The organism is Streptomyces gelaticus (assembly GCF_014649535.1).
Classification (GTDB): domain Bacteria; phylum Actinomycetota; class Actinomycetes; order Streptomycetales; family Streptomycetaceae; genus Streptomyces; species Streptomyces gelaticus.
The window spans coordinates 234,571-290,280 of the sequence record NZ_BMTF01000004.1 but is presented as its reverse complement, the minus strand read 5'-3'; the positions used below and the strand labels follow the sequence as shown (position 1 = coordinate 290,280).

56 protein-coding genes and 1 pseudogene (2 of these 57 cut by a window edge) are annotated in these 55,710 nt (G+C 70.9%); 35 read left to right on the top strand and 22 right to left on the bottom strand.

From position 1 onward, the window contains the following. Together IE107_RS08185 and IE107_RS08180 are read right to left on the bottom strand one after the other, a co-directional pair. Window positions 1–54, bottom strand: the 5' portion of a protein-coding gene (locus tag IE107_RS08185; RefSeq protein ID WP_189542629.1) for an ABC transporter substrate-binding protein. 1,728 nt of this gene lie to the left of the window's left edge; 54 of the gene's 1,782 nt are visible here — the first part of the coding sequence; the start codon lies at window positions 52–54; its stop codon lies off the left edge, out of view. A gap of 75 nt (window positions 55–129) precedes the next feature. Further along, entirely contained in the window at window positions 130–1,158 is a 1,029-nt protein-coding gene (locus IE107_RS08180) for an ABC transporter permease (protein WP_189542627.1), read from the bottom strand. Window positions 1,159–1,628: 470 nt separating this feature from the next. Between IE107_RS08180 and IE107_RS08175 the strand changes: the two genes are divergently transcribed. The 6 genes from IE107_RS08175 (at window position 1,629) to IE107_RS08150 (ending at window position 8,700) form a co-directional block, all read left to right on the top strand. Next, window positions 1,629–3,266, top strand: coding sequence for a peptide ABC transporter substrate-binding protein (locus IE107_RS08175; protein ID WP_189542625.1), 1,638 nt, complete (start codon window positions 1,629–1,631; stop codon window positions 3,264–3,266). 119 nt (window positions 3,267–3,385) lie between these two features. Continuing rightward, window positions 3,386–4,309, top strand: coding sequence for an ABC transporter permease (locus IE107_RS08170; RefSeq protein ID WP_189542623.1), 924 nt, complete (start codon window positions 3,386–3,388; stop codon window positions 4,307–4,309). Further along, complete coding sequence (locus IE107_RS08165; protein ID WP_189542621.1) at window positions 4,302–5,276, top strand: ABC transporter permease; 975 nt, start codon at window positions 4,302–4,304, stop codon at window positions 5,274–5,276. The genes IE107_RS08170 and IE107_RS08165 overlap by 8 nt, the downstream gene beginning before the upstream one ends. Window positions 5,277–5,289: 13 nt before the next feature. Continuing rightward, complete coding sequence (locus tag IE107_RS08160) at window positions 5,290–6,267, top strand: ABC transporter ATP-binding protein (protein ID WP_189542619.1); 978 nt, start codon at window positions 5,290–5,292, stop codon at window positions 6,265–6,267. Continuing rightward, window positions 6,257–7,501 (top strand): ABC transporter ATP-binding protein, encoded by a 1,245-nt coding sequence (locus IE107_RS08155; RefSeq protein WP_189542617.1) that lies wholly within the window; start codon window positions 6,257–6,259, stop codon window positions 7,499–7,501. The genes IE107_RS08160 and IE107_RS08155 overlap by 11 nt, the downstream gene beginning before the upstream one ends. A 245-nt stretch (window positions 7,502–7,746) precedes the next feature. Beyond that, entirely contained in the window at window positions 7,747–8,700 is a 954-nt protein-coding gene (locus IE107_RS08150; RefSeq protein WP_229866760.1) for a hypothetical protein, read from the top strand. A gap of 17 nt (window positions 8,701–8,717) precedes the next feature. On the opposite strand, the gene IE107_RS08145 is transcribed toward IE107_RS08150, so the two are convergent. After that, window positions 8,718–10,850: a S9 family peptidase gene (locus IE107_RS08145; protein ID WP_189542613.1), complete on the bottom strand. Its 2,133-nt coding sequence runs from the start codon at window positions 10,848–10,850 to the stop codon at window positions 8,718–8,720. Between the two features lie 165 nt (window positions 10,851–11,015). On the opposite strand from IE107_RS08145, the gene IE107_RS08140 reads away from it, so the two are divergent. The 9 genes and pseudogenes from IE107_RS08140 to IE107_RS08100 form a co-directional block, all read left to right on the top strand. Then, complete coding sequence (locus IE107_RS08140) at window positions 11,016–11,210, top strand: hypothetical protein (RefSeq protein ID WP_093896879.1); 195 nt, start codon at window positions 11,016–11,018, stop codon at window positions 11,208–11,210. A gap of 66 nt (window positions 11,211–11,276) precedes the next feature. After that, a complete protein-coding gene (mshB, locus tag IE107_RS08135) occupies window positions 11,277–12,176 on the top strand; it encodes an N-acetyl-1-D-myo-inositol-2-amino-2-deoxy-alpha-D-glucopyranoside deacetylase (RefSeq protein ID WP_189542611.1) in 900 nt (299 codons plus the stop codon). Beyond that, a complete protein-coding gene (locus tag IE107_RS08130) occupies window positions 12,173–12,610 on the top strand; it encodes a DUF6113 family protein (protein ID WP_189542610.1) in 438 nt (145 codons plus the stop codon). The genes mshB and IE107_RS08130 overlap by 4 nt, the downstream gene beginning before the upstream one ends. Before the next feature lie 175 nt (window positions 12,611–12,785). Beyond that, window positions 12,786–14,825: a peptidoglycan binding domain-containing protein gene (locus IE107_RS08125; protein WP_189542608.1), complete on the top strand. Its 2,040-nt coding sequence runs from the start codon at window positions 12,786–12,788 to the stop codon at window positions 14,823–14,825. 174 nt (window positions 14,826–14,999) lie between these two features. Further along, window positions 15,000–15,938 carry an ABC transporter ATP-binding protein gene (locus IE107_RS08120; protein WP_189542606.1) on the top strand — a complete coding sequence of 313 codons (939 nt, stop codon included), beginning with the start codon at window positions 15,000–15,002 and terminating at the stop codon, window positions 15,936–15,938. After that, window positions 15,932–16,687, top strand: a complete 756-nt coding sequence (locus IE107_RS08115) for an ABC transporter permease (RefSeq protein ID WP_189542603.1) — start codon at window positions 15,932–15,934, stop codon at window positions 16,685–16,687. Before IE107_RS08120 ends, IE107_RS08115 begins: the two co-directional genes overlap by 7 nt. Then, a complete protein-coding gene (locus tag IE107_RS08110; protein WP_189542601.1) occupies window positions 16,684–17,868 on the top strand; it encodes a sensor histidine kinase in 1,185 nt (394 codons plus the stop codon). Before IE107_RS08115 ends, IE107_RS08110 begins: the two co-directional genes overlap by 4 nt. Beyond that, a complete protein-coding gene (locus IE107_RS08105; RefSeq protein ID WP_189542599.1) occupies window positions 17,865–18,476 on the top strand; it encodes a response regulator transcription factor in 612 nt (203 codons plus the stop codon). The genes IE107_RS08110 and IE107_RS08105 overlap by 4 nt, the downstream gene beginning before the upstream one ends. Window positions 18,477–18,700: 224 nt before the next feature. Further along, a pseudogene (locus tag IE107_RS08100) lies at window positions 18,701–18,982 on the top strand (SDR family oxidoreductase); the annotation flags it as partial. A 67-nt stretch (window positions 18,983–19,049) separates the two neighbouring features. On the opposite strand, the gene IE107_RS08095 reads toward IE107_RS08100, so the two are convergent. From IE107_RS08095 to IE107_RS08080, 4 genes are all read right to left on the bottom strand, one after another. Then, window positions 19,050–19,658 carry a TetR/AcrR family transcriptional regulator gene (locus IE107_RS08095; RefSeq protein WP_189542597.1) on the bottom strand — a complete coding sequence of 203 codons (609 nt, stop codon included), beginning with the start codon at window positions 19,656–19,658 and terminating at the stop codon, window positions 19,050–19,052. A gap of 326 nt (window positions 19,659–19,984) precedes the next feature. Further along, a complete protein-coding gene (locus IE107_RS08090; protein WP_189542595.1) occupies window positions 19,985–21,523 on the bottom strand; it encodes an FG-GAP-like repeat-containing protein in 1,539 nt (512 codons plus the stop codon). Between the two features lie 94 nt (window positions 21,524–21,617). Further along, window positions 21,618–22,337: a class F sortase gene (locus tag IE107_RS08085; protein WP_189542593.1), complete on the bottom strand. Its 720-nt coding sequence runs from the start codon at window positions 22,335–22,337 to the stop codon at window positions 21,618–21,620. A gap of 211 nt (window positions 22,338–22,548) precedes the next feature. Beyond that, window positions 22,549–23,082 (bottom strand): hypothetical protein, encoded by a 534-nt coding sequence (locus IE107_RS08080; protein WP_189542591.1) that lies wholly within the window; start codon window positions 23,080–23,082, stop codon window positions 22,549–22,551. 15 nt (window positions 23,083–23,097) lie between these two features. Between IE107_RS08080 and IE107_RS08075 the strand changes: the two genes are divergently transcribed. Both IE107_RS08075 and IE107_RS08070 read left to right on the top strand, forming a co-directional pair. Beyond that, window positions 23,098–23,802: a hypothetical protein gene (locus IE107_RS08075; RefSeq protein ID WP_189542589.1), complete on the top strand. Its 705-nt coding sequence runs from the start codon at window positions 23,098–23,100 to the stop codon at window positions 23,800–23,802. Window positions 23,803–24,399: 597 nt separating this feature from the next. Beyond that, complete coding sequence (locus IE107_RS08070; RefSeq protein WP_189542587.1) at window positions 24,400–26,415, top strand: elongation factor G; 2,016 nt, start codon at window positions 24,400–24,402, stop codon at window positions 26,413–26,415. 14 nt (window positions 26,416–26,429) lie between these two features. Here IE107_RS08070 and IE107_RS08065 read toward each other — a convergent pair whose 3' ends face one another. After that, window positions 26,430–27,278, bottom strand: coding sequence for a transglutaminase family protein (locus IE107_RS08065; protein WP_189542585.1), 849 nt, complete (start codon window positions 27,276–27,278; stop codon window positions 26,430–26,432). Window positions 27,279–27,296: 18 nt separating this feature from the next. Then, window positions 27,297–28,298 carry a GNAT family N-acetyltransferase gene (locus tag IE107_RS08060; protein ID WP_189542583.1) on the bottom strand — a complete coding sequence of 334 codons (1,002 nt, stop codon included), beginning with the start codon at window positions 28,296–28,298 and terminating at the stop codon, window positions 27,297–27,299. Window positions 28,299–28,415: 117 nt separating this feature from the next. Between IE107_RS08060 and fdxA the strand changes: the two genes are divergently transcribed. Then, on the top strand, window positions 28,416–28,736 hold the full coding sequence (gene fdxA / locus IE107_RS08055; protein ID WP_018956287.1) for a ferredoxin: 321 nt from the start codon (window positions 28,416–28,418) through the stop codon (window positions 28,734–28,736). Window positions 28,737–28,886: 150 nt separating this feature from the next. Beyond that, window positions 28,887–29,981 carry a succinyldiaminopimelate transaminase gene (dapC, locus tag IE107_RS08050; protein ID WP_189542581.1) on the top strand — a complete coding sequence of 365 codons (1,095 nt, stop codon included), beginning with the start codon at window positions 28,887–28,889 and terminating at the stop codon, window positions 29,979–29,981. An 88-nt stretch (window positions 29,982–30,069) separates the two neighbouring features. Here the strand turns inward: dapC and IE107_RS08045 are convergent, their stop codons facing one another. Together IE107_RS08045 and IE107_RS08040 are read right to left on the bottom strand one after the other, a co-directional pair. Beyond that, on the bottom strand, window positions 30,070–30,483 hold the full coding sequence (locus IE107_RS08045) for an ATP-binding protein (RefSeq protein ID WP_189542579.1): 414 nt from the start codon (window positions 30,481–30,483) through the stop codon (window positions 30,070–30,072). Window positions 30,484–30,772: 289 nt separating this feature from the next. Then, window positions 30,773–31,723, bottom strand: coding sequence for a VldE C-terminal domain-containing protein (locus IE107_RS08040; RefSeq protein WP_189542575.1), 951 nt, complete (start codon window positions 31,721–31,723; stop codon window positions 30,773–30,775). 61 nt (window positions 31,724–31,784) lie between these two features. Here IE107_RS08040 and dapE point away from each other — a divergent pair, with 61 nt between their 5' ends. Continuing rightward, window positions 31,785–32,864: a succinyl-diaminopimelate desuccinylase gene (dapE, locus tag IE107_RS08035; RefSeq protein WP_189542573.1), complete on the top strand. Its 1,080-nt coding sequence runs from the start codon at window positions 31,785–31,787 to the stop codon at window positions 32,862–32,864. 112 nt (window positions 32,865–32,976) lie between these two features. After that, window positions 32,977–33,726 carry an LOG family protein gene (locus tag IE107_RS08030; protein ID WP_189542572.1) on the top strand — a complete coding sequence of 250 codons (750 nt, stop codon included), beginning with the start codon at window positions 32,977–32,979 and terminating at the stop codon, window positions 33,724–33,726. A gap of 48 nt (window positions 33,727–33,774) precedes the next feature. On the opposite strand, the gene folP is transcribed toward IE107_RS08030, so the two are convergent. Beyond that, window positions 33,775–34,647, bottom strand: a complete 873-nt coding sequence (gene folP / locus IE107_RS08025) for a dihydropteroate synthase (RefSeq protein WP_189542570.1) — start codon at window positions 34,645–34,647, stop codon at window positions 33,775–33,777. A 188-nt stretch (window positions 34,648–34,835) separates the two neighbouring features. On the opposite strand from folP, the gene IE107_RS08020 reads away from it, so the two are divergent. Further along, window positions 34,836–35,285 (top strand): hypothetical protein, encoded by a 450-nt coding sequence (locus IE107_RS08020; protein WP_189542568.1) that lies wholly within the window; start codon window positions 34,836–34,838, stop codon window positions 35,283–35,285. Further along, window positions 35,282–35,869, top strand: a complete 588-nt coding sequence (locus tag IE107_RS08015; protein WP_229866759.1) for a DNA-3-methyladenine glycosylase I — start codon at window positions 35,282–35,284, stop codon at window positions 35,867–35,869. The genes IE107_RS08020 and IE107_RS08015 overlap by 4 nt, the downstream gene beginning before the upstream one ends. Window positions 35,870–35,907: 38 nt before the next feature. On the opposite strand, the gene chcB is transcribed toward IE107_RS08015, so the two are convergent. Then, on the bottom strand, window positions 35,908–36,720 hold the full coding sequence (gene chcB / locus IE107_RS08010; protein ID WP_189542566.1) for a 2-cyclohexenylcarbonyl CoA isomerase: 813 nt from the start codon (window positions 36,718–36,720) through the stop codon (window positions 35,908–35,910). 313 nt (window positions 36,721–37,033) lie between these two features. Here chcB and IE107_RS08005 point away from each other — a divergent pair, with 313 nt between their 5' ends. Then, the gene (locus IE107_RS08005; protein ID WP_003966491.1) at window positions 37,034–37,201 is read left to right on the top strand and encodes a DUF3117 domain-containing protein; all 168 of its coding nucleotides are present in this window, start codon (window positions 37,034–37,036) and stop codon (window positions 37,199–37,201) included. 126 nt (window positions 37,202–37,327) lie between these two features. On the opposite strand, the gene IE107_RS08000 is transcribed toward IE107_RS08005, so the two are convergent. Next, window positions 37,328–37,993, bottom strand: a complete 666-nt coding sequence (locus IE107_RS08000; protein ID WP_189542564.1) for an O-methyltransferase — start codon at window positions 37,991–37,993, stop codon at window positions 37,328–37,330. Between the two features lie 182 nt (window positions 37,994–38,175). Here IE107_RS08000 and sigE point away from each other — a divergent pair, with 182 nt between their 5' ends. The 5 genes from sigE (at window position 38,176) to IE107_RS07975 (ending at window position 43,093) form a co-directional block, all read left to right on the top strand. Continuing rightward, window positions 38,176–38,937, top strand: coding sequence for an RNA polymerase sigma factor SigE (gene sigE / locus IE107_RS07995; RefSeq protein ID WP_189542562.1), 762 nt, complete (start codon window positions 38,176–38,178; stop codon window positions 38,935–38,937). Next, window positions 38,934–39,965, top strand: coding sequence for a zf-HC2 domain-containing protein (locus tag IE107_RS07990; protein WP_189542560.1), 1,032 nt, complete (start codon window positions 38,934–38,936; stop codon window positions 39,963–39,965). Before sigE ends, IE107_RS07990 begins: the two co-directional genes overlap by 4 nt. Window positions 39,966–40,076: 111 nt before the next feature. Further along, entirely contained in the window at window positions 40,077–41,729 is a 1,653-nt protein-coding gene (locus tag IE107_RS07985; RefSeq protein WP_189542558.1) for a trypsin-like peptidase domain-containing protein, read from the top strand. A gap of 98 nt (window positions 41,730–41,827) precedes the next feature. Continuing rightward, on the top strand, window positions 41,828–42,313 hold the full coding sequence (locus IE107_RS07980) for a sec-independent translocase (protein WP_189542556.1): 486 nt from the start codon (window positions 41,828–41,830) through the stop codon (window positions 42,311–42,313). Between the two features lie 120 nt (window positions 42,314–42,433). Further along, window positions 42,434–43,093, top strand: a complete 660-nt coding sequence (locus IE107_RS07975; protein WP_189542554.1) for a hypothetical protein — start codon at window positions 42,434–42,436, stop codon at window positions 43,091–43,093. Between the two features lie 74 nt (window positions 43,094–43,167). Here the strand turns inward: IE107_RS07975 and IE107_RS07970 are convergent, their stop codons facing one another. The 3 genes from IE107_RS07970 to IE107_RS07960 form a co-directional block, all read right to left on the bottom strand. Then, window positions 43,168–44,301: an Mrp/NBP35 family ATP-binding protein gene (locus IE107_RS07970; RefSeq protein ID WP_189542552.1), complete on the bottom strand. Its 1,134-nt coding sequence runs from the start codon at window positions 44,299–44,301 to the stop codon at window positions 43,168–43,170. A gap of 73 nt (window positions 44,302–44,374) precedes the next feature. Next, on the bottom strand, window positions 44,375–44,932 hold the full coding sequence (locus IE107_RS07965) for a DUF1003 domain-containing protein (protein WP_189542550.1): 558 nt from the start codon (window positions 44,930–44,932) through the stop codon (window positions 44,375–44,377). Beyond that, a complete protein-coding gene (locus IE107_RS07960) occupies window positions 44,922–46,196 on the bottom strand; it encodes a magnesium transporter MgtE N-terminal domain-containing protein (protein WP_189542548.1) in 1,275 nt (424 codons plus the stop codon). Before IE107_RS07960 ends, IE107_RS07965 begins: the two co-directional genes overlap by 11 nt. A gap of 202 nt (window positions 46,197–46,398) precedes the next feature. Here IE107_RS07960 and IE107_RS07955 point away from each other — a divergent pair, with 202 nt between their 5' ends. Continuing rightward, entirely contained in the window at window positions 46,399–47,160 is a 762-nt protein-coding gene (locus IE107_RS07955) for a hypothetical protein (protein WP_189542546.1), read from the top strand. A 52-nt stretch (window positions 47,161–47,212) separates the two neighbouring features. Here IE107_RS07955 and IE107_RS07950 read toward each other — a convergent pair whose 3' ends face one another. Together IE107_RS07950 and IE107_RS07945 are read right to left on the bottom strand one after the other, a co-directional pair. Beyond that, window positions 47,213–47,734, bottom strand: coding sequence for a hypothetical protein (locus IE107_RS07950; protein WP_189542544.1), 522 nt, complete (start codon window positions 47,732–47,734; stop codon window positions 47,213–47,215). Between the two features lie 33 nt (window positions 47,735–47,767). Continuing rightward, a complete protein-coding gene (locus IE107_RS07945) occupies window positions 47,768–48,883 on the bottom strand; it encodes a magnesium and cobalt transport protein CorA (RefSeq protein WP_189542542.1) in 1,116 nt (371 codons plus the stop codon). A gap of 407 nt (window positions 48,884–49,290) precedes the next feature. On the opposite strand from IE107_RS07945, the gene IE107_RS07940 reads away from it, so the two are divergent. Further along, window positions 49,291–49,926 carry a suppressor of fused domain protein gene (locus IE107_RS07940; RefSeq protein ID WP_189542540.1) on the top strand — a complete coding sequence of 212 codons (636 nt, stop codon included), beginning with the start codon at window positions 49,291–49,293 and terminating at the stop codon, window positions 49,924–49,926. A 76-nt stretch (window positions 49,927–50,002) separates the two neighbouring features. On the opposite strand, the gene IE107_RS07935 is transcribed toward IE107_RS07940, so the two are convergent. After that, window positions 50,003–51,235 (bottom strand): MFS transporter, encoded by a 1,233-nt coding sequence (locus IE107_RS07935; RefSeq protein ID WP_189542538.1) that lies wholly within the window; start codon window positions 51,233–51,235, stop codon window positions 50,003–50,005. 158 nt (window positions 51,236–51,393) lie between these two features. Between IE107_RS07935 and IE107_RS07930 the strand changes: the two genes are divergently transcribed. From IE107_RS07930 to IE107_RS07920, 3 genes are all read left to right on the top strand, one after another. After that, window positions 51,394–52,032: a DUF6758 family protein gene (locus IE107_RS07930; protein ID WP_189542536.1), complete on the top strand. Its 639-nt coding sequence runs from the start codon at window positions 51,394–51,396 to the stop codon at window positions 52,030–52,032. Window positions 52,033–52,124: 92 nt separating this feature from the next. After that, on the top strand, window positions 52,125–52,991 hold the full coding sequence (locus tag IE107_RS07925; RefSeq protein WP_189542534.1) for a PHP domain-containing protein: 867 nt from the start codon (window positions 52,125–52,127) through the stop codon (window positions 52,989–52,991). A gap of 151 nt (window positions 52,992–53,142) precedes the next feature. After that, window positions 53,143–53,748, top strand: a complete 606-nt coding sequence (locus IE107_RS07920; RefSeq protein ID WP_189542532.1) for a MarC family protein — start codon at window positions 53,143–53,145, stop codon at window positions 53,746–53,748. 77 nt (window positions 53,749–53,825) lie between these two features. Here IE107_RS07920 and IE107_RS07915 read toward each other — a convergent pair whose 3' ends face one another. After that, entirely contained in the window at window positions 53,826–53,978 is a 153-nt protein-coding gene (locus IE107_RS07915; RefSeq protein WP_177328023.1) for a DUF8834 family protein, read from the bottom strand. Window positions 53,979–54,199: 221 nt separating this feature from the next. Between IE107_RS07915 and IE107_RS07910 the strand changes: the two genes are divergently transcribed. Then, window positions 54,200–55,087: an NYN domain-containing protein gene (locus IE107_RS07910; RefSeq protein WP_072483884.1), complete on the top strand. Its 888-nt coding sequence runs from the start codon at window positions 54,200–54,202 to the stop codon at window positions 55,085–55,087. A gap of 18 nt (window positions 55,088–55,105) precedes the next feature. On the opposite strand, the gene IE107_RS07905 is transcribed toward IE107_RS07910, so the two are convergent. Then, a protein-coding gene (locus IE107_RS07905) for an alpha/beta fold hydrolase (protein ID WP_189542530.1) crosses the window boundary here: on the bottom strand, window positions 55,106–55,710 show its 3' portion. It continues 244 nt past the right edge of the window; the window shows 605 of its 849 coding nt (coding positions 245–849); its start codon lies beyond the right edge, outside the window; its stop codon occupies window positions 55,106–55,108.

Genomic DNA, 55,710 nt, shown 5'->3' with positions numbered 1-55,710 from the left:
ACCGCCGGCCGCGACCGACGTGGCGATGACGAAGTTTCTGCGGGAAAGGGACATGGCTTCCTGCTCTGGTCGAGGGAGAGAAAACGATCGATCCGGTGGGCCCCGTCGCCCGGCCGGAGGAAGTGCGGTTCAGCGCTTGGTCTTCGGGTCCAGTGCGTCACGGACCGAGTCACCCAGCAGGTTGAAGGCGATGACGAAGACCACCATCGCGACGCCGGGGAAGAGCATGAACGTGATGTCGCTCTGGTAGACGTCCGATCCGCGCTGGATCATCACGCCCCAGTCGGGTGTCGGGTCGGTGAGTCCGACGCCGAGGAAGGCGAGACCTGCTTCCGCCGTGACGTAGGCGGGCAGCGCGAGCGTGGCCTGGATGAGGATCGGCGTCCAGAGGTTGGGCAGCAGCTCCTTGAAGATGATCCGTGCCGGGGAGGCACCGGTCACCTTCGCCGCCTCGACGAACTCGCGTTCGCGCAGGGCGAGTACCTCGCCGCGCAGCAGTCGTGCGATGGATGCCCAGCCGAAGGCCGTCATGACCGAGATGAGGCTGACGACGGTCAGCCAGACCGGGGTGTTCTCGTCCGGAGGGACCAGGATCGAGAGCATCACCGGCCAGAAGGCGATGAAGAAGAGCGTGGAGGGGAAGGCCAGCAGGATGTCGATGACCCGGCCCACGAGGTAGTCGGTCTTGCCGCCCAGATAGCCCGCGGTGATACCGACGGCGATGCCGATCACCGTCACCAGCAAGGTGGTTGCCGCGGCGATGAGCAGCGAGTTGCGGATGCCGTAGAGCAGGAAGGTGAAGACGTCCCGGCCGAGTCCGGGCTCGATGCCGAACCAGAAGTCGCCGCTGATACCGCCGTTGGGCAGCATCGGGGAACCGAAGTCGTCCAGCAGGCCGGGTTCGTTCTGTCCGTACGTGGTGTACGGGTCCTTGCCGTACAGCTTCGCGATCAGTGGCGCGCAGATGGCGATCACGAAGAAGAAAATGACCACATAGGCTGAAATCACGCCCGTACGGTCGCGCTTGAATCGCAGCCAGGCCATCTTGCCCGGCGAGCGGCCGTCGCCGCCCTTGACCGCGGACGGGCCGGCTATGGACTGCGGCTTGGCGTCCTCCACCTCAACAGGGGTGGCAGCTTGCGGCGTTGGAATCGTCATGGTGCTCCTGGCCCGGAGGGTGAAGGACTCCGCAGGGCAGCACCTACGGGCTACCCGGACTTTTTCAACGCAATTCATGCAGGGTCAATGAATGTCTGACGCCCTTGGTGTGCTCTTTGGAAATTTGACCAATCCATGACTCGATCACGGGCGTGGCTTTGCTTCCGTTTGGCTTTTTCGAAGGTGTGTTCGCGACTTAACGGGTGAAGTCCGGCAATGAGTCCGATATGCGGGCGTGGTTGTCTCGGAATTCGTACATCCGATCAGACCGGTTCGTGGTCGATATGCATTCGATGCGCGGCCGTTATCGCTCCGGTGTCTGTCAGGTCCGCGCCTGGATCCCCTTCGCGCGCGAAGTGCCACTCGAATCGGCCCCGACGCGCCCGAATGGGTGGAGTAAATGTGCGTGATGCCCCTTGTGCGGTGATATTTGACCGTAAGTGAGACGGAGCACTACGAGGAGGCACTCCATGCGCGGAGCCACACAGGCCAGGTGGGCCGCATGTGCGGTGGTCGTCGCCCTGGCGGCGACGGCATGCGGCGGAGGGGGCAGCAGCAGCGGCGGTGGTGGCGGTGGGGCGAACGGAATCGTGAGCTCTTCCTGGGGTGACCCGCAGAACCCGCTCGAACCCGCCAACACCAATGAGGTGCAGGGCGGCAAGGTCCTCGACATGATCTTCCGGGGGCTCAAGAGGTACGACCCGAAGACCGGCGCGGCCACCGACATGCTCGCCGAGAAGATCGAGACCAAGGACAACCAGAACTTCACGGTCACCGTGAAGGACGGCTGGACCTTCAGCAACGGCGAGAAGGTCACCGCCAAGTCGTTCGTGGACGCCTGGAACTACGGCGCCCTGCTGAAGAACAATCAGAAGAACGCCTACTTCTTCGGATACATCGAGGGTTACGACAAGGTCCACCCCGACACCGGCAGCGCCACGGCCGACAAGCTCTCCGGCCTCAAGGCCGTCGATGCCAGGACGTTCACGGTCAAGCTGTCGCAGAAGTTCTCGCTGTGGCCCGACACCCTCGGCTACCCGGCCTTCGCCCCGCTGCCGCAGGCCTTCTTCACCGACCACGCCGCCTGGGTGTCCAAGCCCATCGGCAACGGCCCGTACACCGTGGACAAGTACACCAAGGGCTCGTCGATGAGCCTGCGCAAGTGGGACAAGTACCCCGGGGACGACAAGGCGCAGAACGGCGGCATCGACCTCAAGGTCTACACCGACAACAACACCGCCTACACGGACCTGACGGCCGGCAACCTCGACCTCGTCGACGACGTGCCCGCCTCGCAGCTGAAGAACGTCAAGGCGGACCTCGGCGACCGGTACATCAACACCCCGGCCGGCATCATCCAGACCATCGCCTTCCCCTTCTACGAAAAGAAGTGGGACACCCCCGGCGGAGTCAAGGTCCGCCAGGGCCTGTCGATGGCGATCAACCGTCAGCAGATCACCGATCAGATCTTCCAGAAGACCCGCACCCCCGCCTCCGACTGGACCTCCCCGGTCCTCGGCGAGGAGGGCGGCTTCAAGAAGGGGCTGTGCGGGGCGCCCTGCGAGTACAACGCGGCGAACGCCAAGAAGCTGGTCCAGGAGGGCGGCGGCATCCCCGGCGGCCAGCTCAAGATCTCGTACAACGCCGACACCGGCTCCCACAAGGAGTGGGTCGACGCCGTCTGCAACAGCATCAACAAGGCGCTGGGCAACAACAAGGCGTGCGTCGGCGCCCCGGTCGGCACCTTCGCCGACTTCCGCAGCCAGGTCTCGCAGCAGAAGCTCACCGGTGCCTGGCGGGCCGGCTGGCAGATGGACTACCCGCTCATCCAGAACTTCCTGCAGCCGGTGTACTACACCGACGCCTCGTCCAACGACGGCAAGTGGAGCAACAAGCAGTTCGACGGGCTCGTCGACAAGGCCAACGCCGAGTCCGACAAGGCCAAGGCCGTGACGACCTTCCAGGACGCGGAGAAGGTCCTGGCCGCGCAGATGCCCGTGATCCCGCTCTGGTACCAGAACGGCAGCGCCGGCTACTCGGAACGGATCACCAATGTGTCGCTGAACCAGTTCAGCGTCCCGGTGTACGAGCAGATCAAGGTCAAGTGACCCGTTGAGGCCGGGTGGCCGGTGCGTTCCCGGCACCGGCCGTCCGGCTTCCGCATCCCCTCGACGCGTCACTCCCCAGCCCCCGCGCCTCTGACCATCGCGACCCCCGGAGCCCTTCAATGGGACGTTATGTGATCCGGCGGCTGCTGCAGATGATCCCGGTCTTCTTCGGCACCACGCTGTTGATCTTTCTCATGGTGAACGTGATGGGTGACCCCATCGCGGGCCTCTGCGGTGAACGCCAGTGCGATCCGGCGACCGCAGCCCAACTCCGCTCCGAATTCGGCCTCGACAAGCCCGTCTGGCAGCAATACCTCACCTACATGGGCAATGTCTTCACCGGCGACTTCGGCACCGCGTTCAACGGGCAGAAGGTCACCGAGCTGATGGCCACCGCCTTCCCCGTCACGATCCGGCTCACCGTCGTCGCCATCGTCTTCGAGATCGTCATCGGCATCAGCCTCGGGGTCGTCACCGGCCTGCGCCGCGGCCGCCCCGTCGACACCACCGTGCTCATCCTGACCCTGGTCGTCATCTCCATCCCGACCTTCGTCACCGGCCTGCTGCTCCAGCTCCTCCTCGGAGTCGAGTGGGGCGTCATCAAACCCTCCGTATCGCCGGAGGCCCCCTTCAACGAGCTGCTGGTACCCGGGCTCGTCCTCGCCTCGGTCTCCCTGGCGTACGTCACCCGGCTCACCCGGACCTCGATCGCCGAGAACGCCCGCGCCGACTACGTCCGCACCGCCGTCGCCAAGGGGCTGCCCAGGCGCCGCGTCGTCATCCGGCATCTGCTGCGCAACTCGCTGATCCCGGTCGTCACCTTCATCGGTACGGACGTGGGCGCCCTGATGGGCGGGGCGATCGTCACGGAGCGGATCTTCAACATCCACGGCGTCGGCTACCAGCTCTACCAGGGCATCCTGCGCCAGAACTCCCAGACCGTCGTCGGCTTCGTCACCATCCTCGTCCTCGTCTTCCTGGCGGCCAACCTGATCGTCGACCTGTTGTACGCCGTTCTCGACCCGAGGATCCGCTATGCCTGAGCAGACACCGGACGAGGCGATCTCGTCGGCCGGAGCAGGAGGTGTGATGGACCTCGCCCTGGAAGAGGGCACGACCCTCGAAAGGACACCGGGCGGCCCCGAGGGCACCGGCCCCGCCGAGAAGCCGCACAGCCTGTGGTCCGACGCCTGGCGGGACCTGCGCCGCAACCCGGTCTTCCTCATCTCCTCCCTCGTCATCCTCTTCCTGGTGATCATCTCGATCTGGCCGTCGCTGATCGCGGACCAGGACCCCCTCAACTGCAACCTGGGCAAGGCCCAGGAGGGCTCGCAGCCCGGTCACCCCTTCGGCTTCGACGGACAGGGCTGCGACGTCTACACCCGTACCGTCTACGGGGCCAGGAACTCGGTGACCGTCGGCGTCTGCGCCACCCTGGGCGTCACCCTGCTCGGCGGCGTCCTCGGCGGCCTGGCCGGATTCTTCGGCGGCTGGTGGGACTCGGTCCTCTCCCGCATCACCGATGTCTTCTTCGGCATCCCGGTGGTCCTCGGCGGCCTCGTCTTCCTCTCCGTGGTCGTCAGCTCCACCGTCTGGCCGGTGATCGGCTTCATCGTGCTCCTGGGCTGGCCGCAGGTCGCCCGGATCGCCCGGGGTTCCGTGATCACCGCCAAACAGAACGACTACGTCCAGGCGGCACGGGCGCTCGGCGCCTCCAACACACGGATGATGCTGCGCCACGTCGCCCCCAACGCCGTCGCGCCGGTGATCGTCGTCGCGACCATCGCGCTCGGTACGTACATCTCGCTGGAGGCGACGCTCTCGTTCCTCGGTGTCGGTCTGAAACCGCCGGCCGTCTCCTGGGGCATCGACATCTCCGCCGCGTCCCAGTACATCCGCAACGCCCCGCACATGCTGCTCTGGCCCGCCGGTGCCCTGGCGGTCACCGTGCTCGCCTTCATCATGCTCGGCGACGCGGTGCGCGACGCCCTCGACCCCAAGCTGCGCTGAGGAGCCCGCTGCCATGTTGCTCGAAGTGCGCGATCTGCACGTGGAGTTCCACACCCGCGAAGGCGTCGCCAAGGCCGTCAACGGGGTCAACTACTCGGTGGCCGAGGGCGAGACACTGGCCGTCCTCGGCGAGTCCGGCTCCGGCAAGTCCGTCACCGCCCAGGCCGTCATGGGCATCCTCGACATGCCCCCGGGGAAGATCGGCGGCGGCGAGATCCTCTTCAAGGGCCGCGACCTGCTGAAGATGAAGAAGGACGAGCGCCGGAAGATCCGCGGCCAGGAGATGGCCATGATCTTCCAGGACGCGCTCTCCTCGCTCAACCCCGTGCTCAGCGTGGGGGAGCAGCTCGGCGAGATGTTCGTCGTGCACCGGGGTATGTCCCACAAGGACGCCAAGCTGAAGGCCGTCGAGCTGATGGACCGGGTACGCATCCCGGCGGCGAAGGAACGCGTCGGCAACTACCCGCACCAGTTCTCCGGCGGCATGCGCCAGCGCATCATGATCGCCATGGCGATGGCGCTGGAGCCCTCGCTGATCATCGCGGACGAACCCACCACCGCCCTCGACGTGACCGTCCAGGCCCAGGTGATGGATCTGCTCGCCGAGCTCCAGCGCGAGCTGAACATGGGCCTGATCCTGATCACCCACGACCTGGGCGTGGTCGCGGACGTCGCCGACAAGATCGCCGTGATGTACGCGGGCCGGATCGTCGAATCCGCCCCGGTCCACGAGATCTACCGGGCACCCGCCCACCCGTACACCAAGGGCCTGCTCCGGTCGATCCCGCGCCTGGACCAGAAGGGCCGGGAGCTGTACGCGATCAAGGGCCTGCCGCCCAACCTGCTGCACATCCCGCCCGGCTGCGCCTTCAACCCGCGCTGCCCGATGGCCCAGGAGATCTGCCGGGGCGAGGTGCCGCCGCTGTTCGAGGTGGCCGAGCACCGCGAGAGCGCCTGCTACTTCTGGAAGGAGACGCTCGATGCACGCTGACCACTCGGGGCGCGAGGAAGCGCGCGAAGAGGGCGAGAAGGCCCGCGCGCCGCTCGCCACGTCACGGGCCGGGTCCGCCGCGGCGGGCGGCGAGCCGATCCTGGAGGTCCGCGACCTGGTCAAGCACTACCCGCTGACCCAGGGCATCGTGATCAAGAAGCAGATCGGCACGGTCAAGGCGGTCGACGGGGTCTCCTTCGACCTGGCGGCGGGCGAGACGCTCGGCATCGTGGGGGAGTCCGGCTGCGGCAAGTCGACCGTGGCGAAGATGCTGGTGCATCTGGAACAGCCCACGGCCGGCGCGATCAAGTACAAGGGCGAGGACATCACCAGGCTGTCGGGGCGCGCCCTGAAGGCCGTGCGCCGCAACATCCAGATGGTGTTCCAGGACCCGTACACCTCGCTCAACCCGCGCATGACCGTCGGCGACATCATCGGGGAGCCGTACGAGATCCACCCCGAGGTGGCCCCGAAGGGGGAGCGGCGCCGCAAGGTCCAGGACCTGCTGGACGTGGTCGGGCTCAACCCGGAGTACATCAACCGCTATCCGCACCAGTTCTCCGGCGGCCAGCGCCAGCGCATCGGCATCGCCCGCGGGCTGGCCCTGAACCCCGAGATCATCGTCGCCGACGAACCCGTCTCCGCCCTCGACGTCTCCGTACAGGCGCAGGTGGTCAACCTGCTGGACCGGCTCCAGGCGGAGTTCGGGCTCGCCTACGTCTTCATCGCGCACGACCTCTCGATCGTCCGGCACATCTCCGACCGGGTCGGGGTGATGTATCTGGGCCGGATCGTCGAGATCGGCTCCGACGAGCAGATCTACGAGCACCCCACCCATCCGTACACCCAGGCGCTGCTCTCCGCCGTCCCGGTGCCGGACCCGGCGGCCCGCGAGCACCGGGAGCGGATCATCCTGCACGGCGACGTCCCCTCGCCCGCCAACCCGCCCTCGGGCTGCCGCTTCCGCACCCGGTGCTGGAAGGCGCAGGAGCGGTGCGAACTGGAGGTGCCGCTGCTGGCGGTTCCGGCCGTCTTCCGGCTGACCGAATCACCGGCCGGGCACGACTCGGCCTGCCACTTCGCGGAGGAGAAGCAGGTGGTGCCGCCCGAGGGGCTGCTGGAGATGCCGGGGGAGACGGCGGGGGAGACGGAGACGGAGGCGGAGGGCGGCCCGTCGCAGGATGTGGACGGGGAGAACGGGCCGGCCCCGTCCGGGAGCACCCGGGCCGGCTGAGCCCGGACGCGTCAAGGCGCGGGCAACGGGGCCGCCCCACGTCCGGTACACGGACCGGACGGCATGTCCGGGTACGGCCCGCGCGGGTGTCGCGTACCGGCCGGGAGGCCGCCAAGTCCTCCCGGCCGGTTGCCCGTTCGCGCACCACGCCGGTGAACCCCTTGTCCGACGGACAGGCACGGTGGAGTATCGCTCGGGTGATACTCACTCGGGGGGCAAGGGTCACCGGTGCCGTTCTCTGCGCCGTGCTCGCGTTGATCGTCGCGGGCTGGCTCGTACGGGACATCAGGGCGGCCGACGACTTCGGACCGCTGTGGCGCTACTGGGCCGGCTACTACGACGCACGGCTCCCCGTGCTGCCCACCACCTCGGCGTACGACGTGGTGCTGTTCGTGGTGTACCTCTGCGCCGCCGTCGCGGCCCTGCGCTCCTCGGCGGCCGCCGCGGTGCTGGTCGCGACCGGAGCGGTCACCATCGTCCTGCGGCTGCCCGGACTCTGGAACATAGGCGAGTCCCGGATGAACGCCCGGTTCACCGACGACCTGCGCACCCGGGCCCTGCTCTGCGCCTTCGTGGCGCTCGCGGCGGGCATCGCGCTGATCATCACCGCGGGGGCCGGCCGCAGGGCGGCGCGCGACTTCTCCGAACGCCTCCCGGCCCGGCCCGGGCAGGGCGCGGGCGTGATCGCCTTCCTGTTCCTCGGTGCGGCGGGCGCGGTCGTGATCGCCTGGGAGATCCGCCAGGCGGTGCGGATCCCGGACATCTACCCCGACTGGATCGTGGGCGGGGAACGGGTCATGCAGGGGCTGATCGACCCGCCGCCCGGATGGTTCTCGGCGGTCCTGGTGCTGCTCTGCCTGTTCGCGGGGGTGAGCGGGCTCCCGCGCGCCGTGCACGCGCGGCCGTTCGGCCTGATCGCCGCCGCCCTGCTGCTGGTCGGCGGGGTGCTGGGGGTGGTCCGCACGGTGCACTACGAGCTGCTGGACCACTTCGGCGATCTGCACGTCGAGGACCAACTTACCGTGCTGACCGGGTTCTTCGAGGTGATCGCCGGAGCCGTGGTGCTGCTGGCGCTGGCTCGGCCGGGCCCGGAAGCGCCCCCCGCCCCGCCGCATCAGGGCTACGGGCAGGGGTACGGCATTCCGCAACCCGGCGTCTTCGGGCCGCCGCCCCCGTCCCAGCCGCCGCCCGGCTGGTGACGGGGAGGCCGGCCGGATCAGTCGCCGAGCCCCAACGACCGCTTCAGGAAGTCGACCTGGAGCAGGAGCAGGTTCTCCGCCACCTGCTCCTGCGGCGTCATGTGCGTCACCCCGCTGAGCGGCAGCACCTCGTGCGGGCGCCCGGCCGAGAGCAGCGCCGACGACAGCCGGAGCGAGTGCGCGACCACCACGTTGTCGTCCGCGAGACCGTGGACGATCATCATCGGCCGCACCTGGTCCGCGGCCTCGGAGAGCCCCTCGTCCGTGATCACCGAGTTGTGCGCGTACACCTCGGGCTGCTCCGCCGGGTCACCTAGATAACGCTCGGTGTAATGGGTGTCGTAGAGCCGCTGGTCCGTCACCGGGGCGCCGACCACCGCCGTGTGGAAGACATCGGGCCGCCGCAGCACGGCCAGGGCCGCCAGATATCCGCCGAACGACCAGCCGCGGATCGCGACCTTGCCGAGGTCCAGCGGAAACCGGTCCGCGAGCGCGTGCAGCGCCTCGACCTGGTCGTCCACGGTGAGCAGGAGGTTGTTCTTGACCGCCTTCTCCCAGCCCGGCGAACGGCCCGGTGTACCCCGGCCGTCCGCGACCACGACCGCGAAGCCCTGGTTCGCGAACCACTGCGACGTCAGATGCGGATTGTGCGCGGCGACCACCCGGCGGCCGTGCGGTCCACCGTACGGATCCATCAGTACCGGAAGCGGACCGTCCGACTCCTTGTACCCCTCGGGGAGCAGCACGGCGCACGGAATTCGCCGTGCGCCCCCCTCGGTGAGGTGGACCCGCGCGGAGAGCACCGGCTCCTCGGCATGGCTCGCCACGACGGCGACCGGCTTGCCGTCCCGGAACACCTCGGCACGGGCCCCCGGCCACTCCGGGGAGTGCGTGACCAGCACGGTCACCTCGCCCGCGCGGACCGCCGAGTGCACCCCGGGCCCCTCGGAGACCCGCTCCACGCCCAGTTCGTTGACCCGGTAGACATGGGTCTCGCCGATCTCCGGTTCCGTCGCCTCCTCACCGGCCGAGGCCGCCACCAGGATGTCCGAATCACCGATGTCCAGCACCGCCCTGAGCTGCAACTGCGCCCCGGTCAGCAACCGGTCGCCGACCGCGAGCACCCGGGCCCCGCCCTCGTCCGCGATCCGCACCAGCCGTCCGTCCGGGGCCCAGGCGGGCACCCCGGGGAAGATTTCCAGCCAAACCGGGTCCTCGTCGGCGTGCACCGTCCGCGTCGAACCGGTCTCCGGATCCACCGCGAGGAAGAGGTGGCTCCGCTGGTCGCGGGACTGCACGAGCAGCAGCGGCGCCCCGTCCGACGACCAGTGCACCTGCGCCAGATAGGGGTGGCGCACCCGGTCCCAGACCACCTCGGTACGGGTGCCGTCCAGGCCCAGCACGAAGAGCCGCACCTCGGCGTTGGGCGTCCCCGCCGCCGGGTACGCGACCTCGGCGGGCCTGCGGTCCGGATGCGCGGGATCCGCGATCCACCACCGCCGCACAGGGCTGTTGTCGACCCGGGCGACCAGCAGCCGGTCCGACTCCGGCGACCACCAGAAGCCCCGCGAGCGCTGCATCTCCTCGGCCGCGATGAACTCCGCGAGTCCGTACGAGACATCGTCCCCGTCCGGCTCGGCGAGCGCCCGGTCCCCCTCGCCCTCGGCGCCCACGACGCGCAGCGCGCCCTTGGACACATATGCGATGTGTCGTCCGTCCGGTGACGGTCGCGGGTCGATCACCGGGCCCGGAACCGGCAGCGCACGTGCCGTACCCGCCCGTAGCTCGGCGACGTACACCTTCCCGGAGAGCGCGAAGGCGGCCAACTCGGCCGCCGCGTCGACCGCGTAGCCGACGATCCCCGAGGCCCCCTCGCGGCTGCGCTCGCGGCGGGCCCGCTCCTGCGCCGACAGCCGCTCCGTCGAACCCCCCAGCAGGGCCCCGGGATCCGCCACCACGCGCTCCTTCGGGGATCCGCCCTTCGGCAGGTCGAGCACCCACAGCCGGCCCGAACGGTCCGTACCGGAGCCCGACCGGAGGAAGATCACCCGCTCTCCGTCGGGTGAAACGGTGAACGACCGAGGGGCGCCCAGAGTGAATCGCATCGTCCTGGCGTGCTGGCGGGGAAAGGAAATCTGCTGCGAAGTCATGTGCCGAACCTAGTCCCCGACCGCCCGGTCGTGCGCCCCTCGTGCTGCTGTGCCCCGATCAATGCGGTGCCACGGATAGTTATGATCCGTAGCGCTCGGTGGGTAAGAACCTGCTGGCTCCATGTGTGCTGCCCGTCCCGACCGTACTGATGGAGGTGAACCGCCGTGGCACTCTCGATTTCGGCGGTGGTGCTGCTGGCGATCGTCGTCTTCCTGCTGATCCGGAAATCCGGACTGAAGGGCGGACATGCGGTGGTCTGCGCACTGCTCGGTTTCTATCTCGCCAGCTCGTCGATCGCGCCGAGCATCTCGAACCTGACCACGAATGTGGCCGGCATGATCGGAAGCCTCAAGTTCTGAGGCCCGGCTCGTCGGCGGAACGTGCGCGGGCGGTGATCGGTGCGACCGGCTCGTAGGGTGGTCCCCATGACGGACCATCCCGCCCGGCGCCTCCTCCTGGTGCACGCGCACCCCGACGACGAGTCGATCAACAACGGCGCCACCATGGCCAAGTACGCGGCCGAGGGTGCCCAGGTCACCCTGGTGACCTGCACACTCGGCGAGGAGGGCGAGGTCATCCCGCCCTCGCTCGCCCATCTCGCGGCCGACCGGGACGACACCCTGGGCCCGTACCGCCGGGGCGAACTCGACGCGGCGATGAAGGAACTGGGGGTCTCCGACCACCGGCTCCTCGGCGGGTCCGGCCGCTTCCGCGACTCCGGAATGATGGGCGCCGAGCAGAACCATCGCCCCGGCGCCTTCTGGGCCGCCGACGTGGACGACGCCGCCGGACACCTGGTGGAGGTCATCCGCGAGGTGCGCCCACAGGTCCTGGTCACCTACGACCCCGACGGCGGCTACGGACACCCCGACCACATCCAGGCGCACCGCGTCGCGATGCGCGCCGCGGACCTCGCCGCCGACCCCGCGTACCGCGCCGGAACCGCCGCCCCGCACCGCATCGCCAAGATCTACTGGAACCGGGTGCCGCGCACGGTCGCCGAGGAGGGCTTCGCCCGCCTCCGGGCCACCGCGCCGGACGCCTTCCCGGGCATCGCCGCCATCGACGACGTGCCGGGCGTGGTCGACGACTCCGAGATCACCGCGCAGATCGACGGCTCGGCCCATGCCGCCGCCAAGGCCGCGGCCATGCGGGCCCATGCCACCCAGATCGCCGTGGACGGCTCCTTCTTCGCCCTCTCCAACGACCTGGGCCAGCCCGTCTTCACCACCGAGTACTACGAGTTGGTGCGCGGCGTCTCCGGAGCCCCTCAAGGCGTCCGGGAGGACGACCTGTTCGCGGGCGTGGCGGGGGCGGAGCGATGAGCGGCGGCAAGCAGGAAGCACCGCGCCCCGCCAGGGACGCCGCGGCCACCGGCCTCGCCGCGCCCCTCAACCCCGGGCGGATCGCCGCCTATGCGGGCCTCGCCGTGCTGGGCGCGCTCGTCGGGATCGCCGGGACGCTCGTCCAAGCCGCCTGGTTCCCCGCCGGGTTGCTGCTCGCGCTGGTGGCCGCCGCCGGGCTCTTCTGCGGCGGACGCCTGGTCTTCGGCACCCAGCTGGGCGCCCTGGCGCCCGCTGCGGGATGGCTGATTTCGGTCGTTGTTCTGCTCGGCGGGCGCCCGGAAGGCGACTATGTCTTCGGCGACGAACTGGGCCTCACACTTTTCATGCTGGGTGGGATGGCCGTCGCTGTGATCTGTGCCACCATGTCGCGGTCGCCCCGACACGGTGCCGACAGCGGGCGACCTGGCAAGTAGAGTGCCACGTCCGATCCCGTAATGCCCCTTGTCCGTTCGGTGGCCGTACAGCCGTTTCCCCCGGTCGCGGGGTGTCCGTCGGCGGCGGCCAGTATGGTGGTTCGCGCGCCGAGCCGTCCCCTGGCCTGCGACTTGGGGGAAGTACGGGCGGCGGAGCCAATCGGGAGAACCTGCTTTGAGTCGTGAAACTGACAGTTCGTCCTCCGGGCCCCAGGGGCGCGGAGGAGCCGCGTACCCCTCGGGGACGCCGCCGTACGGATCCCGCCAGTATCCGTCGCTGCACCCTTCGCAGGATGCCCCGGAGCCTGCGGACCCGTCCCAGTCCGAGGAGCCGAGGACCGAGACGACACTGACCACGCGCATCCGGATCAACATTCCGGGCTCGCGTCCCATCCCGCCGGTCGTCATGCGTACGCCCGTGGGTGACGCCGACAGCGCCGACGCCGAGCGCACGGGCAGCATCCCGCGCCCCGGTTCGCCCGCGACGGACCGTGCGTCGGCCGGGTCGGACAGCGCGTCGGCCGCCGAGGCCCGGACCGAGTCCGCCGCCGAGCCGGCCACTGAGAAGCCGGCCAAGGAGAAGGGCAGCAGCGACTGGTTCGCCCCGCGCAAGCCCCCCACGAGCACCTCGGTCGCCGGGGGCGGCACGGCCGGTGGCGCCGAGGGCATCAGGGGTGCCACACCCACCGCGCCCACCCCGCCCCGCGCCGATCTGCCGTACTTCTCGGACGGCCCGCAGCGCACGGGCGAGCCGGGCGCACCCCGCCCCGACGACTTCGGGGGCCCCGCCTCCGGTGGTCCGCGTCCCACGCCGAACCTCGGAGTGCGTACGCCCGGCCCCTCCGGACCCACCACGGGTCCGGTCACCGGCACCTCGTCCCTGACCCCGAACCTCGGCGTACCCGGCTCCGGCCCGTCGGGCACGAGCGGTCCCGCGGGACCGCAGGGGCCCGGCACTCCCGGTGGTACGCCGCGGATGTCCGACGACACGGCGGTGCTGACCCCGCAGTTCGCGGGTCCGGCGCCCTCCGGGCCCGGAGGCAACGTCTCCGGTGACACGCTCACCAGCGGCATCCCCGTGGTCCCGTCGGAGGACCGGCCGCCGTCCCTCTTCCCGGGCACGCCCCCGGGCGGGCGCCCCGATCCGGCGTCCCGCGCTCCGGGCGACCCGATGGGTACCGGACCGGCGGGACCCGGCGGCCCGGCCGCCGCGTCGGCCCCGCGCCCCGAACCGGCGTCCGCGTCCGCTCCCACTCCCGCGAAGAAGAAGGGCCGCTCCAAGCTGGTCCTCCTCGGCGTCGGTGTCGTCGGGCTGCTCGGTGTCGCGTACGGCGCCGGACTGCTGATGAACCACTCCGACGTCCCCAAGGGCACCACCGTCCTCGGCGTCGACATCGGCGGCGGCACGAAGGAGGAGGGCGTCACGAAGCTGGACGCCGCTCTCGGCAAGCGCGCCGTGGCTCCCCTCCAACTGTCCGTGGACGGCAAGAAGACCCAGCTCGCGCCGGACAAGGCCGGGCTCTCCCTGGACAGCCAGGAGACCGTGCGCTCGGCAGCGGGCAGCGACTACAACCCGGTCTCCGTCATCGGCTCCCTGTTCGGCAGCAAGCGCGCCGTCGACCCGGTGATCCCGGTCGACGAGGAGAAGCTCGGCGTCGCGCTGACGGACCTGGCGGGTGCCTCCGGCTCGGCCAACGACGGCACGATCAAGTTCGAGCCGGGCAAGGCCGTCGCCGTACCGGGGAAGTCCGGCAAGGCGCTGGACGTCAACCAGTCGATGACCTCGGTGCGCGACGCGTACCGCGCCCAGGTGCAGACCGGCCGGACGAAGGTCGTCCAACTGCCCGTCACCACCCGCGAACCCACCATCGGCCAGGCCGAACTGGACCGGGCGATGAAGGAATTCGCGAAGCCCGCGATGTCCGGTCTGATCACCATCAAGGCGGGTGCCAAGCAGATCCAGTTCGGCCCCGCCCGGTCGCTGCCGCAGATCCTCTCGATGGTGCCGGTCAATGGCCGGCTGGTCGAGCACTACGACAAGAAGGCCATCGACACCCTCTGCGACGGCGTCTTCGACGGCATCATGATCACCAAGGGCGACGGCAAGAAGCACCAGCTCAGCGCGGACGATGTGGCGCACGCCATGCAGACCGCACTGCTCGGGAAGACCCCTGCCGAGCGGACCGCCACCATCAGCCTCACCGGCAACGGCTGACCGTCGGCGGCCAGACTCTCACCACCCGCCCCCGACCGTGTTCCGGCCGGGGGCGGCGTCGTGTCCGGGCACCGCTCCGGCGCCGGATTCATATGCACGGCATGACATCTGTCATCCCCTTTCCACGACGCTTGGCCCTGCCGGGCGTACCCCGCTCTCCGCCACGCTTGACCCATGACAACGACAGCCGCCGAGGCCACCGGGGCGAAGACCACCGCGGTCCGCTTCGAACAGGTCAGCAAGGCATACGGAGCGGTACGTGCCGTCGACGGGCTCACCCTCGACCTGCACCCCGGCGAGACGGTGGCGCTCCTCGGTCCCAACGGTGCCGGGAAGTCCTCCACCCTGGATCTGCTGCTGGGCCTGCGCACCGCCGACTCCGGCACGGTCCGGGTCTTCGGCACGACCCCGCAGAACGCCGTCGCCGCGGGCCGCGTCGGCGCGATGCTCCAGACCGGCGGCCTGATGGAGGACGTCACGGTCAAGGAACTGGTCGGCCTCGCCTGCGCTCTGCACCCCAGGCCCCACCCGGTGGTGGAGGTGCTCTCCCGCGCCGGGATCGGGCGGATCGCCGACCGGATGGTCAACAAGCTCTCCGGCGGCCAGGAGCAGCGGGTCCGCTTCGCGCTGGCCACCGCGGGCGCCAATGACCTGATCGTCCTCGACGAGCCGACCACCGGCATGGACGTCACCGCCCGCCAGGCCTTCTGGGCCACCATGCGCGAGCAGGCCGACCAGGGCCGTACCGTCCTGTTCGCCACCCATTACCTCGAAGAGGCCGACGCGATCGCCGACCGCGTCCTCGTCCTCCACAAGGGCCGGCTGCTCGCCGACGGCACCGCCGCCGAGATCAAGGCGAAGGCCGGAGCGCGCCGGATCTCCTTCGAGCTGGCGGGCCCGGTCGACGAGGCGGCCCTGCGCGGCCTGCCGTTCCTCGCCGCGATCGACATCACCGGCAACCGGGTCCGTATCCAGTCGCACGACGCCGACGCGACGGTCCACGCCGTCTACGGACTCGGCCTCCACCCGCGGGCACTCGAAGTCGCGGGGCTCGGCCTGGAACAGGCCTTCGTCGCCATCACCGAGGCCGAGGAGGCCAGGACCGCATGCTGAGTCTCTTTTCGTGGGCGCTCATCAGGCTCGAAGTGACCCGCACCCTGCGGAACAAGAAGTTCATGTTCTTCTCGGTCATCTACCCGTCGGTGATCTACCTCCTCATCTCCAGCACCCAGAACACCTCCGACCGGATCCCGCACACCGATCTCACCTTCCAGGCCTTCTTCATGGTCTCGATGGCGTCGTTCGGGGCGCTGACCGCAGTCCTCATGGGCAACAGCGAACGCATCGCCAAGGAGCGCGAGAAGGGCTGGGTCCGCCAGCTGCGGCTCACCGCACTGCCCAGCCGCGGCTACGTCCTGGCGAAGATCGCCAGTGCGGCGGTGGTCACCCTGCCCTGCATCGTGGTGGTCTTCCTGGTCGCCGCCGCCGTCAAGCACGTACGGGTGGAGACCTGGCAGTGGTTCGCGCTGGCCGGGGTCATCTGGGCCGGTTCGCTGGTCTTCGCCGCGCTCGGCGTCGCCATCGGCTACCTCGCCGGCGGGGACGCGGTCCGCCCGCTCACCATGATCATCTACTTCGGGCTCTCCGTCCTCGGCGGCCTGTGGATGCCCAGCGCGACCTTCCCGCAGTGGCTCCAGAACATTGCCGAGTGGCTGCCCACACACGCGTACGCTTCTCTCGGCCAGGCGATCGAGATGGGCGGCTCGCCGCATGCCAAGGACGTCGCCATCCTCTGCGCCTACTTCCTGATCTTCGCGGGCGGCGCGGCCTGGCTCTACCGGAAGGACACCCTGAAGGCGTGAACGACGACGAGACGCCCGTGGGCATCGGGCGCCCGCCCACGCACCGCAAGCAGGTCTGGATCAAGCTGTTCTGGATCGGCATCTGGCTCGCGTTCATGGGCGCCCCGGTCAAGGACCTGACCGACGGCAACCACACCCCCTGGGCAACGGTGCTCGGCGCGCTCGGCCTGCTGACCTTCGTCGGGGCCTATCTGCTCCTGGTCTTCCGCCACACGTCCAAGCCCCTGGACCGCCCTGTCGTCCATTCCGCGATCGCCTTCCTCGGCGCCCTGTCCGTCGTCCTCACCCTGACGCTCGGTACGGCGTGGCTGGTCCTCTTCGTGTACGTGTCGGTCTCCGTCGGCGCCACCTTGCCGCTGCGGACGGCCCGTTGGCTGATCCCCGCCGTCGCGGCGGTCCTGGTCCTCATGGGCCTGGCCAGCGACCACCCCCGCGAGATCATCACCGCCCTGATCTTCCCCGCGCTGCTCGGCGGGTTCTCGATGACCGGCGTACGGCAGTTGATCCGTACGACGATCGAGCTGCGCGAGGCCCGCGCCACCGTCGCCCAGCTCGCCGCCAACGAGGAACGGCTCAGGCTCGCCCGCGATCTGCACGACCTGCTCGGCCACTCGCTCTCCCTGATCACGCTCAAGAGCGAGCTGGCCGGCCGGATGCTTCCCGGCCACCCGGAACAGGCGGCCGCCCAGGTCGCGGACATCGAACAGGTCAGCCGCCAGGCCCTGATCGACGTACGCGGCGCGGTCACCGGCTATCGCCGCCCGACCCTCCCCGGCGAACTCGCGGGCGCCCGTACCGCACTCGCCGCCGCGGGCATCACCGCCGACGTCCCGGCCGAGGCCCCCGACGACCTCCCCGAGAAGCCGGAGGAGGCGCTCGCCTGGGCGCTGCGGGAAGCCGTCACCAACGTCGTACGCCACAGTGGTGCCCGCCATTGCACGATCACGCTCACCATCCGCCAGACCCTGGACGGCAAGCGCCTCGAACTCGCCGTCTCAGACGACGGCGTCGGCCCCTCGGGCACCAAGCCGGGCAACGGCCTCACCGGCATGGGCGAACGCCTCGCCACGGTCGACGGCACGCTGGCCACCGGGGCGGGCGGCTCCGCCTCCGGTTCGGGCAAAGGCTTCACCCTGACCCTGACCGTCCCGCTCGAATCCGGCCTAGGATCCACGGAATGAGCATGATCAGACTCCTCCTCGCCGAGGACCAGTCCATGGTGCGCGAGGCCCTCGCGGCACTCCTGGGCCTGGAACCCGACATCGAGGTCGTGGCCCAGGTCGCCCGCGGCGACGAGGTGCTGACCGCCGCCCGCGAGCACGACATCGACGTGGCGCTCCTGGACATCGAGATGCCGGGAATGACGGGTATCGAGGCGGCAGCGGCCCTGCGACGCGAACTTCCGGCCGTGAAGGTCGTCGTCGTCACCACCTTCGGCCGCCCCGGCTACCTGCGCCGGGCCATGGAATCGGGCGCCGACGCCTTCCTGGTGAAGGACGCCCCGGCCTCCCAACTGGCCGCAGCGGTACGGAAGGTGCTCGCCGGCGAGCGAGTCATCGACCCCACGCTGGCGGCAGCGGCCCTGGCCGACGGCGCCAGCCCCCTGACCGACCGCGAACGCGACGTACTGCGCACAGCGGCGGACGGCTCCACCAACGCGGAGATCGCCGCCGCACTCCACCTGTCCCAGGGAACGGTCCGTAACTACCTCTCCATGGCCATCCAGAAACTGGCCGCCCGCAACCGCGCGGAGGCGGTCCGCATCGCCCGCGAGAAGGGCTGGCTGTAGCCCGCTCCGCTCGGACCGGGCGGGCTCAGGGGGGATTCGCTGAGCCAGGTCCGACTTCGAGGTGGAAGTTTTGGACTTGCGGGTCCATTTTTGTCGTCGCACAGTGGCACTCGCCCCGGTCGTCCGGGGCTCCGGCCGGTCGGACGCGGTATGCGGTTCGGTCGTGCGGGTTCGTAGCGGAGAACCAAGCGATGGAGTGGACCATGTCTATGCGCCTTGAGGGCAAGACCGCCCTGGTGACGGGACCCCGGGCCTGGGCGGCGGAGTTCGGGCCTCAGGGCGTTCGTGTGAACGCGATCTCGCCGGGCGTCGTGCTCACGCCCACACCCGGCGAGGTCCACCCCGGCGAGGTCATGATGAGGGGGACCCCCGCAGGCCGGATGGGAACCCCTGATTCCATCGCGAACGCCGCTGTCTACCTGGCCGGTGACGGGCCGGACTTCGTGCACGGCATCGTGCTCGACGTCGACGGCGGCCGCACCGCCGCTGCCGTCATCGCCGGCTGACGCGCCGCGTCGCCCCGGGCGGGAAGGCCCGCGCCGGGGCCGGGGCGTGACCCGTCCGGGCGCAGGGTCACCGCATCGCCTCGCCCGCGCGGCGCAGGTCCGTGATCCCCAGGTCGAGAGCGGCGCGCAGGTGGGTGGACTGCCCCGTCGACAGCAGGATCGACACGCCGCCCTGGATCGCGGCCAGCAGTGCGGCGGACCTGGCGTCGACATCGAGCCCGGCGGGAAGTCGGCCGGTGGCCTGGAGCGACCGGATCCCCGCCGCCAGGCTCTCCTGCCAGCGGCGCATCAGTTCGCTCACGATCGCCCGCGCGCCGGGGGTCGAGCGCCCGACCTGGAAGAAGAGCGATCCCAGCGGGCATTCGTCTCCCTGGGCCTCGTAGCGCTCGATCACCACGTCCCGCCATCGCTCCCAGGCCTCCCACGAGTCCAGGCAGCCCAGATACGGCTGCTGGTCCTCCAGGACGCGGTCCGCCTCGAACCGGGCGACCGCGAGGAGCAGTTCGTCCTTGCCGGCCGGGAAGTAGTGGAACAGCTGACTCTTGCTGGTGCCGGTCCGCGCCATGATGTCGTCCAGCGTCGCCGAAGCGACGCCCCTCTCCCGCAGCACCGCCGCAGCCCCCTCGACGATCCTGCGTCGCGTCGCCCTCCCCTTCGCCGTCAGCTCCCCGCGCACGATCCGCCTCCTTGGAATGGACTGTGGAGTCCACTGTAGTTGCGTCGGTACGGCCCAACTCCCCGGTACGGCAACGCCGGAGTCGCTGCGGTGGGCCTCGACGAACTCGCCCCACGGGTCGAGGAGAAGCAGCCCGCCGTTCACGCCCGAGGAGACCCTGCGTGTGCGGGCGGCAGCCCTGCGCGTCCTCATTTCCTGGGGCGCGGACGCCCCGCCCGGCCGGCCCACCGCTCCGCCGACCGAGGACGCTTCGCGGATCGGGGCGGGCGGGCGGCGGGTCGCCCGCCCGACCACTCCACCTCGTACCTTCCGACGGGTCCGTGCGGTCAGTCCGTCAGCGTCTGGCTGAAGCGGGACGGGCCGGTCGGGGCGCCGATCGTGGCCGCGCCGAACGAGACGGAGCCCTTGGCGATGACGCCCGTGGCGTCCGTACCGAAGATCCACAGGGCGCCCCTGCTGCTGTTCTCCGTCGGGGCGCCGACCACCATCTCCGTACGGCCCTTGCCGTCGTAGTCGCCCAGTGCGAGGGCCGCGCCGAATTGGTCGCCCGCCTCGGCGACGCCCGGAACCCCGGCCGTGTACTGGCCGAACTCCTTGGAACCCGCGCCGCTCACGCCCTTCGGGCCGCCCTTGAGCACCAGGACCCGTCCGGCGTCGGAGATGCCGTTGATCCGCTCGTTCGGCAGGCCCGTGGCGATGTCGGGGTAGCCGTCGCCGTTCGTGTCGCCCAGCGCCAGGCTGTAGCCCATGCGGTCGTGGAACTCCGCCGTGCCCGAGACGCCTTCGGTGTCCTGGTTGATCCAGACGGGCTTGCGGGTCGTGCTCTGCCCCTTCGGGCCGCCGTACGAGATGAAGAGCGAGCCGCCCTTCTTCACGGGGGTGTCCACCTGCGCCCACTCGTCGCCGCGCCCGACGACGATGTCCCCGTGGCCGTCCTTGTCCAGGTCGGCGATGCCCACGGCGGTGCCGCCGACACCGGCGCCGGCCGCGTCCTTGACCTCGACCGGGGCGGCGAAACCGGTGCGACTGCCCCTCAGCAGGTACGTGTGCTGCTGCCACGGGTCGCCCGGACCGAAGCCCAGGATGACCAGATCGCCGACGCCGTCGCCGGTCACGTCACCCACCGCGATCTCCGAGGTGTCGAGCACGGCCGTGCCGTCGACCGAGAACGAACCGACCCTGCTCCACTGGCCGGTGCGGCTGATCGGGCCGTGCAGGATGTGTCCGCCGCGCCGTACGTCGCCCACCGCGATGTCGGCGATGCCGTCACCGTCCACATCGCCCACGGCCAGGTCGCCGGTGCCGTCGCGCTGGTCGCCGGGGACAGGCTTCAGAAGCGTGGCGTTCTTCGAAAGGCCGGACGGACCGCCCCAGTTGACGGCCAGCACGGTGCCCTGGTCGCCGTCGGTCGTGGTGCCCCAGAGCCGGCCGACGAGATCCGCGTAGCCGTCCTTGTCCAGGTCGGCGCTGCGCAGGTTCGTGCCGTAGCGGGCGTCCTCCGGGTGGTTGATGCCCGGCCGGTTCGGCCAGGTCAGCACCTGCTTGTGGGCGGAGGACAGGCCGCCGGGGCCGCCGAAGAGAACACTCACGGCGCCCGCGCCGCCCTCCGTGTTGCCGAGGGCGGCCATGGGGGCGCCCACGGCCACGTCCGGGTAGCCGTCGCCGTTGAAGTCGTCGTGCAGCCGCTTGCTGCTCGGAGCGCTCGCGGCGGCGGACGGCTGCGCGACCGGGGCGGAGGACTGCACTGCGGCATGGCCGGCCGGAGCGGCCACGGCTCCGGCGACCAGGGCGATGCCGGTTGCGATCGCCAGCCTGCGGCGGTGGGAGAGGACGGGCACGTCGATCAACTCCGGTGCTCGGGACATGGGTCGGGGCAGTACGGAACCAGCTTCCGTACTGCCCCGTACGACCCCGCGGCCGGGCGGATGGTTGTGCCGCACCGTCGGCGAGTGCCGGTGGTCAGCCGTTCTTGAAGGAGTCGAGGTGGGCGAAGGCCACCACGTTGTCCTCGTAGTCCTTCGCCGTCTTGTTGTACGTGCCGCCGCAGGTGATCAGGCGCAACTGGGCGGTGTTGGTGTCTGCGTAGACCCGGTCGTCCGGGAACTTCGCCTTGCTGAACTGCTCGACGGAGTCGACCTTGAACGTGGCGACCGAGCCGTCCGCGCGGGTGATGTCGATTTCGGCGCCGGGCTTGAGGTACCGGAGCTGGAGGAAGACGGCCGGGCCGGTCATCGTGTCGACGTGGCCCGCCACGATCGCGGCACCACGCTCGCCGGGGGTCACGCCGTCCTTGTACCAGCCGACCAGGTTGTTGTCGTTGGCGGGCGGTGCGTCCAGCTGGCCGGTGGGGCCGAGGGACAGATCGGTGAAGGGTGCGTTGACGCCGATGGTCGCGATCTGCAGCCGCGCCGGCACGGACCGGGACATCGCCGGGCCGACAGTGGCCTTCGACGAGGTGACGGGAGCGGGGGCGGCATGGGAGCCGAGGATCTCGGGGGTGGGGGACGAGACGGCAGCGGGCGGGGCCAGCGGCTTGTTGTCGACCGAGGTGCCGAAAGAGTTGTAGATGAGGAGCACGCCGAGCCCGGCTGTCACGGCGGGCCACATCAAGGCGCGGCCCAATGTGGTTCGGGGGGCAGTCCGGGTGGGGGTGGAGCCGGTCGACTGCGGGGCGGCCATGGGAACGTGCCTTTCAGTCGTGCGGTGTTGAAGGGGGAGGAGCGGCGGAGAGGGAGGGGAGGGAAGGAGCGGAGAGCGGGGGAGGCGGGGGAACGGAGGAGGGTGTCGGGGGTTTATCCGGGGTTTATCAGGGGGGAAACGCAGCCGCCGCGGCCGCCGCCCCGAGGGGCAGCGGCCGCGACAGCGAATCGACCGGCTGTGCCTGGCCCGGTCAGGCCATCGCGCCACCCGTCGACTGGCGGCGGCGCAGCTTGTACGCGCCGACGCCGACACCACCGAGCAGCAGCGCCGAGCCGGCGGCCAGACCGCCACCGGTCATCGCCATGCCGCCACCACCGGCGCGCACGCCGCCACGGGGCTGGTCGCCGCCACGGCCGCCTTCGTCGCCGCCACGGCCGCCGTAGCCACCACGGCCACCTTCGTCGCCGCCGCGGCCACCCTCGTCGCCGTAGCCGCCACGGCCGCCTTCGTCGCCGCCGCGGTCGCCGCCACGGCCACCCTCGTCACCGCTGATCACGGAGGCCATGAAGCCACCACCGGCGCGCACGCCGCCACGGGGCTGGTCGCCGCCACGGCCGCCTTCGTCGCCGCCACGGCCGCGGTCGCCGCCGCGGCCACCTTCGTCGCCGCCACGGCCGCGGTCGCCGCCGCGGCCGCCCTCGTCGCCGTGGCCACCACGGTCGCCCTTGCCGCCCTTGTCGTGGTCCCGGCCGCCCTCGTCGTCACCGGTGATCACGGAGGCCATGAAGCCGCCGCCGGTGTGGACACCGCCACGCGGACCGTCTTGGCCGCCGCGGCTGCCTTCGTCGCCGCCACGGCCGCCGCCGCGGCCGCCCTCGTCGCCGCCACGGCCGCCGTAGCCGCCACGGCCGCCTTCGTCGCCGCCGCGGTCGCCGCCACGGCCGCCCTCGTCGCCGCCACGGCCGCCGTAGCCGCCACGGCCGCCGTAGCCGCCACGGCCGCCTTCGTCGCCGCCGCGGTCGCCGCCACGGCCACCTTCGTCCCCACGGTCCCCACGGTCGCCGCCGCGACCGCCCTCGTCGCCGTGGCCGCCGCGGCCACCTTCGTCGCCGCCGCGGTGGCCGCCACGGCCGCCCTCGTCGTCGGCGGTGATGCCGGCCATGAAGCCACCGCCGGCGCGCACGCCGCCGTTCGGTCTGCCACGGCCGCCCTCGTCGCCGCCGCGGCTGCCTTCGTCGCCGCCACGGCTGCCTTCGTCGCCGCCGCGGCTGCCTTCGTCGCCGCCACGGCCGCGGTCGTCACCGCGGTCGCCGCGGTCGCCGCCGTGGTCGGACTTTCCGTGGTTGTCGCCGTGCGACGACGAGTAACCGTTGTCGTGGCCCGAGTCGCCCGACGCGACCATGGCGTAGGCGGACGGGCCGGTGATGGCGAGGACCGCCGTGACAGCGGCCGAAGCGAACAGTGTGCGGGCAGAGCGCATCTGAACACATTCCTTCCGTCGTAACTGCGCAGAGTGACGGGATGTCGACTCAGAGTGGCACAGTGACGACGTGATCCACCGTCAGGCAGAAAGTGAATTCGCGCCATCGGGGCGGGTGGCATTGGGGCTACGCCATGGGCTCTTCGGGTGGCATAGAGCCGATAATCACCCGTTGGACTGCACGCAGCGACGTGCGAGGTTTGGGTGGCGGGGGCCCACCCGTTTGCTGGCCGCGTTCATGTGGCGGCGCGGTCGCCGCACATTTCGTGACGGCTCCCCGGTGCCGCTGAACTGCCAATGAAACTAGTTGAGTTGGTGGGCGGCGTGCGGCGCTCCCGTCTCGGGGGGCGAGTTCCGCGGCCGACCGGATCTCCCGCATGGGAGCTCCCGGCTCCGGCTCGGTGGCGTACGTGTTCCGGCGATGTGCCGCCGCTGACCCGATTGTCATCGGGGCCGGGATGTGCGCGGCACGGCGGCCGGTAAATCGGTTGTCGGGGCTTTTTCCCTCTGCTGTACTCACCGCTGAAGTCGACCGACAACCGACAAAGGAGCGGATCATGCGAGGAACTCTCATGTTCATTCAGGCGGGAATTGCCACCGACTTTGAGGACATGGAGTTTCGTGCACACACTGAATCTGGGAATTCTGGCGCATGTCGACGCCGGTAAGACGAGCCTGACCGAGCGGCTGCTCCATACCGCCGGCGTCATCGACGAGATCGGCAGCGTCGACGACGGCAGTACCCGGACCGATTCCCTGGCACTCGAACGGCAACGCGGCATCACGATCAAGTCCGCCGTCGTCTCGTTCGCCGTCGAAGACACCACCGTCAATCTGATCGACACCCCCGGTCACCCCGATTTCATCGCCGAGGTGGAGCGGGTGCTGAGTGTGCTCGACGGTGCCGTGCTGGTCATCTCCGCGGTGGAAGGCGTACAGGCCCAGAGTCGCGTTCTGATGCGGACACTGCGGCGCCTGCGCATTCCGACGCTCATTTTCGTGAACAAGGTCGACCGCGGCGGTGCGCGGAGCGAGGCTGTCCTGCGGAGCATCACCCAGAAGCTGACCCCGGCCGTGGTCGCCATGGGCTCGGTCGACGGACCGGGCGGCCGGGAGGCCCGCTGCACGCCGTACACCGGCGCCGACACCGGATTCACGGAGCGGCTGGCCGAACTGCTCGCCGACCACGACGACGCCCTCCTGGACGCGTACGTCGAGAACGCCGCGGCGCTCCCGTACGGCAGGCTGCGCGAAGAGCTGGCGGCGCAGACCGGGCGGGCGCTGGTGCACCCGGTGTACTCCGGCTCGGCGATCACCGGCGCCGGGGTGGACGCCCTGGTCAGCGGGGTCCGGGAACTGCTGCCCGCGAGCGGCGGCGGGGCCGGCGGGCCGGTTTCGGGCACGGTCTTCAAGGTGGAGCGCGGGCCGGGCGGCGAGAAGACGGCGTACGTCCGGATGTTCTCGGGCACGGTACGGATCCGCGACCGGCTGCCGTTCGGCCGCGGCGACGGGCGCGCCGAGGGCAAGGTGACCGGGATCAGCCTCTTCGACCGCGGCTCGGCCGTGCGTGCGGCGGAGGTCGGCGCGGGCCGGATCGCGAAGCTCCGGGGGCTCGGGGGTATCCGGGTCGGCGATCCCGTCGGTGTACCGGACCAAGCCGCGCCGGTCCGGTCGTTCCCTCCGCCGACGCTGGAATCGGTCGTGGTGCCCTGCCCTCCGGCGAGCCGGGGCGAACTGCACTCCGCGCTCGCGCAGCTCGCCGAACAGGACCCACTGATCAATCTTCGCCAGGACGACGTCCGGAAGGAGGTCTCCGTCTCGCTCTACGGCGAAGTGCAGAAGGAAGTCATCCAGGCGACGCTTGCCGACGAATTCGGAATCGGTGTCACCTTCCGAGAGACCACGACCATCTGCCTGGAGCGGCCGAACGGCAGCGGAGCGGCGTACGAGATCGGCGAGCAGAACGGGAATCCCTTTCTGGCGACCATCGGTCTCAGGGTCGACCCCGCCCCGGTCGGCAGCGGTATCGCCTACCGACTTGAGGTGGAGCTCGGATCGATGCCCTTCTCTCTGATGAGGGCGGTGGAGGAGACCGTGGCGGAAACCCTGCGGCAGGGAATTCACGGCTGGCAGGTAACCGACTGCGTCGTCACCCTGACGCATTCCGGCTACTGGCCCCGCCAGAGTCATTCCCACGCCGTTTTCGACAAGAGCATGTCGAGCACCGCGGGGGACTTCCGTAATCTGACCCCGCTGGTCCTGATGAGCGCGCTCGAGCAGGCCGGCACCACGGTGCACGAGCCGATCCACCGGTTCCGCCTGGAATTCCCCGCGGACCTGCTCGGCCCGGTCCTGCCCGTACTCGCACATCTGGGGGCCGTGCCGGGGACCCCGGCCGTGCACGGTTCCACATGTGTGCTGGAGGGCGAGATCCCGGCGGCCCGCGTCCATGAGCTCCAGCAGCAGCTGCCGGCCCTGACGCGCGGCGAGGGCATCCTGGAGTCCGGCTTCGACAGCTACCGCGCGGTTGCGGGTGCGCCGCCGGACCGGCCGCGCACCGACCGCGATCCGCTCCACCGCAAGGAGTACCTGCTGCGTACGGCGCGCAGGCAGGCCCCGGGCAGGGACGGGCGGTGACCCCGGGGCGGCCCTCAGTTCAGCAGCGAGCGGGCCGCCCGTGCCCGGTGCCGGATCGCCTCCGCCGCCGCGGGATCGACTTGGCCGACCACATCCGCGTACTCCTCCATCTCCGCCGCCCCGCGCAGGAACTGCCCGCTCTGGACGAGCAGCTGCGCGCGCTCGTAACGGAGCCTGGCCGGGTGCGAGGGGAGCAGCAGCGACAGGTCCACCGCCCACAGCGCCACATCGGTGCGCTCCGGACGGGTCGCCGCCCACGCCCTGATGTTGTTCAGGATCCGCAGCACGATCTCCAGCGGCCGTGCGGGCGCCAGCATCGACTCCTCCAGCGGCTCCCCGGTGGCCCCGGCCACCAGCAGCTCCGCGTCCTGCCCGGTCATCGGCCGGCCCCCGTCGAAGGGGTCGGCCAGCACCCGCTCGGCCGGATCGCCGAAGCCGACGACGAAATGGCCGGGCAGCGCCACCCCGTACACCGGGGCGCCCGCCCGCCGCGCGACCTCGATCCACACCACGGACAGCGTGATCGGCAGCCCGCGCCGCCTGCGCAGCACCTCGTGCAGCAGCGACGACTCCAGCCGCTGGTAGTCCGCCGACGAGCCCGCGAAGCCGCACCGTTCACCGAGCAGTTCGGCCAGCGCCGAGGCCCAGGCCCGGCCGCCCCGGATCCCGTACGGAAGCCGGCCCGCAAGCTCGTCCAGTTCGATCTGGGCCGCATCGATCCCGTGCGCGTCCAGCGCCGGATCGGCCATCGCGCCCAGCAGCAGGCAGAGCAGCGCGAGGTCCGGCCGCTCGGCGCGCGCCTCCTCGGCGAACTGCCTGTACAGCTCGTCCCGGTCCGGCCGCTCGGCGGGTTCAGGGTTCATCGGACCCGTCCGTCCCCGTCACGCCGGCCAGAAGTGGTGATAGAGGTGGTGGACCGCGAACCCCATGCCCTCGTACAGCGCCCGCGCCCCCTCGTTGTCCGTCTCCACCTGGAGCCATGCGGCCGACGCGCCCTCCTCCAGCGCCTTGCCGGCGAGCGCGGTCATCACTGCGGAGGCGAGCCCCCGGCGCCGCTGCGCGGGATCGACCTCGACGGCCATGAAGCCGGCCCACCGCCCGTCCACCACGCACCGCCCGATCGCGGCGGGCGCCGCTTCCGGGCTGTCGCCGGGCACCGAGGCGAACCACACCGAGGGGCCGCCGCGCAGCACCGCCAGGACGTGCGGGCCCGGGGTCTCGAAGCGCTGGTAGCGGGAGAGCCAGGTCTCGTCGAGGTCCCGGCTCAGCCGCACCCGGGACGCGTCCGCGTCCCGATCGCCGATCGGGGCGAGCCCGGCGGTGCGTACCTCCGCCGTCACCTCGCGGCGCCATCCGCGCTCCTCCAGCTCCGCGCAGAGCAGCTCCTGGGTGCCCTCGGCGCCGGTCGCGGTCTGGATGTACGCGGGCAGGTCCCGTTCCCCGTACCACTGCCGGACGTGCCCGAGCGCCTCGTCGAGCGGGACGCCCGGGTCGCCGAGCGGCAGCACGGAGTTGGCGCGCCGGGTGAACCCCCGCGCGGCGCGCAGGAGCCAGTCGCCCAGCGGTTCGCTCTCCACCGGCTGCCAGGCACGGGCGCAGACCGGCGCGAGCTCCTCGAAGGAGGCCGCCGGACCGCGCCGCCGGGCCGGAGCCGCGGGCACCACCTTGCCCGCCACCAGTGCCGATTCAGGGATATGGACGGACTCACCGCTCTTCGGTGTGATCGAGAGCACACCGTCGTCCCACGATGTGAGAACTCCTACCGTGTCGGTGAACGTCGCTCCTTGTGGGGCCGTCTCGCACACACGCCGGACTGATACCCGTTTGCCCACGTCAGCCGGTGTGATTCGGACCCTGAGCTGTCCGCCGATGGTGAATTCCACAGCTCTGTACGCCCCTCCTGTTCGGTTCGTGCCCCGGAACGGAGATACTAGGTGCGGGCATCGACGACGCCGCGCTCCCGCGCGAGAGCCAACGCCCTACCGAGGAGGAACGACAGCGTGACCTACGTCATCGCGCAGCCTTGTGTCGACGTAAAGGACAAGGCCTGCATCGAAGAGTGCCCCGTCGACTGCATCTACGAGGGCCAGCGGTCCTTGTACATCCACCCGGACGAATGCGTCGACTGCGGAGCCTGTGAGCCGGTGTGCCCGGTCGAGGCCATCTTCTACGAGGACGACACCCCGGAGGAGTGGAAGGACTACTACAAGGCGAACGTCGAGTTCTTCGACGACCTCGGGTCGCCCGGTGGTGCCTCCAAGCTTGGCCTGATCGAGCGCGACCACGCGTTCATCGCCGCGCTGCCGCCGCAGAACCAGTAGTCAGCGGCCAGCACGTGCGCCGCCCCGGTCCCGTACGGCTCGTCACCGTGCGGGACCGAGGCGTTTCCACACCCGGGTGACGGGCGGGCCGGAGGTTCCCCGCGACCCGTGCGTGTCCCGCGTGACCCCCGTACGAGAAAGCAGAGATCCGTGTCCGCAGTCTCCTCCCGCCTCCCGGTCTTTCCCTGGGACAAGCTCGCGCCCTACCAGTCGACGGCTGCGGCCCACCCCGACGGCATCGTGGACCTGTCCGTCGGCACCCCCGTCGACCCGGTGCCCGAGCTGATCCGGCGGGCGCTCGTCGCCGCTGCGGACAGCCCCGGCTATCCGACGGTGTGGGGGACCAGCGAGCTGCGTGACGCGATCGCCGGATGGGTGGAGCGGCGGCTAGGAGCGGTCGGGGTGACGCACGGGCACGTACTGCCGGTCGTCGGTTCCAAGGAGCTGGTGGCCTGGCTGCCGACCCAGCTCGGACTCGGTGCGGGCGACAAGGTGGCGTACCCGCGCCTCGCCTACCCGACCTACGAGGTGGGCGCCCGGCTCTGCGGCGCCGAGCCCGTCGTCTACGACGACCCGACCGAGCTGGACCCGGCCGGGCTGAAGCTGCTCTGGCTCAACTCGCCGTCCAACCCGACCGGCCGCGTCCTGGCCAAGGACGAACTGACCCGGATCGTCGCCTGGGCCCGCGAGCACGGTGTGCTGGTCTTCAGCGACGAGTGCTACCTGGAGCTGGGCTGGGAGGCCGAACCGGTCTCCGTACTGCACCCGGACGTCTGCGGCGGTACGTACGACGGCATCGTCGCCGTCCACTCGCTCTCCAAGCGCTCCAACCTGGCCGGATACCGCGCCGCCTTCATCGCGGGCGACACGGCGGTGCTGAGCGAGCTGCTGCTGATCCGCAAGCACGGCGGCATGATGACGCCGGCCCCGGTCCAGGCGGCGACGGTCGCGGCGCTCGGCGACGACGAGCACGTCGCCGAGCAGCGGGCCCGGTACGCGGAGCGGCGCGCGGCCCTGCGCACCGCCCTGGAGGCGCACGGCTTCCGCATCGAGCACAGCGAGGCCGGCCTCTACCTGTGGGCGACGCGCGACGAGCCGTGCTGGGAGACCGTGGCGCACCTGGCGGAGCTGGGCATTCTGGTGGCGCCGGGCGACTTCTACGGGCCGGCCGGGGACCACTTCGTACGGGTGGCCTTCACGGCGACGGACGAGCGGGTGGCGGCGGCGGTGAAGCGGCTGTCCTGAGAGCGGCGGCAACCGCGCGGGGCTCCGGGAGTGCGCACTCCCGGAGCCCCGCGCGTGTGTGCTGCTGCCGGCCAGCGGCCGGACCGGGTCAGCCGAGCGGCAGACCCCGGGTGGGCAGGCCCTGGGTGGGCAGGCCGCCCTGGGTCGCGGCGCCGGTGGTGTCACCGAGGACCTGGCCCGCGCTGTCGGCGGCGCCGCCCGCGGCCTTCCGCACGGTGGGGGAGGTCTTGGCGTCGGCCTTGCCGACGGTGTCGCCCGCGGCCGGGAGGGCCGTGCCGACGATCCTGCCGCCGGTGTCGCCCGCCGCCTCGGTGCCCTGCTGGGACGCGCCGTCGACCGTCTTGCCGAGACCGGCACCGTCGAGGGTGGTCAGACCACCGAGATCCGGGGTCTGCGGGAGCTCCGCGGCGCCCGCGGCTCCGGCCGCACCGACCACGGGGGCGGCACCCGCGGCGATCAGCAGCGCGGCACGGGCGATCCGGCGGGTCAGGGGGAGGGACATGATGCTCCTTCGACGGGACGAGGAATGGGTCTGTCCATTGATCGGACGCAGTGACAACCGTCGAAAGGTCGGGGGAGGTTGCGGTGGGCCGAGGTAAAGAGTCGGTAATGCGTCACATGATCTGCAACGGAGGAACCCGGGCGAAACCGGCGTTCCCGGGAAGGGTGATGAACCGTCGCTTCCCTTTGACCGCAAGGGAATTGAGGTGACGAAGGGCGGCTGCGGGGAGGGGGCGTGCGAGGGGGCGCTCGAAACGGGCGGGAACGACACCTGCGGGCGATCGCGTGAACTAGTGCGCGAGCCGGATCCGGACGTCGGTGGTGCCCGAATCCTTGCGCTCCGTCCGCCAGCCCGACCCGGCCTCCCAGACCCGGCCCGCGTACGAGACCTCGGCCAGCCGGAGAGTCTCGGACTGCGCGACCGCCCAGTGCGCGAGCTCCCAGCCGCGCCGGGCCGCGCCGCCGTCCCCGGCGGCCGTCCCGGTCGCGGGCACCGGCACCAGGACCGTGCTCGCCGCCGCCGCACCGGCCGCGGGCCCGCCGTCCCGCGGTGCCGTCGTCACCGCGGGCAGCACGTCCTTGCCGAAGGCGCGCACCAGCTCCGCCCGTACCTCCGCGACGTCGGGGCTCGCCGCCGTCGCCCGTGGCGGTGCGCAGTTCAGCGAGGCGGGCGTACGACCGGTCAGCGCCGCCGCCAGCAGGGCCGCGTCCGGCTCGTGCTTCGCGTACGCCTGCGGGAATCCGCTGCGCTGGACCCGCTGCGCGGCCACCGTCAGCGGCAGCCGCGAGTAGCCGGGGACCTCGGCCAGATGCCGGTAGAACTCCCCGGCGGAGTAGACCGGGTCCAGGATCTGCTTCTCGGTGCCCCAGCCCTGCGAGGGGCGCTGCTGGAACAGCCCCAGCGAATCCCGGTCACCGTGCTCGATGTTGCGCAGCCCGGACTCCTGCAGCGCGGTCGCCAGTGCGATCGTCACGGCACGCTCCGGCATCCCCCGCGAGGTGCCGACCGCGGAGATCGTCGCGGCGTTGGCGGCCTGTTCCGGGCTCATCCGGTACGTACGGCCCTCGCCGTCCGAACCGTCGGCCGACTCCACGGTGCAGCCGTCGACGATCCTGCTGCCGGTTATGTACTGAACGGTCAGATAGCCGCCGAGCGCGGCGAGCACGACAAGAGCGGCAGCAGTGCGCAGGAGGCGGCTGCGGCCGGTGTGTCGGCGGGCGGGGGGGACGGTCCGGGGCACGCGCCCACCGTACTGGAGCAGCCGTCCGGGGCCGAGGGCCCTGTCCCTTAGGGTCGGTGTCATGCCCGAAACCACACTCGACCTCACCCTGGACGGCCCGGCGCTCACCGCACGGCTCGTCGACTTCCCGTCGGTCAGCGGTCAGGAGAAGGACCTCGCGGACGCGATCGAGGCGGCCCTGCGCACCCTCCCGCACCTGACCGTGGACCGGCACGGCAACAACGTCGTGGCCCGGACGGACCTGGGCCGTGCCGAGCGCGTGGTGCTCGCGGGGCACATCGACACCGTCCCGATCGCCGACAACGTGCCGTCCCGGCTCGACGACAACGGGGTGCTGTGGGGCTGCGGCAGCTCCGACATGAAGTCGGGCGTCGCCGTCCAGCTGAGGATCGCCGCGACCGTGCCCGAGCCCAACCGCGACCTGACCTTCGTCTTCTACGACAACGAAGAGGTCGCCGCGCACCTCAACGGGCTCGGCCACGTTGCCGACGCCCACCCCGACTGGCTGGCGGGCGACTTCGCGGTCCTGCTGGAGGGCTCCGACGCCGAGGTCGAGGGCGGCTGCCAGGGCACCCTGCGGGTCTTCCTGCGCACCGAGGGGGAGCGGGCCCACTCCGCGCGCGGCTGGATGGGGTCCAACGCCATCCACGCCGCCGCCCCGATCCTGGCCCGCCTCGCCGCGTACGAACCGCGCCGCCCGGTCATCGACGGCCTCGAATACCGCGAGGGGCTGAACGCCGTACGGATCGAGGGCGGCGTCGCCAACAACGTCATCCCGGACGCCTGCACCGTCGTGGTCAATTTCCGGTACGCGCCCGACCGGACCGCCGAGGAGGCGCTGGCCCACGTCCACGAGGTCTTCGCGGACTGCGGCGTCGCCGAATTCGTCGTCGACGACCACTCGGGCGCGGCCATGCCCGGCCTCTCCCACCCGGCCGCCGAGGCGTTCATGGCGGCGGTGGGCGGCACCGCCCGCCCCAAGTTCGGCTGGACGGACGTCTCCCGTTTCGGCTCCCTCGGCATCCCCGCGGTGAACTACGGACCGGGCGACCCGCTGTTCGCCCACAAGCGCGACGAGCACGTGGTGGTCGAGCGGATCACCCACTGCGAGGAGCGGCTCCGCTCCTGGCTCACCGCCTGACCCACGGCATTCTCCTGTCCGTAACCTCCATGGATCTACCCTGAGCTGACACGGATGGCCACGGATCCTCCAGGATCCACCGGTCGTCGATCGTCGTCGGAGGGAGCAGATCATGGGCAACCCCGAGGGGGCACGCGTCCCGGAGGAGCAGCGGCTCGGACCAGTACTGCGCCGTAGGGAACAGGTACAGCCCGGCACCACCGATCAGCGGCTGCTGGACACCGAGGGCGACTCCGAGTGGGTGCACACCGATCCCTGGCGGGTGATGCGCATCCAGTCGGAGTTCGTCGAGGGATTCGGCGCGCTGGCCGAACTGCCGAGCGCGATCAGCGTCTTCGGCTCGGCCCGCACCCACGCCGGCGGGCCCGAGTACGAGGCGGGCGTACGGATCGGCAAGGCCCTGGTCGAGGCCGGCTTCGCGGTGATCACCGGAGGCGGGCCGGGGGCGATGGAGGCGGCGAACAAGGGGGCGCGGGAGGCGAAGGGCATCTCGGTCGGACTCGGCATCGAGCTGCCCTTCGAGTCGGGCCTCAACCCGCACGTCGACATCGGCGTCAACTTCCGCTACTTCTTCGTCCGCAAGACGATGTTCGTGAAGTACGCGCAGGGCTTCGTCGTACTGCCCGGCGGGCTCGGCACCCTGGACGAACTCTTCGAGGCGCTCACCCTCGTCCAGACGGGCAAGGTCACCCGCTTCCCGATCGTGCTGTTCGGCACCGCCTACTGGAGCGGTCTCGTGGACTGGCTGCGGAACACGGTGGTGGCGCAGGGCAAGGCGTCCGAGCACGACATGCTGCTGTTCCACGTCACGGACGACGTGGACGAGGCGGTCGACCTCGTGACGAAGGAGGTCGGCCGGTAGGGACCGTCCGGGGTGCGGGGTCCGGCGCGGATCCCGCACCCGCCCCGGTCACGCCAGTCCGCGCCGCGCGACGGCCGGCTCGCGGTGCCCCGCGATGGACGCCACCATGTCCAGCACCTGCCGGGTCTCCGCCACCTCGTGCACCCGGTACACCTGTGCCCCGAGCCACGCCGAGACGGCCGTGGTCGCCAGTGTCCCGATCACCCGCTGCTTCACCGGCCGGTCGAGCGTCTCGCCGACGAAGTCCTTGTTGGACAGCGATACGAGCACCGGCCAGCCGGTCTCCGTCATCTCGCCGAGCCGGCGCGTCGCCTCCAGGGAGTGCCGGGTGTTCTTCCCGAAGTCGTGGCCGGGGTCGATCATGATCCCGTCGGGCCGCACCCCGAGCGCGACCGCCCGCTCGGCCAGCCCCACCGTCACCCGCAGGATGTCCGCCATCACGTCGTCGTAGGCGATCCGGTGCGGCCGGGTGCGCGGCTCGGCGCCGCCCGCGTGCGTGCACACCAGACCGGCGCCGTACCGCGCGGCGACCTCCGCGAGCTTCGGGTCGACGCCGCCCCACGCGTCGTTCAGCACGTCCGCGCCGGCCTCGCAGACCGCCTCGCCGACGTCGTGGCGCCAGGTGTCGACGCTGATCACGACGTCCGGGTGGCGGCGGCGGACCTCCGCGACGAACCCGACGGTGCGACGCGCCTCCTCCTCGGCGGTCACCTCCTCGCCGGGGCCCGCCTTCACACCCCCGATGTCGACGATCGCCGCACCCTGAGCGATCGCCTGCTCGACCCGGGCGAGCGCAGGTTCGTCCCGGAAGGTCGCCCCCTGGTCGTAGAAGGAGTCCGGGGTACGGTTCACGATCGCCATGATCACCGGCTCGTGCGCACCGAATTCGCGCCGCCCCAGCCTGAGCGCACCGCTTCGCATCCCGCGTTTCTCCTCTGGTAGATCGCCACGTGGGTCACCTGCGACCTTAGGCCCTGTCGTCAAACTGCCCTCCGGGCGACGACGGCAGTCCGGCGGCGGGGCCCGGGAGCAGTCGGGGCGGCCACCGGCTGTCGGTGCCGCATGGCACGATCGGACCCGGACAGGTTTCCGCTCCCGGGGAGATGCGCGTGTTCTGGTTCTTGCTGGTGACGATGGTCGTGGTGGTGGCCGCGGTCACCCTCGCGGTGGTCGGCGGGGGGAAGAGCGCCGTCCTGCAGGACGTGGCGCCCGAGCAGCCGGTCGACCCGCTGCCCGCGACGAGACCGGTCGGCCGTGCGGACATCGACGCGCTGCGCATCCCGGTGGGCGTGCGCGGCTACCGGATGATGGACGTCGACGAGGCGCTCGACCGGCTCGGCGCCGAGCTCGCCGAGCGGGACGCGCGGATCGCGGAGCTGGAATCGGCGCTGGCCGGCGCGCAGGCGACCGCGGCCGGCGGCCCGGGCCTCGTCGAGGGGCCGGCCGAAGCGCCGGAGCAGGCGGGGGAGCGGCCCGAGGACCGCCCGAAGGCGCCGTGGGAGCCACCGGAGCAGGACCCGCAGCCCACGGAGCACCCCGGAGAGGAGCCCCGGCGATGAGCGGCGGCGCGGAAGCGGCACCGGACGGCGGACTGCGCTGCCCCTGGGGACTGTCCACCGAGGACTACCTCACGTACCACGACACCGAATGGGGCCGGCCCGTCCACGGCGACGACGCCCTGTTCGAACGGCTCTGCCTGGAGGCCTTCCAGTCGGGCCTGTCCTGGCTGACGATCCTGCGCCGCCGGGAGGGCTTCCGCTCGGCCTTCGCCGGGTTCAAGATCCCCGCGGTGGCCGGGTTCACCGACGCCGACAAGGAGCGCCTCCTCGCCGACGCCGGCATCATCCGCAACCGCGCGAAGATCGAGGCGACCCTCGCCAACGCCAAGGTGCTGGCCGGCTGGGGCGCCGGCGAGCTGGACGCACTGATCTGGTCCTACGCCCCCGACCCGGCCGGCCGCCCCGTCCCGCGCACCCTCGGCGATGTCCCGGCGGTCACACCGGAGTCCACGGCGCTGGCCAAGGACCTCAAGAAGCGCGGAGTGCGCTTCGTCGGACCCACCACGGCCTACGCCCTGATGCAGGCATGCGGCCTGGTCGACGACCACCTGGCCGACTGCGTGGCACGCGGCGGCGGGGCGTAGGACCGCGCCCTGTCCAAAGCTGAGCCGTCGGACAAGCCCTAACGGCCGAGGTACTTCGGCTTCTCCTTGTTCAGGAATGCCTGCACCGCGATCGTGTGGTCCTCGGACGCGCCCGCCCGGGTCTGGAGCTCGTCCTCCTTCTCCAGCGCCTCGCTCAGCGTGTGACCGGCGCCGTACGCCAGGGACTCCTTGAGCGCGGCATACGCCACCGTGGGGCCGGACGCCAGGGCGCGGGCCACGGCGTCGGCCTCGGCGGCCAGGTCGGCGGCGAGGACCAGCTTGTTCACGATGCCCAGCTCACGGGCGTCCTGAGCGGAGATCGAGCGCGGGAACAGCAGCAGGTCGGCGGCGCGGCTCTGTCCGATCAGGCGCGGCAGCGTCCAGGAGACGCCCGAGTCGGCGGTGAGAGCCACACCGGCGAAGGAGGTGTTGAACGAGGCGGTGTCCGCGACCACCCGGTAGTCGCAGGCGAGCGCGAAGCCGAAACCGGCACCGGCGGCGACGCCGTTGACCCCGGCGACGACCGGCTTGGGCATCTCGGTGATGGCCCGCACGATCGGGTTGTAGTGCTCCTGCACGGTGCTCAGCGCATTGCCGCTGCCCGACGCGCGGGTGCTTTCGAGCGCGGCCACGTGCTCCTTCAGATCCTGGCCGACGCAGAACGCCCGCCCGGTCGCGGTGAGCAGAACGGCACGTACCGCGGGGTCGGCCGCCGCGGACTCCAGCGCGTCGCGGAGCGCTACCTTGGCCGCGGTGTTCATGGCGTTCATCGCGTCGGGACGGTTGATCGTGATCGTCGCGAGTCCGTCGCTCACTTCAAAGAGCACGCTGTCCGCCATGTGGTCGGCCATTTCTCTGTCCCCTTCGCACCTCGGGCAATGCCTGTCCAGGCAAGCATGGCCGACTCGGGAGGGAGCCGGTATGTGACCTGCGTCTAATAATTGAGTCCCGAAGCGGGGGTGCGGGCGGCGGAGTATCGCAGGCCGATCGCCGAATTGGGTGGTTTTGCGAGAGCGCGTTGCGCAAGCGATGCCGACCGATGTTGGTCATCGGGGTCTGTGATGCGGGATAATGGCTTGGAAGCAATGTGTTCGATGCCGGTGACACAGCGCCTGTCATGGGGCCGCCGGTTGCGATGAGCTGGTTTCAGGAAGGGGAACGAGCATGGCGGCCATGAAGCCGCGGACGGGCGACGGCCCGCTCGAGGTGACCAAGGAGGGGCGGGGCATCGTCATGCGCGTTCCGCTCGAAGGCGGCGGTCGGCTTGTCGTGGAGCTGACGCCGGACGAGGCCGATGCACTTGGCGATGCCCTCAAGAAGGTCGTCGGCTGAGCAGAGGCGCCCACACTTCATCACTGCCCCGGCACGGTGTCCGTGCCGGGGCAGTGATGCGTTCACCGCCTTTCACGGGCGAGCGGCCCGACCGGGGCGCGGGCGGGGCCCCGTAGCGGGCGGGCCTCAGCCCCTGCGCACCGCGCACAGCAGCCCGTCGCCCACCGGCAGCAGCGTCGCCATCAGCTCCTGGCTCTCGCGCACCGCGCGCAGCAGCTCCCGCAGCCGCAGCACCTCCGCGGGCTGCGCCGCGGAGTCGACCGTACGACCGTCGGCGAAGACGCCCTCGAAGCAGACCAGGCCGCCGGGGCGCAGCAGGCGCAACGATTCAGCGAGACAGTCCAGGCTCTCCAGCCGGTCGCCGTCGCAGAACACCAGGTCGTATCCGCCGTCCGCGAGCCGGGGCAGGACGTCCAGGGCGCGGCCGGGAATGAAGCGGGCCCGGTTGGCGGCGTAGCCCGCGGCCCGGAACGCCTCGCGGGCGAACTGCTGGCGCTCGGGCTCCGGGTCGACGGTGGTCAGCACGCCGTCGGGCCGCATTCCGTGCAGCAGATAGAGCCCGGACACGCCCGTCCCGGTGCCGATTTCGGCCACCGCTTTGGCATCCGTCGTGGCAGCGAGCAAGCGCAGCGCGGCGCCGGTACCTGGCGACACCGAGCGCAGCCCCACCTCCCGGGCCCGGTCACGGGCCCAGTGCAGTGCTTCGTCCTCGGCGACAAAGGCGTCGGCGAACGCCCAGCTCGTCTGCCGGTTGGCGGTAATGACCCTCTCCTGTCCCCGTAGTTGGCGCAACGGTGACTGTATCCGCTGCGCCCGGGAACCCGCAGATGGGACCGGGCGTTATGAGGGGGCAGGGGAGAGCCTGTGGAATCGGCCCGCGGATCGGGTCCGGGAGCCATGGGCCGGCGGTTCCCGGGGCGATCCCCGGCCCCAGCAGGAAAAAGGCTTATCCGGAGCTAACGGGCGAGGTCGCTATGGTAGGGGCTCCACTGGACACCACCAGAGCCGATAGGGGAGGTGCGGCTGCGCCTGTGGATCGGGGAGGAGTGCTGCGGCGCTTTCTCAGGTCGGCGGGTGAGCCGAAATCCGTGACCAACATTGCTGACCGTTCTTCCACCGTCTCCGCAACGACCGCGACCTTCGCCTCAGATGCGGACTCCCAGGCGTGGACGCCACCTTCATGGGAAGAGATCGTCAGCACGCACAGCGGCCGGGTCTATCGCCTCGCCTACCGACTGACGGGCAATCAGCACGACGCCGAGGACCTCACGCAGGAGGTCTTCGTCCGGGTGTTCCGGTCGCTGTCGACCTACACACCGGGCACGTTCGAGGGCTGGCTGCACCGCATCACGACCAACCTGTTCCTGGACATGGTCCGTCGCAAGCAGCGGATCCGCTTCGACTCCCTCGGCGACGACGCCGCCGAGCGGCTGCCGAGCCGTGAGCCGTCCCCGCAGCAGGTCTTCAACGACACCCACTTCGACGCGGACGTGCAGCAGGCGCTGGACACCCTCGCGCCCGAGTTCCGTGCCGCCGTCGTGCTCTGCGACATCGAGGGTCTTTCGTACGAGGAGATCGCCGCGACGCTCGGCGTGAAGCTCGGCACCGTGCGCAGCCGTATCCACCGCGGTCGCTCGCATCTGCGCAAGGCGCTGCGGCACCGTTCGCCCGAGGCCCGTGCCGAGCAGCGCTCGCTGGCGGGCGCGGTCCTGGCGGGGGAGGGCGGAACGGCGTGAGTGGCACAGGTCCGACCCCCGCGGAACAACACCTGGGGGACCGCCTCGCCGCGCTTGTCGACGGCGAGCTGAAACACGACGCCCGCGAGCGGGTGCTCGCCCACCTCGCGACCTGCGCCAAGTGCAAGGCCGAGGCAGCGGCGCAGCGGCGCCTGAAGAGTGTCTTCGCCCAGTCCGCCCCGCCGTCGCCGTCCGAGGGGTTCCTCGCCCGGCTGCAGGGCCTTCCCGGGGGTCCGGGGGGTGACGACGACAGACAGGACAGACCATTCGGCGGCTCCGGGCGCTTCGGCGACGGGTTCCTCCCCGTGATCCAGCCGTCCGGCAGCCGCCCGGAATCGCCGGGGGACCGGTCGCTCGGCGGCTTCGGCTTCCTCCCGGCCCCGCACGGCCCGACCACCGTGCTGCCGGGCGGTTCCTCCCGTTCCGTCTTCCGGATCCACGAGGTGGGCCGCGAGGGAGAACGCTCGCCCTGGCGCGGCCGGAGATTCGCGTTCGCGGCGGCGAGTGCGGTCTCGCTGGCGGCCATCGCCCTCGGCGGGGCCCTGCCGACGGGCGCGGGCCCCGGCTCCGCGGCCCGTGCCTCGGGCGGCGGAAACGCCGTGACACCGCTCGACGCGCCTTCGCGCGGGGAGAGCGGCGGCTCGGTGAGCCGTCGCGGCGGTGGCAGCCACGGCACGCTGGCCACCAGGAGTGCGGGTGAGCGCTCGGCCGCCGAGGCCCCGTCGGCCGTGCCGGGCGTCGCGACGGCGGTGCCCTCCGCCACTCCCGCGGCGGTCGCCACCGCGAGCCTCGCGGGGAATCCTTTCGCCGCTCACCTGCTGACCAATGCGTCCGCGCCGCCTCTGATACGTCCGACCGGCACCACCCCGCTCTTCGCCGAGGTGTTCGGGCGGCTCGCCGCGCAGTCACCGTCCCCCTCCGTGTCACCGTCCGGGACACAGTCGTCGCCACCGCCCTGGGCGCAGCCGTCGGCCTCGACCCTTCCCACGCCCACCGATCGCGGTCTGCCGCTTTCGTCCGGGCGCTGACCCGGCGGTCTGCGCAAGGATTCGCAAACCTGGTTGAATTCCGGGAGCAGTTCTGGAGGGACGCCCCGGTCGGGGCGTGCAGAGGCCAGTCGCGGCAGTTGCGGGGAGAGTATGGAAGACGGGAAGTCCACCGGGTCGAAGGCGAAGTGGTGGAGCCGGCCCACGGCGGGAAATGCCACCCGCACAGCGCCGGACGAACCGTCCCTCGCCGAGGACACGGTGCCCGCGGCGGACCCGACGGTGCCCAAGACGCCCCCGGCCGACGCGCCGCCCCGGTCCCCGGCGCCCGGACCGTCGGCCGCCGTGCCCGCCGCCGCGCCGGCCGTGCCGCCGGTGACGCCGCTGCACGAGCCCGACCAGTACAGCACCCCGCCCTACGGCGGCCCCGGCCCCTGGGCGCCCGCACCACCCGTGCAGCGGCCGGTCCCGACCCCGGCACACGGCACCCCCGTACCCCCGCAGTACACGGGGACGAACGGCGCCGGCATCCCCACGTCGCCCGCCCCCACACCGCTGCCGCACGCAGCCCAGCAGTCCCACGCCCAGCCGCCCCAGGCGGCGTCCACGCAGTGGCTCCAGTACGACCCCTGGGGTGCGCCCAGGCAGCCGCTCACCAACCCGGGCCCGCCGCTCGGGGCCGGCACCGGCCGCAAGAAGAGCCGGCGCGGCTCCCTCCTCGTCGGCGCAGTGCTGCTCGCACTGGTGGCGGGCGGCATCGGCGGCGGCATCGGGGCCTACATCGAGCGCAACGGCGGCCTCACCCAGGTCGAGCTCCCGCAGGCCGGCCGCAGCAGCGGTGGCCGGGCCCCCGACAGCGTCGCCGGCATCGCCGCCAGCGCCCTGCCCAGCGTGGTCACCCTCCACGTCAGCGGTACCACCGAGTCCGGCACCGGCACCGGCTTCGTCCTCGACGGCTCCGGCCACATCCTCACCAACAACCATGTCGTCGCCCCAGCAGGCCAGGGCGGCGAGATCACCGTGACGTTCAGCGGCGGGGAGACCGCGCGCGGCGAGGTCGTCGGCAAGGACAGCGGCTACGACCTGGCCGTGGTCAAGGTCACCGGTGTCTCCGGCCTCAAGCCGCTGCCGCTGGGCAACTCCGACAATGTGCAGGTCGGTGACCCGGTGGTGGCCATCGGCGCCCCCTTCGATCTCTCCAACACCGTGACCTCCGGCATCATCAGCGCCAAGGACCGGCCGATCACCGCGGGCGGCGAGAAGGGCGACGGCAGCGACATCAGCTACGTCGACGCGCTGCAGACCGACGCGCCGATCAACCCGGGCAACTCCGGCGGTCCGCTCGTCGACACCGACGCCCATGTCATAGGCATCAACAGCGCCATCCGCGCTGCCGACAACGGCTCGGCGGAGGAGGGCGGCCAGGCGGGTTCCATCGGTCTCGGCTTCGCCATCCCGATCAACCAGGGCAAGCGGGTCGCCGAGGAGCTGATCAACACCGGAAAGGCCACCCATCCGGTGATCGGCGTCACGCTGGACATGAAGTACGCCGGGGACGGCGCCAGGGTCGAGTCGAAGGGTGCGGCGGGCAAGCCTGCGGTGACGCCGGGCGGACCCGGGGCCAAGGCCGGGATCATGCCCGGTGACGTCATCACCGAGGTCGACGGCCGACGGGTGCACAGCGGCGAGGAGCTGATCGTGAAGATCCGCGCGCACCGCCCGGGAGACCGTCTGGACCTCACGTTGACGCGCGGTGGTAAAGACCTGTCCATCTCTGTGACGCTCGGCTCGGCAAGCGGCACGTGACAGCCCCGTGACGCTACCGCGCGGACAGTTTCGACGGGTACCGTGGGCGGGTCCGGACCTCGACCGACACGGTCTCGGAGAACACGAGGAGCAACAGGGTGTTCAATGACATAGGCGCACTCGAGCTGTTGACGCTCGCGATTCTGGGCGTGCTGATCTTCGGCCCGGACAAGCTGCCGAAGGTTATCCAGGACGCCTCGCGCTTCATCCGCAAGATCCGTGAGTTCTCCGAGAACGCCAAGGAGGACATCCGTACGGAGCTGGGTCCGGAGTTCAAGGACTTCGAGTTCGAGGACCTCAACCCCAAGACGTTCGTCCGCAAGCAGCTCATGGAGGGCAAGGACGACCTGGGGCTGAAGGAGATCCGGGAGAGCTTCGACCTGCGCAAGGATCTGGCCGAGGTCACCGACGCGGTGAACGGCCGGGAGAGCAAGGACCTGGAGTCCGCGGACTCCAGGAGCGGCGTGTCGGGCGCCTCGGCGATCACCGCAGCCAACGGCTCCCCGGGCGCTCCGGACCTGCTCAAGAAGCGTGAGCAGCCCGGCAAGGACGACCGGCCGCCGTTCGACGCCGACGCCACCTGACCCCCGGCCAATCCCGGCTCGTCCGGAGGCTATGGCTATTCTCCATCTGTCCGGTTGTGAGTACGCCCGCTGGGGGGCGGGCCGATCCGGACCCAACGGATCGAGGAGGCGGCCGGGCAGATGGGGACGACAAGTCGGGTGGGCGCGGAAGATGCGCCGGGCACAGTCACCGCAGAGGGGGTGCCGGCGACCCGGCGTACTGTCGACGGCTATCTGGCAGCCACGTTTCCCTGGTACGGACTGGACGAGGCCTTCACCGGGCCGCGCCGGCTGATGCAGGTGGGCACCGCGGCGGACGGCACGGTGCAGCACGGTTCCATCGGTCACGGTGACGAACCGTCGGTCCGGGCCGAGGCGGGCGCCGAGAAGCAACGGTTCGCCGTCGTCGTGTCGATGGCCAGCAGCCCGGTGCGGCGCAGCGGTGACGGCACGGGGGTGCTGGACGCGACTACGGCGTCCTCCGCGGCCTGGCTGGCCGGGTCGGGTCTGCTCGCCTGTACCTGGCCCTCGCAGATGGATCACGCGTTGCGCGACGACTGGCTGGACCAGCAGACGGAGACGGCGTTCGAACTCGCCGACGACCTGGACGGCCCCGCGTGGTCCGTGCTGTCACTGCCGGTGGACGGCATCCCGGTGCCGTTCCACTACCGCGAGTCCGAATTCGGCTGGGTACTCGCGGGATCGGCGCACGGCGGGGTGCACATCGGGGCGTACGGGCGGGGGATGAGCGCGTACGGGCTGGGGTTCTCGGTGATCGACGACATCACGACGTACGCGTAGCACGCAGGCGTACACAGGACGTACGCGGAACACGGAGCGGTGACCGGCCCGGGGCCGGTCACCGCTCCTTCGTCTCAGAACTTGTTGCGCGGGGTGATGCCCAGCGACATGCCCGACAGGCCGCGCTGACGGCCGCCCAGCTTGTCCGCGATGGTGCGCAGCGCCTTGCCGGCCGGGGAGTCGGGGTCGGACAGGACGACCGGCTTGCCCTCGTCGCCGCCCTCGCGCAGCCGTACGTCGATCGGGATGGAGCCGAGCACCGGCACCTCCGCGCCGGTCGTCCTCGTCAGGCCCTCGGCGACCTTCCGGCCACCGCCGGTGCCGAAGACATCGACCATCTCGTCGCAGTGCGGGCACGGCATGCCCGACATGTTCTCGACGACGCCGACGATCTTCTGGTGGGTCTGGACGGCGATCGAACCGGCCCGCTCAGCGACCTCGGCCGCCGCCTGCTGAGGGGTCGTGACGACCAGGATCTCGGCGTTCGGCACGAGCTGTGCCACCGAGATCGCGATGTCGCCCGTGCCCGGCGGCAGGTCGAGCAGGAGAACGTCGAGGTCGCCCCAGTACACATCGGCGAGGAACTGCTGGAGCGCGCGGTGGAGCATCGGTCCGCGCCACACCACCGGGGCGTTGCCCGGGGTGAACATGCCGATGGAGATGACCTTCACGCCGTGCGAGGACGGCGGCATGATCATGTTCTCGACCTGGGTCGGCTTGCCGTCCGCGCCGAGCATCCGCGGCACGCTGTGCCCGTAGATGTCCGCGTCCACGACACCGACCTTGAGGCCGTCGGCCGCCATCGCGGCCGCGAGGTTCACCGTCACCGACGACTTGCCGACGCCGCCCTTGCCCGACGCGACCGCGTAGACCCGGGTCAGCGAGCCGGGCTTGGCGAACGGCACCTCGCGTTCCGCCGTGCCGCCGCGCAGCGAGGTGGCGAGTTCCTTGCGCTGTTCGTCGCTCATCACGTCGAGCGTGACGTCGACCCGCGAGACGCCCTCGACACGGGCGACCGCGTCCGTCACGCTCTTGGTGATCGTCTCGCGCATCGGGCAGCCTGAGACCGTGAGATAGACCGTGACAGCGACCACACCGTCAGCATCGATCTCGACCGATTTCACCATGCCGAGTTCGGTGATCGGACGGTGGATCTCCGGGTCGTTCACTGTCGCCAGTGCCTCAAGCACCGCGTCTTCCGTAGCCATACCTCGATAGTACGGGTGCGCGCAGCGCTCCTTGAGGGTGGTGGTGGGCGCCGCTACGCGTGAGTAGCATCCGTCAGCGGTCTTCGTCGCTCTCGGCCGGGAGCAGGGCGTGCCGGTCGTCGAGGTCCTTCACGAGGTCTTCCAGTTCGGAGCGGATCCAGTCGCGGGTGGCGACCTCGCCGAGCCCCATCCGCAGTGCCGCGATCTCGCGGGTCAGGTACTCGGTGTCCGCGATGGAGCGCTCGTTCTGCTTGCGGTCCTGCTCGTAGGTGACCCGGTCACGGTCGGCCTGCCGGTTCTGCGCGAGCAGGATCAGCGGCGCCGCGTACGAGGCCTGGAGCGAGAGCATCAGCGTCAGGAAGATGAACGGGTACTGGTCGTACCGCAGGTGCACGGGCGCGAAGACGTTCCACAGCACCCAGACGACGATGAACAGCGTCATCCAGGAGATGAAGCGCCAGGTGCCCAGGAAGCGGGCGATCCGCTCGGAGAACCGGCCGAACGTCTCGGGGTCGTACTCGGGCAGCAGCCGCCGCCGCGGGGCCTTCGGCTGGTCCAGCCGGGAACGGGGCGGGCGCGCGATGCCCGAGGCCCCCGTCTGTGCGGTCCTCGTGCGTTCCTCAGCGGCCACCGGCGACCCTCTCCTCGCTGTGGAAGTCCGTTTCCCGCCAGTCCTCGGGCAGCAGATGGTCGAGCACGTCGTCGACCGTCACCGCGCCGAGCAGCGAGCCGCTCTCGTCCACCACGGGCGCCGAGACCAGGTTGTACGCGGCCAGATAGCTGGTCACGGCCGGCAGCGAGGTGTCCGGCGCGAGGGGCACGAGATCGCTGTCGACGATCGAGCTGACCAGGGCGTACGGCGGATCCCGCAGCAGCCGCTGGAAGTGCACGGTGCCCAGGTACTTGCCGGTCGGTGTCTCGTCGGGCGACCGGCACACGTACACCTGGGCGGCGAGCGCCGGGGAGAGGTCCGCCTGCCGGACCCGGGCGAGCGCGTCGGCGACCGTGGCGTCCGGCCGCAGGATGATCGGCTCGGTGGTCATCAGCCCGCCCGCGGTCCGCTCCTCGTACGACATGAGGCGTCGCACATCGGCCGCGTCGTCCGGCCGCATCAGCGTCAGCAGCCGCTCCTTGTCCTCCTCGGGCAGCTCGGACAGCAGGTCGGCCGCGTCGTCCGGGTCCATCGCCTCCAGTACGTCGGCGGCGCGTTCCTCCTTGAGCTTGCCGATGATCTCCACCTGGTCGTCCTCGGGCAGCTCCTCCAGGACGTCGGCGAGCCGGTCGTCGTCGAGCGCGGCGGCGACCTCGGCCCGCCGTTTCGGCGAGAGGTGATGCAGCGCGTTGGCCACGTCCGTCGGGCGCAGCCGCTCGAACGTGGCGACCAGGGTCTCGGCGCCCTGCCCGACCTCCTCCAGCGAGAAACCGCTGACCGCCGACCACTCGACGGTCAGGGTCTCGCCCTTGCGGCGCAGCGCCCCGCCCTTGCCCTTGCGCACGAAGTACTTGTCGATCTCCCAGTCGCGGCGGGCCGGGAGCTGCTGGATGGAGACATCGAGGACGGTGACCTCCTCGCCGGTCTCCACCAGGCGGACCCGGCGGTCGAGGAATTCACCGAGCACCAGGCGTTCGGTGGGCCGCTGTTCGAAGCGCCGCATGTTCACCACGCCGGTGGTGATGACCTGGCCGGACTCGATCCCGGTGACCCGGGTCATCGGGAGGAAGATCCGGCGTCGGCTGAGCACCTCGACGACGAGCCCGAGCAGCCTCGGCGCCCTGCCGCCGACCCGGAGCATCGCGACCAGATCGCGGACGCGGCCCACCTGGTCGCCGTTGGGGTCGAAGACCGGTACGCCGGCGAGATGGGAGACGAACACCCGGGGGGCGCCTGCCGCCATCCTGCGCCTCCTTCTTCCGTGTGCGACTTCTCCGGCTGGTCTGTTTGGCAGTCAATCAACTGTTATGACGGGATCAGGCTAGCCCGTACCGCTCCGGGTTGCCCCGGTGGAGCCGTCCGTACGGCTCCCTGCCGGGAGGCGTGAACAGCACAGGTACGCTGCCGTCTGCCACCCCGCGATGCGAATGAGAGGCAGTGCGCCCGTGACCTCTTCCGTTCCGCCCGTCCGGGCCCGACGCCGGACCGCTCTCGCCGCCCTGCTCTGTGCGGGCCTGGCCGCAGCCCTCACGGCGTGCGGCGAGGACCCGGACGAGGGGACCAACGGCGTCGGCAAGCTGACCGCCGCGGAGATCGAGAAGAAGGCACAGCGCGCGGCGGACGCCGCCGACGCGGTGCGCCTGGCCGGGACGCTGGTCAGCAAGGGCGGCACGTACAAGCTCAACATGCAGCTCAAGGAGCAGGGTGGCACCGGTTCCGTCGTCTCGAAGGACAGCACCTTCGAGCTGCTGCGGATCGGTGACGAGCTCTATCTGAAGGCGGACTCCGGGTTCTGGAGCCACGACGAGAAGCCCGGCGCCGACAGCGCGGCGGGCGGCGCGGCAGCGGACAAGCTCCAGAACAAGTACGTGAAGGTGCCCCAGGACGACCCCACGTACAAGCAGCTGCGCGGCTTCACGGACAAGAAGACCCTGCTCGACGGGATGCTCACGCTGCACGGCACCCTCGGCAAGGGGGACCGTAAGACGGTCGGTGAGACCCCGACCGTCCAGATCACGGGCGGCCAGGGCGCGGGCGGCACGCTCGACGTCTCGCTCAAGGGCAAGGCGTATCCGCTGCGATTCGCGCGCGGCGGGGGCGGGGGGACCGTCATCCTGTCGGACTGGGGCAAGGACTTCGACCTGGAGGCCCCGACGCGCGGGGACACGGTCGACTACGGGAAGCAGCTGCCCAAGACGTCGTCCTGACGGCGGGCCGCGCCGTCGCCCCGGTCGGGCGCGGGTGGCGGCGCCGCCCCGGTCAGCCCTTGCGCCCCTGCTTCAGCAGCCGCGGCAGACCCGCGGGGACCGGGCGCCGGGTGGTCGCGGACGTCGGCAGCGGCGCCGCGGCCAGGGAGCCGTCCGGCAGCTCGGTACGGAACTCGCCGGGCGTCAGCCGCAGCACCCGGCACTCGCGCGCCCAGCGCTCCGTCATCTGCTCGGCGTCCGGTGCGTTCAGCCGCTTGCCCTTGAGCTCGGCGACCGCGGCCTCCCACTGCTCGGAGTGCGGGGCGAGTTCCGTCACGGCGGCCGTCCAGGCGACCAGCCGGCCGCCCTTGTCCTTGCTGCGCACGGTCACCTCGGCGGCGGACCCGTCGGTGAGCCCGGCCGGGAACGGCTGCTCGCCGGGACCGTCCCCGACCAGATGCGCCGCACCCTCGTGCCAGACGTGCCACAGCGCCCGCGCGGGTCCGGTGCCCCGTACCCAGATGAGGCCCGACTTCTTGGTGGCCTCCTCGACGAGGGCCCGGCCCAGCGGTACGTCAGCGGCAGCAGCAGTCATGCCCGAACTCTATGGGACCGGCCGGGGACAGTGTCAGAGCCATCCGTTGCGCTTGAGGATGCGATGGATGGAGAAGCAGACCACCCCGATGACGCCCAGCACCATCGGATAGCCGTACCTCCAGCGCAGCTCCGGCATGTGGTCGAAGTTCATGCCGTAGACGCCGCAGATCATCGTCGGTACGGCGACGATGGCCGCCCAGGACGTGATCTTGCGCATGTCCTCGTTCTGCGCGACGGTCGCCTGTGCCAGGTTGGCCTGGAGGATCGAGTTCAGCAGCTCGTCGAAGCCGACGACCTCCTCGTGCACCCGTGCCAGGTGGTCGGCGACGTCACGGAAGTACTTCTGGATGTCCGGGTCGATCAGCCGCATGGGCCGCTCGCTCAGCAGCTGCATCGGCCGCAGCAGCGGCGACACCGCTCGCTTGAACTCCAGTACCTCGCGCTTCAGTTGGTAGATCCGGCCCGCTTCCGAGCCGCGCGAGCTGCCCTTGGCCGGGGTGGAGAAGACCTCGATCTCCACCTCGTCGATGTCTTCCTGGACGGCGCCGGCCACCGCGATGTAGCCGTCGACGACATGGTCGGCGATGGAGTGCAGCACCGCGGAGGGCCCCTTGGCGAGCAGCTCGGGATCGTCCTGCAGCCGGTGCCGCAGCGCGCGCAGCGAGCCGTGGCCGCCGTGCCGCACGGTGATGACGAAGTCCCGGCCGGTGAAGCACATCACCTCGCCGGTCTCGACCACCTCGCTGGTGGCGGTGAGCTCGGTGTGCTCGACGTAGTGGATGGTCTTGAAGACGGTGAACAGGGTGTCGTCGTACCGCTCCAGCTTCGGCCGCTGGTGGGCGTGGACGGCGTCCTCGACGGCGAGCGGGTGCAGGCCGAACTCCCGGGCGATACCGGCGAATTCCTCTTCGGTCGGCTCGTGCAGGCCGATCCAGGCGAAGCCGCCCTCCTCGCGCACCTGGAGCATCGCCTCGTGCGGCGTGCGGCAGGTGCCGCTCTCCAGGCGCCGCCCGTCGCGGTAGACCGCGCAGTCGACGACCGCGCTGGAGGCGGAGGGGTCGCGGGTGGTGTCGTAACTGTTGTGCAGGGCGTTGCTCTTGCGCAGGGACGGGCGCACGGCGGCGCGCAGGTCGCGGATCATCGACATGGCTGGCTCCTTCACGGAGGGCCGTCGGCGGGCACGTGGAACAGCCCGGAATGAGGACGTGTGCTCACGTCCGCAAAGCGGGCGGCACCGCGGCGGCGCGATGACGGCGTTCGCTACAGACAGGCAAAAAAGGAGTGCTCTTCCGTCGTGCGCAAAGCCATGGGCCTCGACCGGGAGGCTTCAGATCACCAGGAGAGGTGGAGTGCGGAAGAGCGGTTGGTACTGCACGATCGACTTCGATCCATTGCAGCCCCACCTCCTCCAGCCGGTCCCCCTTGGGGGATGACGTGTCACCGGGGCTGAGAGCGACGCTTCTGCGTGCTGCCCCGACCAGCGGCCAAGACTATCAGCCGACTGACGGCCAATCCCTTACTTTGCCCGTTCCATACGCGACCTATGCTCGCTGGATGGGAGAAATTCTTGCTCTGGTCGAGGCCCGGCTGCTGACGGCCCTCGGTGAACCGGACGCGCGTGCGGCGGTGACATTTCTCGGTACGGACCGGATCGAGGTGCTGCGCTTCGCCGACGGCGATATGGTGCGCTATGCCACGCTCGGTATGTCGGCCCATCCGATGGCCGACCCGACCGCGGCCCTCGTGGACCCGGTGAAGGGCCCGCGCGCCGAACTGATCCTCTCCGTGCGCGCCGGACTCGCCGACACCGACAAGGTGTTGCGCCCGCTCGCGGTGCTCGCCGCCTCCCCGCAGGTCGAGGGAGTGATCGTGGCGCCCGGTGCCTCGCTGGACGTGGGCGAACCGCTGTGGCCCGGGGCGCCGTTCAGTTCCGTACTGGTCGCCGAGCCGGGCGGGCTGGTGGAGGCCCTGGAGCTGAGCGAGCCGGCGCCGCGCAGCGGCTCGGCGGGGGGCGGCGGCCGGGAGACGGGCGGGCTCATGGACCCGGTCCGGTTCCTGCCGCTGCTGCCGATGACGCACAACGAGGCCGCATGGAAGCGGGTCAGGGGCGCGCAGGAGCTCCAGGAGCGGTGGCTCTCGCACGGTACGGACCTGCGTGATCCGCTGCGCGGCTCCGTACCCCTGGACTGATCCGCGCCACCGCAGGCACGCGAAAGCCCCGCCGCGCGGCCAGGAGGGAGAGCCGCGGGCGGGGCGGGCGAGGGGGTCAGTCGGCGAAGACCGTGACGCTGTCCTCGGTGGCGTGCTTCGGCTCCAGCTCCACCGCCTCGTGGGTCAGCGCCGCACGCCGGATCCAGATGACGACGGCACCGGCCACGGCCGCGACCGCGGCGACCACGAACGGTATGTGGATGTCGCTCCACTCCTCGATCTTCGGGGCGAGGTACGGGGCGGCGGCCGCGGCGAACCAGCGGACGAAGTTGTAGCCCGCGCTCGCCACCGGCCGCGGCGCGCCCGACACACCGAGCGCCAGCTCCGTGTAGACGGTGTTGTTCATGCCGATGAAGGCGCCGGAGACGATCGTGCAGACGATCGCGACGGTGTGATTGCCGTACCCCAGGACCAGCAGGTCGACGGCGAGCAGCACCAGCGAGGCGCCGAGCACCTTCAGGGAGCCGAAGCGCTCCTGGAGCCGCGGGGCGACGAGCACCGAGAAGACCGCGAGCAGCAGACCCCAGGCGAAGAACACCGCGCCCGACTTGTACGGCGTCATGTTCAGCACGAACGGGGTGAACGCGAGGACCGTGAAGAACGCGTAGTTGTAGAAGAACGCCGAGGTGGCGACCGAGGCCAGACCGCCGTGGCCGAGCGCCCTGATCGGGTCGAGCAGCGAGGTCTTCCGGGCGGGCCTGGGCTGTTCCTTCAGGAACGCCGTGATGCAGATGAAGCCGATGGCCATCAGCGCGGCCGTGCCGAAGAACGGGTAGCGCCAGCTGGCGTCACCGAGCAGGGCGCCGAGCAGTGGTCCGCAGGCCATGCCGAGGCCGAGCGCCGACTCGTAGAGCAGAATCGCCGCGGCGCTGCCGCCGGCCGCGGCGCCGACGATCACGGCCAGCGCGGTCGACACGAAGAGCGCGTTGCCGAACCCCCAGCCGGCCCGGAACCCGACGAGTTCGCCGACGGACGACGAGGTGCCGGAGAGCGCGGCGAAGACGACGACGAGCGCGAGGCCGGTCAGGAGCGTCTTGCGGCCGCCGATCCGGCTGGAGACGAAGCCGGTGACGAGCATCGCCACGGCGGTGATCAGGAAGTACGAGGTGAAGAGCAGGGACACCTGGCTCGGCGTCGCCTCCAGGCCCTTGGCGATGGACGGCAGAATCGGGTCCACCAGGCCGATTCCCATGAATGCGACAACAGAGGCGCCCGCCGTGGCCCAGACGGCCTTCGGCTGGCGCAGGATGCTGCTCGCGCCCTGATCGAACGGATCCTCTCCCTGCATGGGTCTTCTCGCTCTCCGCTAGGTCGTTTCGATACACACAGAATAAGTTAGGGAACCTAATGAGTGCAACTTACATCTATTTCTGCAGGTGGCGGGCCTCGCTGCGGACGGGTGATCTTGCTTGACGCGGCGACGGTCCTGGAGGACCGTTGGTCGCTATGAGGGGCGAACCCAGTTGCCCGAAGTGCGGAGGCCGGGTCAGGGCGCCCGGTCTGTTCGCCGACACCTGGCAGTGTGCCGTGCACGGCGGCGTGCAACCGCTGCAGCCGGTGGTTCCGCCCAGCGTCGAAGCGCTGGGGGCGGTGGTGCGCCGGGCCGAGGTCCCGGTGTGGATGCCCTGGCCGTTGCCGGTCGGCTGGCTGTTCACCGGTGTGGCGAGCGCGGGCGACGACCGCAGCGGCGGCCGGGCCACCGCGGTGGCCTGCTCCGGCCCCGGTCCCGTCGGCGGCATGGGCGACCTGTTGCTCGTCACCGAGGAGCTCGGCGTCGGACTCGGTGCCCGCTTCGCCGGGATCGACGGCCCCGACCCCGGCTCCTACCTGGACGTCGACGGCCCGCCGGACGTCAAGATGCTCGCCGCCGGCCGCCCTACCCCGCTGTGGAACGTCAAAGGGGTCCCCGAGGACCGGGCGGTCTTCGCGGGCGAGGCGCGCGGACTCTGGCTCTGGGCGATCGTCTGGCCCGAGCAGTCCGGGCTCCTGATGTACGACGAGCTGGTGCTCGCCGATCTGCGCGAGGCCGGGGGAGAGATGGACCTCGTACCGTGCGGGGCGCTCACCCCGCGCCTGCTCAGCTGAGACCGGCGCCCGGGCGACCGGCCGGGCACTGTTCGAATGCCGGTTATCCTGAGACGTCCCCTTTTACGGCCCCGAGCACTGGAGTACGCGTCGTGCGCATCGACCTGCACACCCACTCCACCGCTTCGGACGGCACGGACGCCCCCGCCGAGCTGGTGCGGAACGCCGCCGCCGCGGGGCTGGACGTCGTCGCGCTCACCGACCACGACACCGTGCGCGGCCACACCGAGGCGATCGCCGCCCTTCCCGAGGGGCTGACCCTCGTCACCGGGGCCGAGCTCTCCTGCCGGATCGACGGCGTGAGTCTGCACCTGCTGGCGTACCTCTTCGATCCCGACGAGCCCGAGCTGGCCCGCGAGCGCGAACTCGTGCGGGACGACCGGGTGCCGCGCGCCCGGACCATGGTGCGCAAGCTCCAGGACCTCGGGGTGCCCGTCGAGTGGGAGCGGGTCGCGAGGATCGCCGGGGACGGATCGGTCGGCAGGCCGCACGTCGCCACCGCGCTCGTCGAGCTCGGCGTCGTCGAGACCGTCTCCGACGCCTTCACGCCCGAGTGGCTCGCGGACGGCGGACGCGCCTACGCCGAGAAGCACGAACTCGACCCCTTCGACGCGATCCGGCTGGTCAAGGCCGCCGGCGGCGTCACGGTCTTCGCCCACCCGGCCGCCGTCAAGCGCGGCGAGGTGGTGCCCGAGTCCTCGATCGCGCGGCTCGCCGCCGCCGGTCTCGACGGCATCGAGGTCGACCACATGGACCACGACGAGCCGACCAGGGCCAGGCTGCGCGGGCTCGCCCATGACCTGGGGCTGCTGACCACCGGGTCCAGCGACTACCACGGCAGCCGCAAGACCGTCGGGCTCGGCGAGTACACCACCGACCCCGAGATCTACGGCGAGATCACCCGGCGCGCCACGGGAGCCTTCCCGGTGCCGGGAGCCGGCGGGCCCCGCCCCGCGTAACGACGCACGTGCCGGGGCCGGACCACGGACCCGTACGCACACCGCTGTCCCCCACCTTCACGTTCCACTTCCCGTACCCGGCCGTCCGGCCGCCGTCATGGCTTCGGGGTGCGCTCCTTCAGGCCGTTTCTCTCTTCTCGCAAGGCTCACTGTGTTCGACGTCGCTGTCTTCGGATCCCTTTTTCTCACGCTTTTTGTGATTATGGATCCCCCCGGTATCACCCCGATCTTCCTCGCGCTCACCGCGGGCCGCCCCGCCAGGATGCAGCGCAGGATGGCGTTCCAGGCGGTCGCCGTCGCCTTCGGTGTGATCGCCGTCTTCGGTCTGCTCGGTCAGCAGATCCTCGACTATCTGCATGTCTCCGTACCCGCGCTGATGATCGCGGGCGGACTGCTCCTGCTGCTGATCGCGCTCGATCTGCTGACCGGCAAGACCGACGAGCCGACGCAGACCAAGGACGTCAATGTGGCGCTCGTGCCGCTGGGCATGCCGCTGCTCGCCGGGCCCGGTGCGATCGTCTCGGTGATCCTGGCGGTGCAGCACGCCGACAGCGTGGCCGGTCAGATCTCGGTCTGGTCGGCGATCCTCGCCATGCACATCGTGCTCTGGCTGACCATGCGTTATTCGCTGCTGATCATCCGGGTCATCAAGGACGGCGGCGTCGTGCTGGTGACCAGGCTCGCCGGAATGATGCTGTCCGCCATCGCCGTGCAGCAGATCATCAACGGTGTCACCCAGGTCATCCAGAACTCCTGACGGCGCCCGACGGCACCACAGCGCCCCCGTGCGGACCTTCCGTACGGGGGCGCTTCGTCTTTGTGCGTCGTCGTGCGTTACGAAGCCGAGGTCTCGGCCGGGCGGATATAGATGCGCTGGCCTATGGCTGCGGCCTGCTGCACGATCCGGTTGACGGAGGCGGCGTCCACGACGGTGCTGTCCACGGCGGTACCGTCGACATCGTCGAGTCGCATGATCTCGAAGCGCATGAGGCTTCCCTTCGTCTGATCCTCCTGCTGGAGAACTACTGGGAGGACGGATGACCCGTCCGCAAGGATGAGAGCACCGGACACCTCTGTCCTGTGCTCCACGAGGGGTACAACGGCTTGCCCCGGGCAAACATTCCCTACGCTAAGGAAATTTTTTGGATGTCTAAGCATCAGCAGGTCACCGAGCAGGAGCGGGCGACGAGGTCCACGACGAGGCCCGAATGAACGAGGCAGAGATCCGCGAGCGTCTGGACCGTACCAACGAGCTGCTCCAGCGCATGCTCGCCGAGGTGTCGAAGACCCCGTCGACCCACGCGATCTTCGTGGACGCGGGCTATGTGTACGCCGCGGCCGGACTGCTGGTCACCGGCACCGAGGACCGCCGCTCCTTCGACCTCGACGCGGAAGGGCTGATCGAGGCCTTCATCGACAAGGCCCGGACGATCTTCGCGGACAGCAGGCTGCTGCGCGTGTACTGGTACGACGGAGCCAGGCGGCGCATCCACACCGCCGAGCAGCAGTCCATCGCCGAACTCCCCGACGTCAAGGTCAGACTCGGCAACCTCAACGCCAACAACCAGCAGAAGGGCGTCGACTCACTCATCCGCACCGACCTCGAATCGCTCGCCCGGCACCGCGCCATCAGCGACGCGGCACTGGTCGGCGGCGACGAGGACCTGGTCTCCGCGGTGGAGGCGGCGCAGGGGTACGGGGCCCGGGTGCACCTGTGGGGCATCGAGGCGGGGGAGGGGCGCAACCAGGCCGAACCGCTGCTCTGGGAGGTCGACAGCCAGCGCACCTTCGACCTGGACTTCTGCCGTCCGTACGTCACCAGACGCCCCGTCACCACCTACGAGGACGACACCCCCGCGCCCGCGCGCGAGGACGTCCGCTTCGTCGGTGCGCAGATCGCCGCCGCCTGGCTGGCCGCGCGGGGCCGCGAGTCCCTCGCCGACCTGCTGCCCGGACACCCCTACCTGCCGGGCTCCGTCGACCAGGACCTGCTGGTCGAGGCCGAACGGCTGCTCCAGCACTCGCTGCGCGGCCACGCGCATCTGCGGCGGGCACTGCGCGACGGCTTCTGGCAGCATCTCCAGTCGCAGTACTGAGCCCGCCTGCGGCGCCGCCTACAGGCTGTCCCAGAACGCGACGAGCGCCGCCGCCGTCTGCTCCGGGCGGTCCGTGTTGGGGGAGTGCTCGGCGCCCGTGATCCGGGTGCGGTGCGCGCCGAGCCGCCGCGCCATCTCGTCGAGCAGCGGCACCGGCCAGGTGTCGTCGCGCTCGCCGGAGAGCACATGGACCGGCAGCGGCAGAGCGGCGAGTTCGGCCACCCGGTCCGGCTCGGTCACCAGCTGGCGGCCGGTGGCGATCAGCTGGGCGGGCCGGTGGCGCAGCCAGCGCCGACGCAGTGCCTCGCCGTCGGTCGCCGCCTCCTGCGGCGGGTCGAGGGCGCGCATCGCCTCCCACACCTCGGCCATGCTCAGCGTCGCGAGCGCGTCGCTGAGCACCTTCACCTTGAGCTGCTGGGCCTCGACGACCTCGGCGGGCCCGGAGGACATCAGGGTCAGGGAACGGAACGGTGTGGCGTCGCGCAGTACGGCGGCGCGGGCGATCTGCCCGCCGAGCGAGTGCCCCAGAAGATGCACGGTGCCTTCGCCGCCCGCGTCGAGAGCCGCGGTCTGGGCGAGCACATCGAGGGCCAACTCGCCCTGTGTGTAGGCCTCCTGACGAT

What these genes read in the sequence shown, in the direction of transcription:
- IE107_RS08180 (WP_189542627.1), bottom strand. Translation starts at nt 1,158, where the DNA reads ATGACGATTCCAACGCCGCAAGCTGCCACCCCTGTTGAGGTGGAGGAC.
- IE107_RS08175 (WP_189542625.1), top strand. Translation starts at nt 1,629, where the DNA reads ATGCGCGGAGCCACACAGGCCAGGTGGGCCGCATGTGCGGTGGTCGTC.
- IE107_RS08170 (WP_189542623.1), top strand. Translation starts at nt 3,386, where the DNA reads ATGGGACGTTATGTGATCCGGCGGCTGCTGCAGATGATCCCGGTCTTC.
- IE107_RS08165 (WP_189542621.1), top strand. Translation starts at nt 4,302, where the DNA reads ATGCCTGAGCAGACACCGGACGAGGCGATCTCGTCGGCCGGAGCAGGA.
- IE107_RS08160 (WP_189542619.1), top strand. Translation starts at nt 5,290, where the DNA reads ATGTTGCTCGAAGTGCGCGATCTGCACGTGGAGTTCCACACCCGCGAA.
- IE107_RS08155 (WP_189542617.1), top strand. Translation starts at nt 6,257, where the DNA reads ATGCACGCTGACCACTCGGGGCGCGAGGAAGCGCGCGAAGAGGGCGAG.
- IE107_RS08145 (WP_189542613.1), bottom strand. Translation starts at nt 10,850, where the DNA reads ATGACTTCGCAGCAGATTTCCTTTCCCCGCCAGCACGCCAGGACGATG.
- mshB (WP_189542611.1), top strand. Translation starts at nt 11,277, where the DNA reads ATGACGGACCATCCCGCCCGGCGCCTCCTCCTGGTGCACGCGCACCCC.
- IE107_RS08130 (WP_189542610.1), top strand. Translation starts at nt 12,173, where the DNA reads ATGAGCGGCGGCAAGCAGGAAGCACCGCGCCCCGCCAGGGACGCCGCG.
- IE107_RS08120 (WP_189542606.1), top strand. Translation starts at nt 15,000, where the DNA reads ATGACAACGACAGCCGCCGAGGCCACCGGGGCGAAGACCACCGCGGTC.
- IE107_RS08115 (WP_189542603.1), top strand. Translation starts at nt 15,932, where the DNA reads ATGCTGAGTCTCTTTTCGTGGGCGCTCATCAGGCTCGAAGTGACCCGC.
- IE107_RS08105 (WP_189542599.1), top strand. Translation starts at nt 17,865, where the DNA reads ATGAGCATGATCAGACTCCTCCTCGCCGAGGACCAGTCCATGGTGCGC.
- IE107_RS08090 (WP_189542595.1), bottom strand. Translation starts at nt 21,523, where the DNA reads ATGTCCCGAGCACCGGAGTTGATCGACGTGCCCGTCCTCTCCCACCGC.
- IE107_RS08085 (WP_189542593.1), bottom strand. Translation starts at nt 22,337, where the DNA reads ATGGCCGCCCCGCAGTCGACCGGCTCCACCCCCACCCGGACTGCCCCC.
- IE107_RS08080 (WP_189542591.1), bottom strand. Translation starts at nt 23,082, where the DNA reads ATGGCCTCCGTGATCACCGGTGACGACGAGGGCGGCCGGGACCACGAC.
- IE107_RS08065 (WP_189542585.1), bottom strand. Translation starts at nt 27,278, where the DNA reads ATGAACCCTGAACCCGCCGAGCGGCCGGACCGGGACGAGCTGTACAGG.
- IE107_RS08045 (WP_189542579.1), bottom strand. Translation starts at nt 30,483, where the DNA reads ATGTCCCTCCCCCTGACCCGCCGGATCGCCCGTGCCGCGCTGCTGATC.
- dapE (WP_189542573.1), top strand. Translation starts at nt 31,785, where the DNA reads ATGCCCGAAACCACACTCGACCTCACCCTGGACGGCCCGGCGCTCACC.
- IE107_RS08030 (WP_189542572.1), top strand. Translation starts at nt 32,977, where the DNA reads ATGGGCAACCCCGAGGGGGCACGCGTCCCGGAGGAGCAGCGGCTCGGA.
- folP (WP_189542570.1), bottom strand. Translation starts at nt 34,647, where the DNA reads ATGCGAAGCGGTGCGCTCAGGCTGGGGCGGCGCGAATTCGGTGCGCAC.
- IE107_RS08015 (WP_229866759.1), top strand. Translation starts at nt 35,282, where the DNA reads ATGAGCGGCGGCGCGGAAGCGGCACCGGACGGCGGACTGCGCTGCCCC.
- chcB (WP_189542566.1), bottom strand. Translation starts at nt 36,720, where the DNA reads ATGGCCGACCACATGGCGGACAGCGTGCTCTTTGAAGTGAGCGACGGA.
- IE107_RS08005 (WP_003966491.1), top strand. Translation starts at nt 37,034, where the DNA reads ATGGCGGCCATGAAGCCGCGGACGGGCGACGGCCCGCTCGAGGTGACC.
- sigE (WP_189542562.1), top strand. Translation starts at nt 38,176, where the DNA reads ATGGTAGGGGCTCCACTGGACACCACCAGAGCCGATAGGGGAGGTGCG.
- IE107_RS07985 (WP_189542558.1), top strand. Translation starts at nt 40,077, where the DNA reads ATGGAAGACGGGAAGTCCACCGGGTCGAAGGCGAAGTGGTGGAGCCGG.
- IE107_RS07975 (WP_189542554.1), top strand. Translation starts at nt 42,434, where the DNA reads ATGGGGACGACAAGTCGGGTGGGCGCGGAAGATGCGCCGGGCACAGTC.
- IE107_RS07970 (WP_189542552.1), bottom strand. Translation starts at nt 44,301, where the DNA reads ATGGCTACGGAAGACGCGGTGCTTGAGGCACTGGCGACAGTGAACGAC.
- IE107_RS07960 (WP_189542548.1), bottom strand. Translation starts at nt 46,196, where the DNA reads ATGGCGGCAGGCGCCCCCCGGGTGTTCGTCTCCCATCTCGCCGGCGTA.
- IE107_RS07950 (WP_189542544.1), bottom strand. Translation starts at nt 47,734, where the DNA reads ATGACTGCTGCTGCCGCTGACGTACCGCTGGGCCGGGCCCTCGTCGAG.
- IE107_RS07945 (WP_189542542.1), bottom strand. Translation starts at nt 48,883, where the DNA reads ATGTCGATGATCCGCGACCTGCGCGCCGCCGTGCGCCCGTCCCTGCGC.
- IE107_RS07940 (WP_189542540.1), top strand. Translation starts at nt 49,291, where the DNA reads ATGGGAGAAATTCTTGCTCTGGTCGAGGCCCGGCTGCTGACGGCCCTC.
- IE107_RS07935 (WP_189542538.1), bottom strand. Translation starts at nt 51,235, where the DNA reads ATGCAGGGAGAGGATCCGTTCGATCAGGGCGCGAGCAGCATCCTGCGC.
- IE107_RS07930 (WP_189542536.1), top strand. Translation starts at nt 51,394, where the DNA reads ATGAGGGGCGAACCCAGTTGCCCGAAGTGCGGAGGCCGGGTCAGGGCG.
- IE107_RS07915 (WP_177328023.1), bottom strand. Translation starts at nt 53,978, where the DNA reads ATGCGCTTCGAGATCATGCGACTCGACGATGTCGACGGTACCGCCGTG.
- IE107_RS07910 (WP_072483884.1), top strand. Translation starts at nt 54,200, where the DNA reads ATGAACGAGGCAGAGATCCGCGAGCGTCTGGACCGTACCAACGAGCTG.